The organism is Dyella sp. GSA-30, assembly GCF_027924605.1.
GTDB lineage: Bacteria > Pseudomonadota > Gammaproteobacteria > Xanthomonadales > Rhodanobacteraceae > GSA-30.
On sequence record NZ_AP027042.1, the window covers coordinates 5208910 to 5266580 of the forward strand.

Genomic DNA, 57671 nt, shown 5'->3' on the forward strand with positions numbered 1-57671 from the left:
AGGACGTGATGTGGCCGTGGAAGGCGATCGCCGCCAGCCTGCTCGCGCTGCTCCCGATGATCTGGTTCGCCCGCCATTACAGCCGCTTCAAGCTGATGGGACGGTTCTTCTTCTGTGCGCTGATCCAGCTGGCCTGCGGCCTGATCGTGTGGTCAGCGACCCTGCCCTTCAACTTCTACCTCAGCTGGGTCGACTGGACCATGCTGGTGCTGTTGTTCCCGGCGCAGATCGCGATCCTGGCGATCCTGCTGATCAACGGCTTCGAGTTCACCGAGGTGCTGTGGCGTCGCAGCTGGGTGCGTCACGCCACCATGCTGACACCCGATCCGCCGGCCAAGCAGCCGTTCGTGTCAATCCATCTGGCCTGCTACAACGAGCCGCCGGAGATGGTCATCGTCACGCTCGATTCGCTGGCCAAGCTCGAATATGCCAACTACGAAGTCCTGGTGATCGACAACAACACCAAGGACCCGAACGTCTGGAAGCCGGTGCAGGAATATTGCGAGAAGCTCGGTTCGCGCTTCCGCTTCTTCCATCTGGAACCGTGGCCAGGCTACAAGGCAGGCGCGCTGAACTTCGGCCTGAAGGAAACCGATCCGGCCGCCGACGTGGTCGCGGTCATAGATGCCGACTACGAAGTGCGTGCCGATTGGCTGTCCACCCTCACCGGCTACTTCCACGACCCGAAGGTGGCCGTGGTGCAGTGCCCGCAGGCGCACCGCGAGTACGAGCACAACACCTTCCGCCGCATGACCGCCTGGGAATACGACGGCTTCTTCCGCATCGGCATGCATCATCGCAACGAGCGCAACGCGATCATCCAGCACGGCACGATGACGATGGTTCGCCGCTCCGCGCTGGAAGGCACCGGCGGCTGGTCCGAATGGACGATCTGCGAAGACGCCGAGCTGGGCCTGCGCCTGATGCATGCCGGCTACGAGCTAGTCTATGTCGATGAATTGATGGGCAAGGGCCTGACCCCGGCCGACTTCAAGGCGTACAAGAGCCAGCGCTACCGCTGGGCCTTCGGCGCGATGCAGATCCTCAAGGGCCGTTGGGACTGGATGACCAAGAAGGGCCCGCTTTCGGGCGGCCAGCGCTTCCACTTCCTCACCGGCTGGTTCAGCTGGTTTGCCGATGCGCTGCACCTGATCTTCACCCTGATGGCGATCTTCTGGACCGCCGGCATGATCGGCCTGCCCTCGCTGTTCAACCTGCCGATGCAGCTGTTCCTGATCCCGGTGATCGGGTTCTTCTTCGCCAAGGCGATCTTCGGCATCGTGCTCTACCGCGCACGCGTCCCATGCAGCTGGTACGACACGCTGATGGCGTCGCTGGCCAGCATGGGCCTGTCGCACGCCATCGCACGCGGCATCCTGCATGGCCTGACGCGCAAGAAGACCGCCTTCATCGTGACGGCCAAGAGCCGTCGCCTGGGCGAGTCGAGCTTCGCGGCGTTCACACCGGTGCGCGAGGAACTGCTGATGGCCTTCGTGCTGCTGCTGTGTGTGATCGGCATGGCCACCAGCGTAGGCTCGCAGTACATCGAAGGCCGGCTGTGGATGGTCATCCTGGCGGCGCAATCGATTCCCTATGTTTCGGCCGTCTGTGGCGCCTGGATCGCGCACAAGGCAGGCGACAAGGCGGGCTGATCCCGCCTTGTCTACCAGATCGACGGCCATTTTTCGTAGCAGTTCGAATAAATTGGTGTCACCGGTACATTTGCGGTCAACATTGCCGCCATTAAGCTCGACGCCGTGATGTGTTCCGAAGGGGAACCATCGACTTTCCCGTAGATGGAACCTACGCATGCGTTGGAACCGCCGCCAAGGCTCGATCCTGCTACCGCTGTTGCTGTGCACGTCGCTGGCCCATGCCGGCGTGCAACTCGTTGTGGACGGCGTGGACGACAACCTCAAGGGCGCGATCACCTCCACGGTCGAACTGGCGCAGTACGCCAACCGCGATGTCACCGAGGCGCAGGCGCGCCGGCTGTACGAGCGCGCGCACGATCAGGTCACACTGGCCCTGCAGCCTTACGGCTACTACGAGCCCAGCGTCGACGGCGATATCAAGCAGGTCGGCAAGGACTGGCAGGTCATCCTGCACGTCAAACCTGGCGAGCCGGTCAAGGTGACCGCCGTCGATGTGCAACTGGACAAGACCGCCGCCAACATCCCCGCCGTACGACGCGCCAAGCGGGCGGTCGAGCGACTCAAGGACCAGGTGCTCAACGATGGGGCCTACGACAGCGCGCGCGACAGCCTCAGCGGCGCGCTTACGGCAACCGGCTTCCTCGATGCCAGGCTGGTCACCCATCGTGTCGAAGTCAATCGCAGCGAGCACAGCGCGGTGATCAAGCTGGCCTGGGAGGCGGGGCAGCGCTATCGCTATGGCACGGTGCATTTCGAAGGCTCGCAGTTTCGCCAGGGCTTTCTCGACCGCTATGTGCCATTCAAATCCGGCGACTACTTCGACCAGGACCAGCTGCTGCAATTGCAGCAGGCCTTGAACGGCGCGGATTATTTCTCGGTAGTCAACGTGCTACCCGAGGTCGATGCAAAAGCGCATGGCGAGGTCGACGTCAAAGTCGAGCTTGCGCCAGCCAAACGCACCATCTACACCGGTGGCCCCTTTATCGGCACCGATACCGGCGTCGGCGTGCGCGCCAGCATGGAACGCCGCTGGGTCAACGCCCGCGGCCACAAATGGAAGAACGAACTGGTGCTGGCGCAGCGACTGAAGACGCTGTCGACGTTGTATTCAATTCCCATGCCCGGCCAGAATCAGCGCAGCTTCAACTTCGGCGCCAACTTTCGCGACGCCAATACCGACACATCCAAGTCCCGCACGCTCGAACTCGTCGCCAATGAAACGCGCCTGTGGCATGGCTGGACGCGCACGGTCGGCCTGCACGCGCTGTCGGGCACGTTCACCGTGGGCCAGGAGGCCAACGAGAACGAGAATGCCGCGGGCATCGAACATGGCCGCAGCACCCTGGTCTACCCGGAAGTCTCGCTGTCGCGCAAAGTCGCCGACAATCCCACCTTCGTGCGCAAAGGTTGGGCGGTAAACATCTACGCGCGCAGTACGGTTGGCACGCTGCTGTCCGATACGCGTTTCAGCCAGATCGCGGCCGATGCCAAATGGATTCGCGCGTTCACGCGCCGCGATCGCCTGATTCTACGCGGGGCCATGGGTTACACCGTGACCGGCAACTTCGACGCACTGCCGCCACAGTTGCGCTTCTTCGCCGGCGGCGACCGCTCCGTTCGTGGCTACGGCTTCCAGACCATTGCCCCGAAAAATGCGTTCGGCCGCGTGATAGGCGGCAAGAACCTGTTGGTCGCCAGTACCGAAGTCGAGCATTACTTCACCAAGAATTGGGGCATGGCGGCTTTCGTCGACGCCGGCAATGCGTTCAGTGGCACCAACTACAGCCCGCGCATTGGCACGGGTCTGGGCGTACGCTGGCTGTCGCCGGTAGGCATGATTCGCGTCGACCTGGGCACGCCGATCAACGATCAGCAGCGTCACGGCGTGGAACTGCATCTGGTGATCGGACCGGATCTGTAATGCGGCAACGGATCGCGCTTGAGCTCGCCGCGCCGATCCCGCAATGAGGAAGGCAAGACATGAGGAAGTGGCTAAAACGCGTGGCATTGGCGCTTGCCGCCCTGCTGGTGCTGCTGACGGCGGCGCTGTGGTGGCTGCTTGGCAGCGCCGGCGGCTTGCGCTTCGCGCTTGCCCAGGCGCAGCACTTCACCGACGGCGCGCTCACCGTGCAGCACGCCGAAGGTCGCCTGATCGGACCGCTCAAGCTTTCCGGGCTGCGTTATGCCGACGGTTCCGGCCTGGATGCCAAAGTGGCGCAAGCCGAGCTGGACCTGCGTATCTGGCCCTTGCTGCGCAAACGCGTGCATGTACTGAACCTGCAGGTCGAGGGTGTCGATGTCGCTCTGCCCAAACCCGCTCCCGAAGAACCCGAAAGTCAGAGCAGCTTTTCGCTCAAGCCGCCGATCGATCTGCAGCTCGATCGCGTACATGTAGGCAAGGTGCGCATCACGCAGGCACAGGACGATCACCAGCAACAGCCGTTGTTCCTCTCGGACAATCTCGATCTGGCTGGCCAATGGACCGCCAAGGGCATCGGGCTGCACAAACTGACATTGCGCGCGCCGGACGGCCATGCCGATCTCAACGGCGAGCTGGCAATCAGCACCGACGAAAAGGGCGACGGCGCACTCGGCTTCGGCTGGAAGGTAGCCGGCGTCGACTATGCCGGCGATATCGAAGCGCATGGCGACGGCAAGCAGGTGAAGGTAGGTCTCAAGCTCAGCCAGCCGATGGCCGCGCAGATCGACCTGGACCTGACCCAGAGCGGCGAGTATCCGTGGACGGCCAAGGTCGCCCTGCCCGCTTTCGATCCCAAACCTTTGCTGGGCGACAGCGCGCTCAAGACGCTCGCGCTGGATATCCAGGGCAGCGGCAATCGTCATGGCGGCAACGTCAACGGCCAAGTCGGCATCAACCAATACCAGCTGCAACTCAAGCCGCTGCGTGCGCATTTCAGCGACGACTTCAAGCTGCTCACGCTGGACGAACTCAACCTCGGCTCGCCACAGATCAAGGGTGCATTGAGCGCTAGCGGCACGGTGCAACTCGGTGCACAGCCGGTCAGTGCCGACTTGGCACTGCATTGGAAGGACGTGTTGTTGCCGGCCAATCTGGTGGGACAGGATCTGGCCAGTCGTGGCGACATCACGGTCAAGGGCAGCGCCGAGCAGTTCCATACCGAAGGCGATGTCGATATCGGGCCGCCGGGAAATCTCGCCAAGCTCGCGCTCAATCTCGATGGCACGCAGAAACAGATCAACCTCCACACGCTCGAGTTGAAGCAGCCGCGTGGACATCTGCTGGCCAAGGGCACGCTCGATCTGCAGCCTGCACTGGCCTGGCAGATGCAGCTGACTTCGGAGAATCTCAATCCGGGGCAGTTGCTGGCCGGCTGGGACGGCGCCTTGAATATGGACCTGGTCACCCAGGGCACACTGCCGAAAGATCAGCCCGACGCGACCGTGGAAATCCGCAAGCTCGAAGGCAAACTGCGCGACCGTGCGATCAAGGGTAGCGGCAAGCTGCATGTCAGTCCGACCCAGGTCGTGGACGGCAAGCTCGAACTCGCTTCTGGCGGTAGCACCGTCGATATCGCCGCGAAGCCAGGCACCAGCAACGATATCGATCTGACGCTCGCCATAGCGTCACTGGGCGACTGGCTACCTGAGGCAGCCGGCAAGCTCAATGGCGACTTTCGCGTGCGTGGCAAGTTGCCCAAGCTGGCGATCGATGGGCGCCTGAATGGTACCGCGGTGACCTACGCAGGCCAGCAGATCGAGAAGTTGCAATTGACCGCCGACGTGCCCGATATCAGCAACCCTGGCGGCAAGCTCGATCTGACCACGCAAGGCGTGACCGCTGGCGGCTTCGTCTTTCGCGAAGTCGACCTGCACGGCAACGGCACCTCCGCGCAGCACAGCCTGACCCTCGATGCGCGTGGCGATCAGCTTTCCACCGGATTGAGCCTGAGCGGCACACTCAAGGGAAGCAACTGGAACGGCACGCTGTCGCGCTTCGATCTGGAGCCCAAAGGCATTCCGCGCTGGCGTCTGCAGCAACCAACAAAGCTCGGTTACAACGACGGCGCCTTGAACCTGTCGGAGCTGTGCCTCACCGCCGGTGCGCCGCAACTGTGCGCGGCGGCCAAGCAGGACAAAGCCGGCAATCTCGATGCAAGCTATCGTCTGCATGACCTGCCGCTCGCGCTGTTGACGAGTATCGCCGGCTCGAGCGACCTGCCCATGCGCGCCGATGGCGTGCTCAACGGCAACGGCGCGATCCGCCGTAATGCGGCCGGCGCACTCAGCGGCAACGCGACCATCAGCTCCACGCGCGGCACGGTGACCTATGTGGAACATGCCGACCGTCCGCTGCTCAGTTACACCGATCTGGCGCTGAATGCCGAGCTGAGCCCAACCAGCCAACACGCGACCTTGAGCGCCAACTTCAATGACGGTGGCCGTCTGGACGGCCAGGTCGCGATCAACGGCGCGCAGCAAAATCTCTCCGGCCAGATCAATCTTCGCTTCAACGATCTGTCGCTGATCGAGCTTTTCACCAACGAAATCGCCAGCGTCAAGGGACGCCTCAACGGACAGTTCCACCTTGGCGGGACGGTGAAGGAGCCCGCGATCACCGGCCAAGCCGATGTCGAAGATTTTGCCGCGGAAGTGCCCGTTGCCGGCCTCAAGCTGACGCAAGGCAAGCTCACCGTCAGCACGACCGATGCGCAGCGCTTTCAGATTCAGGGCGGCGTGCAATCGGGCAAGGGAGCGTTGGCGATTGATGGCTATGCCGGCATCGGCCAGAACGCGCAAACGGCGCTTACCATCAAAGGCAGCCAGTTCACCGCCGCGGACATCCCTGCTGCCAAGGTGGTGATTTCCCCCGATCTGGTCATCAAACAAGATGCCAAGGGCATCGATGTCGGCGGTTCGGTCCTGCTCGAAAGCGCCGACGTCGATGTCTCCAAGCTCCCCGGCGCGGGCGCAACCCAGGCTTCGCCCGACGTGGTCGTCGTCGATGAGAAGAAGCAGCAGGAAGAAGCCGCCAAAATGCCGATCACCGCGCAGATCAAGGTCGATCTGGGCCGCAAGACCCACCTGGTCGGCATGGGGCTCGACGGACGTCTCAGCGGCGTACTGAATGTGAGCGAGCGTCCCGGTCGCGCGACGACCGGTCAGGGCCAGATCACGGTCGACGGTATCTACAAGGCTTACGGCCAGAACCTCAATATTGAGCAGGGCCGCCTGCTCTTCGCCAGTACGCCGATCGACAACCCCGGCCTGGATATCCGCGCCGCGCGCAAGCTCAGCCCGAACGCGACCATCGACGATGGCCAGAAGGTCGGGCTATACGTGTCGGGTACGGCACAACGCCCGGTGCTGACGGTGTTCTCCAACCCGGTGATGGAGCAATCGGACGCTCTCTCCTACTTGATCACCGGCAAGCCGCTGTCGCAGGTCAAGGGCGGTGAAGGCAGCATGGTGGGGGCGGCCGCGCAGGCGCTGGGATCGGCCGCAGGCGATCTGCTGGCCAAGAGCATCGGCTCGAAGATCGGCGTCGACGACATCGGCGTCTCGAGCAACGAGGCGCTGGGCGGTACGTCGGCGTTTACGGTCGGCAAGTACCTTTCGCCGCGCTTGTATCTGAGCTATGGCGTGGGGCTGTTCGAGCCGGGCCAGGTCATTACCTTGCGTTACCGGTTGAGCCATCGGTGGAATTTCGAGGCGCAGAACGCGACGGACTTCAGTCGGGCTAGTTTGAATTATCGGATTGAGAAGTGAGGGTTTAGAGCCCCCCTCACCCCAGCCCTCTCCCCCGGCGAAGCCAGGGGAGAGGGAGCTAAAAAGCGCGCACGATTCAAACATTGCCTCAATGTGCCCCCTCTCCCCTGGCTCTGCCGGGGGAGAGGGCTGGGGTGAGGGGGGCTCCTGCCCTAGCCCATCAGTCATGCACCAAACCCGCACCAAGCGATCTATCGTGGCCTTCCCACTTCTTTGAGAGGTCATCGCCGTGCAGCGACTTCGTTGGATTCTTACCGCCGCCGTCATCGGTGGCTCGACCGCGCTCGTTGGCGTCCAAGCCGCCGATGCTCCCGCAAAGACCGCAAAAACCAGCCCCTCGGGGATCGACCTGGCCGGCATCGACCACGCGATCAAGCCTGGCGACGATTTCGACGGCTACGCCAATGAAAGCTGGCGCAAGACGGCGCAGATTCCGGCCGACCGCTCCAGCACCGGCATCTTCCTGCAGGTGTTCGAGAAAGCCGAGAAGCGCAATGCGGATCTGATCCGCGACATGGGCAAGGGCAACCCGGCGGCAGGCAGCAATCCGCGCAAGATTGCCGACTACTACGCGGCCTTCATGAACACCGCGCAGATCGACAAGGCCGGCCTGGCCCCGCTCAAAGCTTCGTTCGATCAGATCAACGCGATCGGCAACGTCACCGACCTCTCGCGCGTGCTCGGCGGCGAGTTGCGTGCCGATGTGGATCCGGTCAACTCGACCAATTTCGACACCGAGCACCTGTTCGGCCTGTTCGTGACGCAAGGATTGGAAGATCCCTCGCACAATGTCGCTTATCTGCTGCAGGGCGGCCTGGGCATGCCCAGTCGCGACTACTACCTGTCGAACGACAAGGACATGGTCGCCGCGCGCGAAAAATATCAGCAGTACATCGCCGCACTTCTCAAGCAAGCCAATGTGGCCGACGCCGATACCAAGGCCAAGAACATCTTCGCGCTGGAAACCAAGATCGCCCAGGGGCAGACGGACCTGGTCGAAAGCCAGGACGTTCACAAGGCCAACAACCCATGGCCGACCGGTGATTACGCCAAGCATGCACCGGGCATCGACTGGAATGCCTATTTTGCCGCGGCGGGCCTGTCCAAGCAGAAGACCATCGACGCCTGGCAGCCGCAAGCGATCGCCAAACTTTCCGCCCTGGTGGCCAGCGAACCGCTTGGCACCTGGAAGGACTATCTCACCTTCCACGCCATCAACCACAGCACCGCGGTGCTGCCGCACGAATTCGACGCGCTCTCGTTCGAGTTCTACGGCCATACCCTGCAAGGCACGCCCAAGCAGCGCGATCGCTGGAAACGCGCGATCAGCGCAACCAACAACGGGCTCGGCGATGCGGTCGGGCAGGAATACGTAAAGCGGTATTTCCCTGCCTCGTCGAAGAAACAGGTGCAGCAGATGGTCACCAATATCCTGGCCGCGTTCGACGATCACGTCGACACGCTGGACTGGATGACCCCGGCCACCAAACAGAAAGCCAAGGCCAAGATCGAGACCCTGCGCGTCGGTGTCGGTTACCCGGAAAGCTGGCGCAACTACAGCTCGCTGGATATCCGTGCCGACGACGCCCTGGGCAACCAGCTGCGCGCCGAGAAGTTCGAATACCTGCATCAGCTGGCCAAGCTCGATCAACCGGTCGACAAGGGCGAATGGTGGATGACGCCGCAGACGGTCAACGCGGTGAACCTGCCGCTGCAGAACGCGCTGAACTTCCCTGCCGCGATTCTCGAGGCACCGTTCTTCGATCCCAAGGCCGACCCGGCTGCCAACTACGGCTCAATCGGCGCGGTGATCGGTCACGAGATCAGCCACAGCTTCGACAACACCGGTGCCGAGTTCGACGAACAAGGTCGCATGGCCAACTGGTGGACGCCGGACGATCAGGCGCATTTCAAGGCAGCGGGCCAACGTCTGGTCGAACAATACAATGCCTACGAACCGCTGCCTGGCGTGCATATCAACGGGCAGCAGACGCTGGGCGAAAACATCGCTGACGTATCCGGCCTGGCCATTGCGTTGGCCGCGTATCACAAATCGCTGGGTGGCAAGCCGGCACCGGTACTGGATGGCCTCACGGGCGACCAGCGTTTCTTCCTCGCCTTCGCGCAGTCGTGGCGCGAGAAGACGCGTGACGCCGCGCTACGCCAGCAGCTGATTACCGACGGTCACTCACCAGGCAACTATCGCGCACAGACCGTGCGCAATATCGATGGCTGGTACGAAGCGTTCAAGGCTCAACCGGGTCAGAAGCTTTATCTCGATCCGCAGCAGCGCGTGAAGATCTGGTAAGTCCAATCCATGTTGTAGAAAGCCAAGGCCGCGCTCGTTAGAGCGCGGCTTTTTTAGTGTTGCTTGTCGTCCCGATAGACTTTTTCTAACTCGGCCACCTTACGCTCGATCAAGGCCATGTCCTCGTCGACCAGGGATTGGGGCGAGATGTCCTTGCCGAAAAACCGGTGCAACAGGTTCTGTGGCGTATCGTCGAAACCGTCCTGAAGAAACCTTGTGTAGCGCACCTGGAAATCTTTCGGATCACGCTGCGCCATGTCGTACATCTTTGCCGCAAACAATCCTGCGTAGAGATAGTTCGCCAGATAAAGCGGGTCTTCGTACATCAACCGCTTGGTCATCCAGACATGCGCAAGGCGCGGCTGCTTCGCCGGCCATATCTCGTAGCGCCCGGTGATCTTCAGCGTCAAGGCGTCGAGGTCCGATGCATTGCGCAATTTGCCCGCGGCCACGCCGTCGTAGATGGATTGCTCCAACTCGCCCTCTTCGGCCGACGTAAAGATTTCCAGTGTCATGTCGTCGAGCAGGGATTGCAGGTAGTACGCCTTGGTCTGCGCATCTTTTGCGTGCCGGTACAGATAGTCGCGCAATAGAAACTCGTTCAGGATCGCCGCGGCTTCCTTCATCCAGCTTGGGCCGCCGGTATAGAACGGCGACACGCCGTGCTCGTCCATCAGCTGCGCATGCATCGCATGGCCGCCTTCGTGAATGATGACGCTGGCGCTTCCCAGGTCGCCGCTGTAGCGGCTGACGAACAGGCCTGGCGGCACACCGGGGGCATCGACCGAAAACGCGTCGTTAACGCGCTTGCCGAGCTCCGGTGAAATATCGATGCGACGGTTGCCCGGATCGAGCAAGGCATCGAAACGTGTGACATAAGCCGCACCTAACGGAGCCAGCGCCTCATGGGCGATATCGCGCATCTGTGCGTAATTGAATACCGGCGGGGTAAATCCTTGTCCGGCCATGCTCAAGTCCCAAGGCTGCACATCGCTCACACCCGTCAGAGCGGCCACCCTCCCGGCACGCAATGTCTGATATCGCTGCAACAGATCCGCGTGTTTCGCCGTAGCGGCGATCGTCTCATCGACGTTCTTGCGATCGAACTGGCGCGAGAAATAGGTCGCGGACGGCGCATCGTCGAAGTGTTGCAAGTGAGCCGTTCGGTCGTTCAGTCGCACGATGCTCAGCAAAACGCTCGCAAACGTGCCCGCGCGTGAGTTGTAGGCGTCCCAGCGCTGTTCCCAGGCCTGCTGGCGCACGCTGCGATCAGGCACCTGGGCAATCGCCTTGGCATCCTTGTCCACGCCAAGATCGCCTTGTGCGGTATGCACCTTGCCAAAATCGATACCACGCTGGGTTTGTTGGTAGATCGTCCAATAGGCGTCGGCCGCGGGTTCGGCGACCTGGTCGAGGATGGCTTGCTGCGCGGCCGGCAACTCGTGCGGCAGACCACGTTGCGCGCGTGACAGCACATAGCGGTAGCTGGCCAAGGCCGGCTCTTGCTTTACCGCTGCGGCAAAACCGTCATCACCCCAGGTCCGCAATACGCCACGAACACCATCGACCAACCGGCCAGCGGCATTGTCGATATCGTTTTTGGCATCCACTGCCGCGGTATCTTCGATATCCAGCGCGACGCGCAGATGCAAATAGGCGCTGTGCTTATGCGCCAGCCTTAGAAGAGCCTCGCCATGACGGAGATAATCGAGCAGCGCGGAGGCATCGCCCATGGCCGGGGACTTCAGCGCCGCTATGTCGTTGACGAGCTTCTGACGCGCGTCTGCTTCGTCGGTTGGCGTATCGAAATAAGCCTGCTGATCAATATGATAAGTAGGCACCTGCTGCTCTGCCATCGCCCATGGCGACGCCCCTAGCAACACGCTCAGCAGCCCATACGGAATTGCTCTGCGCATACCCTTCTCCCCACGCCAGACATGGAACAACACCCAGCCTACCGATTGGCTGCCACCAGTGCTTGTTTGGGATTAGCGCGCTTGATCGTGCTTAGCGCACATTCTCGCGATAGCTCGATGGCGATACGCCAAAGGCCGCCTTGAACGAACGGGAGAAGGTCGACGCATCGCCAAAGCCGCAGGTCAATGCGATATCGAGCAACGGCATGCGGGTTCGACGCAGCAGCAAGGTGGCCTTGGCAACCCGTGCATGTCGAATGTATTCGCCGATGGTGCAACCGTACGATTGGCGAAAACAGCGCGCAACATGCACCGGATGCCGCCGTGCATCGCGCGCCAGTCGTTCGAGCGACCACGCCTGCGCGGGCTCATCGTCAATGCTTTCACGCAGTCGCCGCAGCCAGTCAGGCACCTGCGGGATCTCACGCTCCTGCCTGGCCAGCAAGGCCAGCAGTTCCATCGCGATTCCTTCGATGGCAACGGAAGCAAAACTGTCGCCGATCTGCAGCTCTCGCAACATGCGCTGTCCCAATTGCGACAGAGGTGCGCTACGGCGCAGGTAAGGCGCCTCGCTCAGTCTGCTGCCGTGGTCGAGCAGATATTCCAAGGCGGACGGTGGTGGCGAAAAAATCAGTTTTCGAGCACCTTCGGCACCGATCTGCTGGCTGTGCGTCGCATGCTCGGGGCAAAACAACAGGTCGCCGCTGCCATGTTCGTCGATGCGAGAGCGAATATGTTCGCGATAACTGCCTTTCAGCACGAGACACAACCATGCTTCGTGATGGACATGCGCCGCCAGGTCGGCTCGCGGTGCGTAGTTGGAGACATGCAAACGCAAGGCGTGTGACATAACTCTCCTCGGCGGTCGGGGAAGACGCGCTCAGGCTATACCCAGGCCACCAATCCCGGTAATGGTCTGGCCGTCGAAACCTGCCAGCTCGGCGAAACGGCGGCCACGATCGGCATAGTCGCGAAACTGATCGAAGCTGGGCGCACCGGGCGACAGCAGAATCGTACCGCCGGCCGGAGTAAGTGAACGACCCATCTCCACCGCAGCCGCGACATCGGCCACTTCGACCAGTCGACCGGCGAAGGACGCATCGCGCAAGGCCTTGGCGATACGCGGCCCATTGGCGCCCTGTGTCACGATCGCATGCGGTGCCTGCCGCATCATGGCCACCACGAAGTCGCTCCAGTCCAGGCCGCGGTCGTGGCCACCGACGATGACCGTGACCACCTTCGAGCCCAGGCTTTGCAAGGCCGCCAGCGTCGCCTGTGGCGTGGTGCTGATCGAATCGTTGATCCAATACCAGCCGTCGCGCTCGCCCAGCGGTTGCAGGCGATGCGGCAGGGGATGAAAACTCGCCAACGCCGGCGCCGCGGCCAGCGCATCGGCACCGCTGACCTCGATCGCCGTCAACGCGGCACAGGCATTGAGCGCATTGTGTTCGCCCGGCACTGGCAGATCGGCCACCGCAAACACAGGCTTGTTACCGCGATGAATAAACCCACCGCGAACATGCCAGCCCTCGGGGTGACCGAACAGCAGCCGATGCGGATGCTCGGCGGTTTTTTCGAGCAAAGCCGGCTGCAAGGCATTGACCAACAGATACCGCGATACATCGGCCAGCTTGAGCTTGTCGGCCACATAGCGTTCGCGCGAACCGTGCCAGTCCAGATGCTCCTCGTACAAGCTGGTGACGATGCCCAACTGTACCGGCCCCGCCTCACCGGTCTGGAAGCTGGACAGTTCCACCGCCCATAGCTCGGCACGGCTGTCGAGCAGTTCCAGCATCTGCATGCCGATATTGCCGGCCAGCGCGGTGCGAATACGCAGTGCGCGCGCTAGGTGCGCGATCAGCGCGGTTGTCGTGCTTTTGCCCTTGGTGCCCGTTACCGCGATGACATGTGCATCGGGCTGTTCGGCGAACCACAGCGCGGTTCCCGAAGTGACCTTCAATCCGCCCGCCTTCGCTTCAACCAGGGCGGGTTTGTAAGCGGAAACGCCAGGCGATTTCACCAATACATCGAACTGGGACAGTGCCTGCGCATCCGGCTCCTCGCCATGCACGGCGAGGTTTGCATCGAAGGCCTGTGCCGCGGCCACCTCGGCCTGGGTACAGAACAGGCTCAACGGCAGCCCAGGCAAGCGCGCACGCAATACGCCGATGATGGCCCGGCCTTCGCGACCGAAACCCCAGATCGCAACACGCTTGTCGGCCAGCTCGGCGATACGCATGGAATTAGTCGAACAGCGCCAACGCGCCCTGCAGGCGCGCAGGGATGCCGTGTTCCGGCGATGCTTCAAGCCAGGGTTCGATGGCCAACTGCGAGATATCCAGCTGCGGCAGGATTTCCTCGCGAAAGCGTGCAATCAGGACGTCCTCCTGCCACTCCGGACGCTGGCTCAGGGCATACATCGCCGCACGCGCCTCGGCCGCTTCGCCGACGCATTCGAAGGGTTTGTGATCCTGATATTCCAGCAGCGCGTCAAAGCCCGCGGCCTGACTTTCGTCGTCCAGCAGATTGCGGCCGAAGATCGACAACAGGCGCGGCTTGGGCAAGAACGGCGCCAAGGCGAGAAACACGAAATGGCATTTCGGGCATTGCCCGCACCAACGATCCGCCGGCTTGGGGCCGAGGATCTTGAAGTTGCGGTTGCAGCTGGAGAACACGTCGAAATACGGCGTGAGCTTGGCGAATGCCCGCGTCACCGCCAGTTCCGAATACGGGCGCAGCAGCGAGAAGAAATCCAGGTCGGCCGCAACATGCGTATGCAGCCACGCCGCGAACATCTGCTCGAACGCATAGCCCTTGCTCCACTGATGATTGACCTGCTGGCCCTCGTATTCCAGCGTCGCTGCCGATGCGGAGCGCTCGTTGGCGAACGCGATGCTGTCGAAACCATAAAGGATGGCAGCCAGCGCAAGGATCGCCGAGTTGATGGCAGTGACCGGGATATGCCCGTTCCACGCCCCCTGGCGATTGAGCTCGAACAGCCCCGGCGCGAGTTCGCGCTGGATATTGAGCATCGGCAGGCCGGTGCGTTCGGCGCAGCCAGCGATCAGGGTCGAATTGCCGACCCATACGGCCGTGGCTTCGCCGCCCGCCTGCTTGATCGCCTCGACCGCGACCAGCGAGTCCTTGCCACCGCCGATCGGCACCAGCGTACGCGCCGGCAACCCCAACGCGTCGGTTGTCGGGCCGGCCTTGCCGCCACGCGGAAAAGCGATACGGCTGCGCAGATCCAGGCCATTGCGATAAGCAAATTCAGCCAGGCCATGCAGATACAACTGATCGAGCAGATCGGCCGTCGCATCATCCAGCGGGCCATCGGCCACGTCGATCTTCGGGGGCACCCCTGCCTTGTAGTAGCTGACGCCGGCAAACAGATGCAGCGCCTTCAGCGCGGCTTCGAAGGCGCGCGCGTACTTCGGCACCACCGGTGGCGCATGCGGAAAGCGCACGCGTTCGATCAGCTCCTCGCCCTGGTCGAAGGCATACACCAGCTCGGCCACGCCGTCGGCGTAGCTGCAGCGCACGAAGCGGAAGACCTGCGTCAGGCGAGGCGGTATTACGTCGGTCACCTAGTTCTCCAAACGACATCCGCCCGCGTCGGCGACGCGGGCGATCTTGATCAATCGAGCACGATTTCTTCGGCCGGCCCGCGCAGATTGTACGGCGAAGACATCACCTGACCGTAAGCACCCGTCGTGGCGATCAGAATCACATCGTCCTCGCGGCTTTCCGGCAGGCGGCGGTCGTTGCCCAGCACGTCGCCCGACTCGCAGATCGGCCCCACCACCTGATACATCGCCGTGGCCGGCTCATGCAGGCGGGTGAGATTGACGATTTCGTGCCAGGCGTCATACAGCGCCGGCCGGATCAGGTTGTGCATGCCCGCGTCCACACCCAGGTAGCGCCAGCCGCCCTTGCCCTTGAGCTGGGTGACCTTGGCCAGCAGGACGCCGGCTTCGGCGACCAGGAAACGCCCGGGCTCCATCCACAGCTTGTACTGCGGATAGACCTGTTTTACTTCCGCCAAGGCGGCACCGACGGCATCGAGATCGAGCGGCCGCTCGCCCGGATGCGAAGGCACACCAAGCCCGCCGCCGATATTGAGGAATTCCACCGTGGGAATGCGCTCGGCAATGCTGGCAAGCTGGGCATAGACCTCGGCCCAATGCGACGGATCGAGCACGCCCGAGCCCAGGTGCGCATGCAGGCCGACGATGCGCGCGTGACGCGCGGTGGCCAGATGCACGAAGGCATCGAGCTGATCGAGTGGCAGTCCGAACTTGCTGGTACTGCCGCCGGTACGCACCTTGTCGTGATGCCCCAGCCCGCGCCCCAGATCGACGCGTACGCTGATGTCGTGACCCTCGAAGGTTTCGACCCACTGCTCCATCGGATGCAAGGCATCGATAGTCACCAGCACACCGGCGTTGAGCGCGTCGCGATAGTCGCTGCGCGGCGCGAAGTTCGGCGTAAACAGGCGCGGCGTATCGGCCGGCACAGTCTCGGCTACCCGCTGCAGTTCACCCGGCGACACGCACTCCATGCCCAGGCCTTCTTCGGCCAGCGCACGCAGGATCGCCGGATGCGAATTGGCCTTGATCGCAAACAGAAGGCGATCGACCGGCAGCTTCTCCCTGAGAGAACGCGCGCGTTCGCGCACGGTGGCGATGTCGTAGACATAGCGCGGGCTGCGTTCCTCGGCGAGCTTCAACAGCTGCGGCCGCGCATCCATCCACCATGCCGGATCATGGCCATTGGACGCCACGCCGTACAGACGCTCCCAACTGGGCCCGAACAGGCTGGCGTCGTCGGTACGCATGGCACCGGTCCGCACCAGTTGCTCGTGCAGCTGCGGCAGCAGATCGTCGACTACGTTCTCGTCGACCACGAAAGTGAAGTTCAGATTGTTCGACGACTGCGAGATCATGTGCACGCGATGCTGGCCGAACTCGGCCATCACCGTATGCAGGCGATGCAGCATCGAGCGCATGCCGCGGCCGACCATGGTGACTGCCGCGCACGGCGCGATCACCTTGACCCGGCAGACCTTGGCCAGGTCGCCGGCCAGCGCGGCCAGCACGTCCGAGTCGAGCAGGTTTTCGGTCGGATCGAGCGAGACCGTGACGTTGGTTTCCGCCGAGCCGATCAGGTCCACCGACAGGCCGTGCTTCTTGAACTGGTTGAACACGTCGGCAAGAAAACCGACCTGCTGCCACATGCCGACCGATTCCATCGACACCAGCGTGATGCCCTTGCGCGTACTGATCGCCTTGATGCTTGGCGCTTCCTCGCGCAACTCGGGGCCGATATGGGTACCGCTCAATTCGGGCCGGTTGGTGTCCTTGATCAGCAGCGGCACGCGCGGCTCGCGCAACGGCGACAAGCAACGAGGGTGGAGCACCTTCGCACCGGTGGAGGCGATTTCCTGGGCTTCTTCGTAGTCCAGCCGCTGCAACAGGCGCGCACCCGGCACCTGGCGCGGATTGGCCGTGAACATGCCGGCCACGTCGGTCCAGATTTCCACGCGCTGCGCTTTCAATAGCGCACCGAAATACGACGCCGACGTGTCCGAACCACCGCGACCGAGTAGTACCGTGCGGCCTTCGCTTTCGCGCGCAATAAAGCCCTGCGTGATGAAGACCTCGCCTAGCGCAGCCAGACGCGCCGAAAGCGCCGGATCGGGTTTGGCATCGACCATCGCCGACAGCAGCTTGGTGCGCTCGTTCTGGTTGGGCAGCGCGATCGCAGCCAGGCAATCGCGTGCGTCCACCCATTCGGTCGCCAGGCCGCTATGGGTCAGGAACGCGGCACCAAGCGCGCTGGAAAGCAGCTCGCCGTGCGCCTGCACCTTCGCAGCCCAGGCCAACTCGCCCAGACGGGAGGAACCCTCGTCGGCCAGCGCGGCCAGATCTTTCAGGCGCGCAGCCAGCGTATCGGGCATCGCCAACTGCATATGCGACAGCAGCTCGTCGTGCCGCGTCGCGATCGCTTTGGCGGCCTCGTTGCGTTTTCCCTTTTCGCCCTCGGCGCACAGTTGTTTGAGTGCGTCGGTGATGCCGGAGAGTGCGGAGACGACGACCAGCACGCGTGCACCTTCGGCACGGCGGCTGGCGACCAGCTCCAGAATGTTCTGCCAGCGTGGGAGCGTGGCGACACTGGTGCCGCCGAACTTCATCACGATCCAGGGGGCGTCCGCGGAAAGCGGCGCGAGGGTTTGCAGGCTCACGAGATCTCTAGTGGGTGGTGGGTAAAGTTATCCGGCCAGTGTTGCGCTGCGGCAGACGGATTGCAACCGTGGCGTTTGGACGTCCAAACGATCGGAATGCTACGTGCGGCCGGGTACGGACAGGTGGCACAAAGGTGGCGCTTCGGTGATTTTGTGGCGTCCCGGCTTTCGCCGGGGCAACGATATCTACCTCACCGTCGCCCCGGCGAAGGCCGGGGCCCAGTGACTTTGCGCTAAATCAGGCCACGACCACCGGAATCTTGCCAATCCGCGCCTGCCACTCCTTCGGCCCGGTCTGATGCACCGACGTGCCCAGCGAATCCACCGCGACCGTCACCGGCATGTCCTGAACCTCGAACTCATAAATCGCTTCCATCCCCAGGTCGGCGAAACCAACCACGCGGGAGGCCTTGATCGCCTTGGAGACAAGATACGCGGCGCCGCCGACCGCCATCAGATAAACCGACTGGTGCTTCTTGATCGCCTCGATCGCCGCCGGGCCACGCTCGGCCTTGCCGACCATGCCAAGCAGGCCGGTCTGCGCGAGCACCTGCTCGGTAAACTTGTCCATGCGCGTAGCCGTGGTGGGACCGGCCGGGCCGACCACCTCGTCGCGCACGGGATCGACCGGGCCGACGTAGTAGATGAAACGATTGGTGAAATCCACCGGCAACGGCTCGCCCTTGTTGAGCATATCGACCATGCGCTTGTGCGCGGCATCGCGGCCGGTCAGCAGCTTGCCGTTGAGCAGCAGCACTTCGCCCGGCTTCCAGCTGGCGACGTCTTCACGGGTTACCGTATCGAGGTTCACGCGACGACCCTTGCTCGAATCGTAAGTGAGCTTGGGCCAGTCCTTGAGCGACGGCGGATCGAGCGCGACCGGGCCCGAACCATCGAGGGTGAAGTGCGCGTGGCGGGTAGCCGCGCAATTGGGGATCAAGGCGACCGGTAAGTTCGCTGCGTGGGTCGGATAGTCCTTCACCTTGATATCGAGCACAGTGGTCAGACCACCCAGCCCTTGCGCGCCGATACCGAGCGCATTGACCTTTTCGTACAGCTCCAGGCGCAGCTCTTCGGCGCGATTGCTCGGACCGCGCGCGATCAGGTCCTGGATATCGATCGGCTCCATCAGCGACTCTTTCGCCAGCAGCATCGCCTTCTCGGCGGTGCCGCCGATACCGATACCGAGCATGCCCGGCGGGCACCAGCCGGCGCCCATGGTGGGAACGGTCTTGAGCACCCAGTCGACGATGGAGTCGGAGGGGTTGAGCATGGCGAACTTCGACTTCGCCTCCGAGCCGCCGCCCTTGGCCGCGACGATCACATCGACCGTATCGCCCGGCACGATTGATACGTTGATCACCGCCGGCGTATTGTCCTTGGTATTGCTGCGCTTGCCGGCCGGATCGGCCAGCACGCTGGCGCGCAGCTTGTTGTCCGGGTCGTTATAGGCGCGACGCACGCCTTCGTTGACCATGTCGTCCAGCGACATGGTGGCGTCGTCCCAGCGCACGTTCATGCCGACCTTCAGAAACACCGTCACGATGCCGGTGTCCTGGCACAGCGGACGGTGACCTTCGGCGGCCATGCGGGAGTTGATCAGGATCTGCGCCATCGCGTCTTTCGCCGCAGGGCTTTCCTCGCGCTCATAGGCGGCGGCGAGATTTGTGATGTAGTCGACCGGGTGGTAATAGCTGATGTACTGCAGGGCGTCGGCAACGCTCTGGATCAGGTCTGCTTGCTTGATGGAGGTCATGGCGGCTGCTTCGACGGGGAGGGGTACGCTTTTTTCGCGCGCAACCCCTCTATTGTGCCGCAATTTGCATCTCGCTTGAAAACGCGACCGGAGATCCACAACCCGGTCAGCGCCATCAGGTCATTGATTTAGAATCGATATTCGGCCGTTACCGAACACATGCCGACCCGAGGAGTAAGTTCGCTGTACCTGTCCTGATGAGCACGATATCGGTCGTAGCTGAGACCCAGGCCAAACGACTTGTTCAAGTCGTATCCCACGCCCAATCCGACGTAGCTGCTCATGCCGGAGACCTTATCGTGACTGTCCCGATAAACCGAGTGTGACGTGTCGGGCAATCTCCAAACGCGGTCTATGACGTGAATATTGTCGCGCGACCTAAAAAAGCCCGCGCGACCTGAAACGTAAAAACCTTGCGGCAATGAGTACTTCAAATTACCGCCCAGCATGAAACCATCGACACGCTCTACCGTCGTGGTCGTGCCTGTGATGTGCGGATAGTACGTCCGTCCATGACCGAGATTCGCATATCCGGTCTCGACGCCGTAGCTGAAGTCGTCACCCCACTGGTAACCGAAACGCAACGCTTGCGCGTAACCGCTGCGATCGAGCGCGTCACTCTGCAGCGCATAGTTGGACACACCGAGATTCGTGTTCACAAAGAAATTGTCTGCGTGACTCGTCGCAGCGACGGCAGTCAGCGCCACCACAGCCAAAAGTTTGTTGATTTGCATTGATATCCCTAATTAGCGGTTCCGATGCCAGACCGGATAGATCCCGTATCCCGAGTAGCACCATAAAACGATATCAAGATGTTGCCAGCCCTTTGCCCGCAAACTCAATTCTGATACCCGGGACTTGCCCCCAACCGAGCCAACCGCCATGCTCGGAGGCAGTTCCACGCAATGAAGACTCCATGAGCGAACCCTCGACGTCCGGCGGCTATATCCGCCGCCTCAGCCTGTGGGACGCCGCCCTGATCGTGGTCGGCGGCATCATTGGCGGCGGTATTTTCCTCAATTCGTATATCGCGGCGCAGCGCACCAGCTCGGGTATCGCCCTGTTGCTGGTGTGGGTGGGAGCGGGTGTGCTGACCCTGCTCGGCGCGCTGTGCTACGCCGAACTGGGCGCGCGGCGGCCGCGTGCGGGTGGCAGCTACGTGTACTTGCGCGACGCCTTCGGCTCGCTGGCGGGTTTCCTGTTCGGCTGGACCATGCTGCTGGTGATCTATTCGGGCTCCACCGCGGCCGTGGCGACAGGCTTTGCCACCTATACGGCCGCCGTATTCAATCTGCCGCCGACCATCGTTCGTCCGCTGGCGGTCGGCGGCCTGGTCTTCATCATCGGCATCAACCTGTTCGGCCTGAAACTCGGCGCGCAGATCCAGAACCTGTTCACCCTGCTGAAACTGCTGGCCGTGGCGATGCTGGTGGTCTGCGGCCTGGTGTTTGCCGGTGTCGGCAGCAGCAACGTGTTGACGGCCGACCCGAGCCACATCGGGGTGGGCTTCATGGGCGCGGCCCTGCCGGTGCTGTTCGCCTATAGCGGCTTCACCTATCTCAATAACCTTGCCGGCGAAGTGCGCAATCCGCAGCGCACCCTGCCCCGCGCACTGCTGCTGGGCATGCTGCTGGTGATCGTCGCCTATGCGCTGGTCAACATCGCCTATCTGGCCGTGCTCGGCCACGCCGGCCTGGCCAACAGCCCCACGCCGGCGGCCGATGTGATGCAGCACGTGGCCGGCCCGATCGGCGCCAAGCTGATCGCAGTCGGCATCGCCATATCGACGCTCGGGTTCTGCAACATCACCCTGGTGTCGGGCGCACGCGTATTGCAGGCGATGGGCGAGGACGGGTTGTTCTTTCGCGGCGTCGCCCGTTTGCACCCGAAGCATCACACGCCGAACGTCGCGCTGATCCTGTTGACCGGCTGGACCATGCTGCTGACCATTACTGGCAGCTACGGCCAATTGCTCGACTACGCCACCTTCGGCGACTGGCTGGCCTGCGCATTCGGCGTGGCTACGGTGTTCTGGTATCGCCGCCACGACGACGGCCACGCACCGCTGGATTTTCGCGTGCCAGGCTATCCGTGGCCGCCGATCCTGTTTATCGCCACGGTCGGCTGGATCATGGTGCAGAGCCTGATCAGCAGTCCTGTCAATACGGGCATCGGCCTGCTGATCATCCTGGCCGGAGTCCCCGTGTATTACGTGTGGCGCCGCCTGTTCAGCCCCGCTGAACCCTAAACCCGGCTATCGATGCCAAAATAGGCGGATTCGGCGAGGAGAGTTTGGCAATGGCGGTACCGGTACAAGCCCAGGGCGCCCCCCCTTTACCCAGCGGCAGTATCACGCCGGAAAAAGTCCGCGAGGGTATCGACCTGGACATCAACGGTGAGCGTTTTCGCCATACCGGCGACCCGAAGATGCCGTTGCTATGGTATCTGCGCGACGTGCTGCAGCTGACCGGCACCAAATATGCCGGCGAGCACGGCAGCGGCAACGGGGCGGATCTAGTGCTGGTCAATGGCAAACTGACCCCGGCCACCGCTGTCACCCTCGAAGACCTGCATGGCGGCAAGGAAGGCAAGACGGAAAAAGTCCCCAAGGTCGTCACCGTCGAGGGCCTGGCCGACGCCACCGGCAAGCTGCATCCGTTGCAGCAGGCCTTCATCGACGAAGACGCGATCGGCTGCGGTTATTGCACGCCGGGCTGGCTGATGGCCGGCAAGGATCTGCTCGATCGCAAGCGCAACCCATCCGACGACGATATCGACCAGTTGCCCAATCTGTGCCGCTGCGGCTGCCAGACACGTGTACGCCGCGCGATCAAGCGCGCCGCGGGCGTGATCGGCGGAACCAAATAATGAGCGACAAACACTCCCTCGCGAACGACGGACAGTCGCGTCGCCGCTTTCTCAAGGTGCTGGCCGGCACGGCCGGCGCGCTGATCGTCGGCATTCCCCTGGTCGAGGCAGCCGATGCGCCTTTCCCGCTATCGATGCTGGGCGACACGCTGTACGGCCTGGGCGTCTATGTGCGCATCGATGCCGATGGCAAGGTCCTGATCGGCGCACGCGATCCGGATACCGGCACCGGCGTCGCTACGGCATTGCCGCGCATCATCGCCGAAGAGCTCGATGCGGACTGGACCCAGGTCACCGTCATCGGGCTGGGCCTGGGTGTGGAAAACAGCAGCGATCAGCCGCGCTGGACCTATGGCCGCCAGATAGGCGGCACCGGCGACTCGATTCCCGCTGCATGGAACGATCTGCGCCAAGCCGGCGCGCTCGCACGCTGGCTGCTGCTGCAAGCCGCGGCTCGCCAGTGGGGCCTACCGGCTGAGCGCCTGCATACCGATAACGGCCAGGTCGTCTCGCCGGATGGTCGTCGACTCGGTTTCGGCAGCCTCGCGCAGGCCGCCGCGAAAATCGCACCGCCACAGCAGGCCGTACCGACCAAGGCACCCAATCTCTATCGACTGATCGGTCAACCCGCCGGCGACGTGGATGCTTACGCCATGGTCACCGGCCAGGCGCAGTTCGCCATCGATCAAAATCGCAGCGATGCGCTGGTTGCCGTGTTGCTTCGCTGCCCCTGGCCCGACGGCACGCTGGACAGCTTCGATGCCACCGAAGCCAAGGCGATCAAGGGCGTCGTCGATGTCATCGCACTGAAGCCCGAAGCCAATCAACCTCTAGGTGCAACGGTGTACGCGCCTGCCGTCGCGGTGGTTGCGGAAAGCACCTGGCTCGCGCTGCAGGCGCGCGCCAAGCTCAAGGTCAGCTGGAAACCCGGCACCAGCCAGGGCGAAAACAGCGCCGCGCTTGAGCAACAAGCCACCGACCTGATCAACAACAAGGATCAGGAACCCACAGCGCGCGTGCGCGATGACGGCGACGTCGTCGCAGCAAACAAGAAGGCCGCCCGTCGCCTCGAAGCGGTCTATGTGCAGCCCTGGCTGGCGCACGCCACCGCCGAACCGATGAACTGCATGGCGCGCATCGACAACGATCACGCCACGCTCATCGTGCCGACCCAGGCGCCGCAACGCGCATGGGCGGTAGTGCAGCGACTGACCGGGTTCAAACCCGAGCAGATCGAGATCCAGGTACCTCGCATCGGCGGCGGTTATGGTCGCCGACTGGATCACGACTACGTTGCCGAAGCGGTGATGTTGGCCAAGGCCGTCAAGAAGCCGGTGCGCCTGTTCTGGACACGCGATGACGATCTCACCCACGACTACTACCGCTCCGCCAGCGTGACAAAGATCAGCGCGGCGCTCGATCACAAGCGGGGCATCCTGACCTGGAACCAGCGCGTTGCTTCGGCCTCGGCACTCGTTGGCCGCGGTGCGCAGGACCAGCGCCTGTGGACGTCCGAAGTCGATCCGAACCAGCTGCCCGCAGGACTCGTGCCGAACTATCGTTCCGACTGGTATGGCCTGACCTCGTCGATACCGCGTGGCCCTGCACGCGGCATGCCGCAATTGAGCAACGCGTTCGCCGTCGAGAGTTTCGTCGACGAAATGGCGCACATGCTCAAGGAAAATCCGCTCGATACCCGCCTGCGTCTGCTAGGCGAGCCGCGTGAGATTCCGCTGCAAGGCGGCGGCACGCTCGATACCGGTCGACTGATCAACGTACTCAAGCTGGTCGCCGATCGCATCGACTGGTCGCGCTGGCTGCGCACCTTCAACGGCCTTGGCATTGCCAGCTGGTACGTCAACGGCGCTTATGTCGCGCATGCCGTCGAGGCCTCGTTGCAAGGCCAGAAGCTCAATATCGAACGCGTGGTCTGCGCCGTCGACGTCGGCCGCGTGATCAATCCGATGGGCCTTGAGGGTCAGATTATCGGCGCTACCAACGATGCCTTGTCGACGGCACTCAATCAGGCCATCACGTACAAGGACGGCCAGATTCAGCAGCGCAACTTCAAAGAGTACGCACTGGCCAGCATGGCGCAGTTGCCCGACAACATCGAAACCATCATCGTCCCGGGCGAAGACCGTCCGCCGACGGGCGCCAGTTTCCTGGCGATGCCCACTGCCGCGCCGGCACTGGCCAACGCAGTGTTCCGCGTCAGTGCGGTGCGCGTCAGGCGGTTGCCGCTAATGAAGGAACTGCTGCGGATGCTTTGAACGCGGGGAATGGGGAATAAAAAAAGCCGGCATAGCCGGCTTTTTTTATGGGGCGCCTCAATGAAACTGATCACTGGGCGTCACCCAGCTCGATGCGCTGGGTGCCGGTTTCGGCTTGCCGGGTTCCACCGGCGTCAGCTTGTCATTGAGGCAACCCGGCGGGATCGGTCCGCCGGCCACACGTGCGTTGGCGCAATCGACGCCGTTATCCAGGCGCACGGGCGCTGCCGGTGCAGCCGTGCTTGCGGCGGGCTTGGGCGGCACCAGCGGGTTGGCGGGTGCGAGCTTCATCCTTTCGTACACCTTGTCGTCGACCGGCTTGGGCGGCGGGTCGCCGCTACCGCAGCCAAACAGCGACATCGGGAACAGTGGCATGACCACGCATTCCACGCGCACACCCGGCGCCAGGTGGAACGTGTGGCGGACGGTAGTTTTTTCCACCGCATGGCGCAAAGCGGTGTCGATCGAGCTTTCGCCTTCAGGTGTCCAGTCCTTGTCGAAGCGCGTGGACTGGTAACCGAGGTTCGGTGTGCCATGCGACATGACGTTGGTGTCGCCATGCGGCTTCAACTGGATGTAATGACCGATCACGCCTTCGTTGCTGTTGCCGGGACTGCCGGGCGTGCCCTGTCCCTTCCCTTCACTGCTGAAGGCGCCCTGGTTATTGCCGTTGCCATGCACGGGAAGATTGAGATTCAGTCCGCGCTTGCCGTTGCTCGGCGACGATGCGCTTTCCGCAGCAGCCTGCCCCGGCGATGCCGCATCGCTGCCCTGCGGCGTGGCATTGGGTGCGGTACTGACATCGTTGCCGCGGGATGACTCGGACGTGCTTGCCTGCGTCGTCGGCGAGGTGGCCGCCTTCGAACTCTCCGCCGCTTTCTGATCGGCCGCGCTGCTGGGCGCTTCGCTCTTTGCCGGCGCTTCTGCGGGTGTCGGTGCCAGGCTGATTTGCGGACGCTCCACCGCGGGCTTGTCGATAGCGACGGCCTTGGTCGGTGTCTGCATCGGGGGTGCCTGCGGTCGCTCCAGGCTTGGTTTGGCCTGATCCGGTAACGGAACTGCTTCGAGCTCCGCCTCGGCCACGCGAATGGACGGCGACTGCACCTGCGGTTGTTCCCGCGCCACGGTGACCGGCTTGCTGGTGCTGTCAGACGCTTGCAGGTTCACGGTCGGCGCCGGCTGCGCAGGCAGCGGGATATCCGCCATCTCGGGCACCGGCGGCGCGGCCGGCGTTTGCGCGCGCTCTACTTGGCTGATGCTCGGTGGCACCGGTTTGGCGACCGCGTTCTCCACCGCGATCGAAGGGGGCGTCACCGCCGGTGCCGATTGGGGTGGTACTTCGGGCATGGCAACCGAGGGTGGCGTCAGCAAGGGCTGATTGCCTTCCGCCTGCGCCTTGCGCACCGGTTCGGGCTGAAACTTGGGCGGCACCGGTGGCGCAGTGGGTGGCGTTTCCAGCGACACCTGCGGTGGCGGCGTGTCGACCTTGATCGGCTGCAGTACCGGCGTCGGTGCGGGCTTGGGCAAGGTCACCGGTGGCAAGGGCGCGGCCACGACCTGCGGCTTGGGCGCACTGGGCTTGTCGGCGGCAATGCTCGGCGTCTCCAGTGCCGGTACGGGCACCGGCCTGGGCTCGGCGTTTGCGCTTGCCGACGCAACGCTTGAGCGCTTGTCGATGAGCTTGGTGCCCGGCCTGCCTTTGTGCGGTGGACCGATTTCCTTCGGCGGCGTACCGCGCACCGGCGGAGGGGGCGGCGGAGGCGGCTCGGGCTCCTGTTTGGGGATCAGGCGTACCTGCAGCGCATTGTTGTCCGATTCCTGCGGCTCGATCGGATCGTACGCCGGCCCCAGGATCACGCCGACCATAAAAGCCAGATGCACGAACAGCGCGCCAAACAGGGCCGCAATCCGCAGCCAGCGTTGACTTGGTTTTTCCTGCCGCCGACGCCGATAGACGGACGCACCCTCGGCTGCCTCACGCGGTGAAGGCAGCGCAATACGGGCAAGACTGGAATTTTTGTCAGGGGGCGTCGCGGACATCCGGTTAGTGTACCGGGCCGGACGCTTCGATCACTTCTGTCTGTCGTCTTCCGGCGCATGCGGCGTGCGTTCTCGCAGTTCCGCATCGACGGAGCGCGTGGGCGTATCGATCGGGCAGCCCTGCGGCAAGGCCTTGCCGGCGCGATAAATGGCGATGCACTCGCTTTCGCTGGGTGGCTTGGGCGCATCGGGTACATCGGCCAGCGGGCTGGCCGGCGCCATGCTCAGGCGTTCGTCGCCGCCCTTGGCCGATGGCTTGGGCGGCGGATCCTGGCAACCGGTCAGGAAGGTGCATTTGAGATGGATACCTCCCGGCAGACGCACATCGTGTGGCTTGGTGACCTTCTCCACCACATTGCGCACGGCAGTCCCACCCAGCGACTCGTTAGCCGGCGGGAAGTATTTGTCGAAATGCGTGTTCTGCACCTTGACCGGGTTGTTGTGCTCCATCACCTGGGTATCGCCTTCGGGCCTGCGTTGCACGTACTCGGGTGCGGGCGCGGTACTGGCCACGGCGGGCGCGAGGATGGGCTGACCGTTCTTATCGAAAAGCGCCACCGTCGGCTTGGGTGCTGACTCTGGCGCCGGGGCTGGTGGCGTCGGCATACTGACCGTCATCGCATTTTTCGCCGGCGGCTCACGCACCGGTGTCGGGCGTACGACACGAGGCATTGCTGTCTGGGGCGGCGACTGTAACGCCGGTGGTACAGGCAGATCAGGCAAGGCCGGCGGATGCGTGACCGGAATCAGCCGTACCTGCAAGGCATCATCGACGACAACCCGCTGTACCTGGCGCGACGTACGCACCTGCAACTCATGCCAGGTAAAGGCCGCAAAGATCAGATGCAGCAGGAGCACCACTGCCAACGCCCACCACAAGCCTCGACGATCGCGCACAGGCTCGCGCCAGCGCATCTGGCGCAGCAGTTCGCGGCTGGAGGCATCCAACGGTGCCAGCCCGCGAGAACGCTCGTCTTCTATCCAGCGGTGGTGTTCGACCTGCGGCGATGATTCGATGGGACAGCCCTGAGTGCTTTGCTTGGTAAGTGGCGCGGCAACGGCGAAGTGTGAACGCCGATTTCACACAGACCGACAACGCTTCAATCGGTTCCCCTACGCCGCAATGCAGCTTGACCTAGGCCCCCAACCGCTCAAGTCTAAGCGAACGGTGCCAGGCACCGTACCCCGCCATGACCGCCCCCGCGTCCGACACGGTGGACGACCATGACGGCCCCGTCAGCCGCAACGCGGCGCGTGCGGTGCCGCTCATGCCGGCCGTTACGCATGCGTCGCCTCTGCCAGAGGAGGGACGTCGTGTCGTACAACACGGAAAACATCCGCAACATAGCGCTCACCGGCCATGCCGGCTCGGGCAAGACCACGCTGTTCGAAGCCTTGCTGCACGCCGGTGGCGTAATTCAGGCACAAGGATCGATCGAACGCGGAACCACCCAATCGGATACCGACGCACAGGAAAAAGCGCGCGGCCATTCCATCGACAGCTGCATTGCATCGATCGACCGTAACGGCTGTCACATCAACCTGATCGACACTGCCGGCTACGCGGACTTTCGCGGCGGCACGCTCTCTGCCTTCGCCGCCGTCGAAACCGTCGCCGTCGTCGTCAATGCCGTCAACGGCATCGAGCACGGCACACGCCGCATGATGGAGCATGCACGCGTACGCGGCCTTGCCCGCATGTTGATCGTCAACAAGATCGATTTCGACGGTGCGCGACTGGAGGCGCTGGTCAATGCGTTGCGCGAGGAATTCGGCAGCGAATGCCTGCCGATCAACCTGCCCGCCCTTGGCGGCAAACAGGTGCTCGATTGTTTTTTCCATCGCAAGGGCAGCACCGATTTCTCTTCGCTGGCCCAGGCGCATCAGCAGATCCTGGACCAGGTAGTCGAGATCAACGAGGCGACCATGGGCGCCTATCTCGATGCGGGTGAAGACGCATTGACGCCCGAGCAACTGCACGACGCCTTCGAACAATGCCTGCGCGAAGGGCACCTGGTACCGATCTGCTTCGTCTCGTCGCGCAACGGCGCGGGCGTGGCCGAGCTGCTCGACATCATGCAACGCCTGCTGCCCAACCCGTTCGAGGGCAATCCCCCGCCCTTCCTCGGCGACGACGGCAAACCGATCGAGATCGCGACCGATCCGAATCGGCACGTCGTGGCCGATGTATTCAAGATCATCAACGATCCATTCGTCGGCAAGCTGGGGATTTTCCGTGTGTGGCAAGGCACGATCCGCCGCGACACGCAGCTACTGGTCGACGATGGACGCAAGCCGTTCAAGGTCGGCCATTTGTTTCGATTGCGCGGCAAGGGGCATGAGGAAATCGACGTAGCAATCCCCGGCGACATCGCGGCAGTCGCCAAGGTGGAGGAGATTCACTTCGATGCTGTGCTGCATGACTCGCATGACGAGGACCGCATCCGGCTCGCACCGCTGGCCTTTCCACAACCCATGTACGGCCTGGCGTTGGAGCCCAAGCACAAGGGCCAGGAACAGAAACTATCGCAGGCGCTGCTTCGCCTGTCCGAAGAAGATCCCTGCCTGCATACCGAGCATCACAAGGAACTCAACGAAACCGTCGTGCTCGGGCTTTCCGACCTGCATCTACGCATCACGCTCGATCGGATGAAAGACCGCTACGGTGTCGAAGTCGCCACGCACCCGCCGCGCATCGCCTATCGCGAAACGATCGCCGCGCAGGCGGAAGGTCATCATCGGCACAAGAAACAGACCGGCGGCGCCGGTCAGTTCGGCGAGGTATTCCTGCGCGTGGAGCCGCTCGAACGAGGCCGCGGCTTCGAATTCGTCGACGCGGTAAAAGGCGGCGTGATCCCGGGGCAATTCCTGCCCGCCATCGAGAAAGGTGTGCGTCAGGCCATGGAGCACGGCGCGATTGCCGGCTATCCGCTACAAGACCTACGAGTCACCGTGTACGACGGCAAATATCATCCGGTCGACTCGAAAGAAGTGGCTTTCATCAGCGCCGGCAAAAAAGCCTTTCTCGACGCCGTAGGCAAGGCACGCCCGATCGTGCTGGAGCCGATCGTCGACGTCGAAGTATCGATCCCCCAGGCCAACGTCGGCGACGTGACCGGCGGTCTCGCTGGCAAGCGGGCGCGCATCATGGGTACCGATGCACTGCGTGGAGACGAGTTGGTCATCAAGGCGCAGGCACCGCTGGCTGAGTTGATCGATTATCCCACCGAGCTGAAAGCCATGACGGGCGGACGAGGACGCTACAGTCTGGACCTGAGTCACTACGAGCCAGTGCCGCCACCTGTGCAGAAGCAGCTCACTGAGTCGTGGAAGCCGCATCACGAGGACGAATGAGTTCAAGCCAGGTCACGCCTGCTAAGAGCAACGCTGCTCTGTCGGAGATATCACCGCAAGCACCCAGCCCCCTCACCCCAACCCTCTCCCCCGGCGAAGCCAGGGGAGAGGGAGCAAGGTGCGCAAAGCAAAGAAACACTGAGGCCCCCTCAGTCAGTCCCCTCTCCCCTAGCTTCGCCGGGGGAGAGGGGTAGGGTGAGGGGGGCTTTAAGTCCTCAGGGCGATGACGCCTCGCGCACAAATCCGGCGCACCTCAGAAGCGCCAGAAGTGTCCCCTATCGGTTCGAGTAGACGGCACGAACGGTTTTATCTCTCAATGCTGCTCAGAGCCTTGGCTCTAAAGGCCATTTCCTCTTTGGTTACTTTCTCTTTACTCCGGACCTAAAGGTCCTCCGCCCTCCGGGCCGGCTTCGCCGTTCGCATGCGCTACGCGCAAGCGTGGGCCAGCAAAGAGAAAGTGACTCGGACGCCGGCAGGCGTTCGAAACGCCCGCTGCGTAAGCGGCCAGGTCGCCCGAACACTCAGGCAAGAACGAGGCCGCCAAGCCACTGGATTCCGGCCTACGCCGGAATGACGAGAGGGATAGGTAGCGATGAGAGAAATGTTGTGAAACTTCCTAAAGACGCCCATCCCGCTTGGCAGCCAAATACCGCTCAATCAACCGCCCAGACAACTCATTACAGGTCACATCCAACACCGCCACCCCTTCCCGCCGCAACTTCTTATGCATCGCCTCACGCTCAGCCAGATAGCTCATCGCCGATGCACTGCGCACCGCCGACTCGACACTCTCGCCAATCTCCCCAGCAGCCTGGTCGAGCGCCAACTCACGCAGACTCACCACCAACACAAGATGTCGACGCGACAACATCGACACAGCCATACGCAACTCTTCGTCGTCTTCATCACGCACATTGGTGATCAACACAACAAAAGCACGCCGGCGTTGATGCAACTGCAACGTGCTGGCCGCACTGACGTAGTCGGTCGCCACCGGCTTCGCCTGTAAGTCGTAACCGGCGCCAAGCAGCATATCCATGCCACCGCTGCCCTGTTGTGGCGGCAACCAGCGCATGTCCTCGCCACTGCATGCCAGCATGCCCACCGCATCGCCCTGGCGTAGTGCGATATAGGCCAAGGCGAGCGACGCATTCAGCACGTGATCGAAATGCGATAGACGATCGTCCTGCGCCAGCATGCGCCGGCCACCATCGAGCAACAGCACCACTTGCTGATTGCGCTCGTCGCGGTACTCGCGGGAAATCGGTCGACCGATGCGTGCCGTGGCTTTCCAGTCGATCTTGCGCAGGCTGTCGCCGATGCGGTAGTCACGCAACTCCTGAAATTCCGTGCCATCGCCGCGGCGCCGCTGCAAACGCGCACCGACGCTACGTGAAGCCACCTCGACGCTCAAACCCGCCATTTCCGCGAGCGGTGCGAAATTGGGATAGACGCGCAAGCTTGCCTCGTCGCCTGCGATACGCCGGTGTGTCCATAAACGCCAGGGCGAACGCAGTCGCACATGACAACCGGCAAAACGGAACTGTCCGCGACCGCTCGGCGATACGGCGTAATCGAGCGTCACTTCGCGACCGGGCGCAACACTCAGTCGACGCGGCATACCGCGCACCGGCCACTCGCCCGGGTGCAGGTCATGCAGATCAAACGTCTGGGCACGCCTGGCAGCAGCGCGCACATGCAGACCGACTTTCCACTCGCTGACCAGAGGCACCACCGGCGGCAGTTCGCGCACGATCCGCGGACTGGGTTCGCGATAAAGGCGCCAACCGTCGATCGCCGCCAACAGCACCAGCAGCGCGCCCAATGCCAGCCACCACGACAACGGGACCCAGCCGACGCTGGCCAGAACGCCGACAGCGGTCCAGCCGAACAGAAGTCCCAACAGCGTCAGCCCCGGTCGCATCATTGGCGCGGCGCAGCCACCTTGTGCAACAAGGCCTTCAACACATCGTCGGCTCGTTGCCGCTCGATCAAAGCCTCGGGCGCCAGCATCAAACGGTGACGCAACGCCGGCAGCGCGACGGCGCGCACATCGTCGGGCGTGACGAAATCGCGGCCATCCAGCACCGCCTGCGCACGTGCCAGGCGTACCAGGGCAAGAGCGCCGCGTGGACCGGCGCCGCCGATGACACCCGGCCATTCGCGCGTCGCGCGCGTAATGCGCACGGCATAGTCGACCACCGCCGGATCGACATGCAGTGACGCTACGCCTTGTTGCAACGCCTGCAGTTCATTCAAAGCCAGTACCGGCTCGACACGCGACACATCCAGGCCCGCGGCAATGCGCCCGCTCAACACTTCCTCGACCATGCGTTTTTCATCGTCGAGCGACGGGTAGCCGATCACCACCTTGATCAGGAAACGATCCAATTGCGCTTCGGGCAGCGGATAGGTCCCCTCCTGCTCGATCGGATTCTGCGTTGCCACCACCATGAAAGGCGCGGGCAACGGGAAGCGACGACCTTCGATGGTGACCTGGCCTTCCTGCATCGATTCGAGCAGGGCCGCCTGTGTCTTTGCCGGTGCACGATTGATCTCGTCGGCAAGCAACATGTTGGCGAATACCGGGCCGCGACGAATCTGGAAACGCTCGGCCTTCGGATCGTAGACGGCGTGACCGGTGACATCGGTCGGCATCAGGTCGGGCGTAAACTGGATGCGTCCGAACGTGCAACTGACCGACGCGGACAAGGCTCGCACCAGCAGCGTCTTGCCAAGGCCGGGAACGCCCTCGATCAAGACGTGACCGGCGGCCAGCAACGCCAGCAGCACCTGGTCGAACACGTCGCTCTGGCCGATGAAGGCGCGTGCGACCTGTTCGCGCAAGGCGACCGTGCGTGCGGCCAGCTCACTGAGCGGCAACGGCGGAAGGGTCGATTCGCTGTCGACGATGGGGGCGGTATCGGTGGTCATGGGCGGCTCCTGAGTCGCGCCAGGATGGCAAGGCTGTCGCGAAACGCCATGGCGTTCGCGGGTGTCTGGAAGGCCCGCGCCAGCAGCGCGGGATCAAGGCGGTAACGTTCGGCAAGGCGCTCGTAAAGCACGTCGCCTTCGAGCGTGACGCAAATCGGATCCATGCGGCGCACGCGCGCCAGCACCGTGCGGCAGGCCATGCTGTGCAAGGTATAGCCGCTATCGCGACGAAACAGGAATTCGCCGGCCGCCTGGATATGTTCCAGCAAGGCACGTCGTTGTATTGGAGGCATGGGGATCATCGGCCCCAGGCGCTCGCCTCGCGCTGCCGCCCAGGCGAGAAGCAACAGGCTCGATGCGAGCAGCGCCGGCCATCCTTGCGTCAGCAGTTTCACCCAGAACGACGGACCGTCCAGCGCATAGATCAGATAGACACGTCCCTCACCAAAACCCGGATCGAGCAGGCGCCGCACGAAGCGCTGTTGCGCCTGACCGCGCAGCCCTTCATTGCTCAGGGCGCCGAGACTGCCCAGCAGGCTCACGGTACCGTCTTCGACCTGGAAGCGCAGGAACACATATCCCGTCTTGGCATTGCCGATCGATGCGTCAATGTCCTCGTGACTGCTCGGCTGCAGCCGCGTGCCGCAAAGATCGAAGCTATCGCTCTTGCCCTCGCCGGTGACGACCTTGGTGCAGCTGAAGCCCACACTTTTGGACTGGATCAGCTTCAGATGATCGAACAACGGTGTGTGCGTGGCGATCTCGGCCGAACCCGGCTCCAGGATCAGGTTGCCGCCATCGCTTACCCAGTCGGCGAGGCGTTCGGCATCGGCGTTATCGATGCGGGTGAGCCCGGCACCGAGAACCAATGTGTCTCCAGGTTTCAGAGGGACCTGCACCGGATTCAACGACGTGACCGACTTCACCGGCACATGCAATTGCTCGAGCGTGCGTTGTAGCGCGAAGAAACGGTTATAGCGCGCCTCGCCATGGGCGGGCTCGTAGGTTTCGACTTCCTTGCGCTCGTACGCATGGAAGAATCCCAACGTGCCAAGACCGATCAAGGTCAACACCACAAGCACGATGGAGACCGTTACGCGGTTCATGCCACCCGTCCTGTCTGCGCCGGCCAGCCGGTCAGCAACGCATCGATTTCATGCTCGCTGGGAAAACGATCGGCGTAAGCGGCGTATTGCCAGGTACGCACGATGGCCACGGCACGCTGACGGTGCTCTTCATTATGCAGTGCACGTGCACGCCGCAGGCACTCGGCCTCGGTGGCGTCGTCGGGTACGTCGTTATGGGACGCGGCGGCAACCTGTTCGACGCAACCGCGATACAGCAGGGCCAGCGCTTCGCGCCGCTTTCCACTGCGCCACAGCATGCGCGTCGCGCCGGCCAGATCGTCCGGAAGCGGTGCTTCGGCAGGCAATTCCGTGATGCTGGTATGCAGCTTCTCGCTCGGCTTGCCGATGACTGGGGCGCGCAGGCGCAGGTGCCGTATCGCAAACACAATCAGCACGATGACGACCGCCGCCAACAGCGACCACAGCAGGATATTTATGCCGCCGGCAAAGAGGTTGCCGACACCGGGCGGCTCAATATTCACTTTCTCGGGCTTGGACTCATCGAAGAGCTGGCGCGGCACCCATTCGAGTTTCTTGATCGGCCGTCCGAAGCGCTTGTCTTCATAGGCCTGCGACGCGGCCCGACCGAACGCGCTGTCGCCGCCCTGTTTCAGCGGATCGAACACCTTGTCGAGCTGTACACTTTGCTGCGGTTGCGCCGCCTTTTTCTCGTCGGCCGCATGCGATAGCTGCGGAAAGATCAAGCAGGCAAGCACCAGCACCAATGCGCGCCCGGCATTCATCAGCCGGTGACGCATGCGGCGAAACGCGAGATCGATGTCCCAGGCCTCGAGTTGGGTGCGCCGCGTCAGGTAAAGCCCGAAACCCGACGCGATATACCACGGCTCGATCACGCTCATGGCGAAGTAGCCGACGATCGACACGAAGATCGACAAGCTTTCCGACGAATCCTGCGGGTTGTGACGAAACAGGCCACCGAACGGATCGGAAACCAGCTCGTGCGGCACGAACAGCGCGATCAACAGAAACACGCTGAAGAACAGCACCAGTTCCAATAGCAGGCAGCCGTAGGTGAGCATTGCGGCCGAGCCGCTGATATTTCGCCGCAATACGCGCCAGCGCGGCCCACGCTGCTTGCCGGTAAGGCCTTCGAGCAACTCCAGCGGCAGGCGCAAGGCGCGGTGGGTATCGAAGCGACGCCAGCTCAACGATGCGAAGGTACCGCCCCAGGGCATTTTCCGCTGACTGCGCAGGGTTTCGCGCCAACCCGGCGCGCGGTCGAATACCGCACGCGACAGCACGAACACCGGCAAACGGTCGAACAAGGGCAGCATCCACCACAACAACAGCAGACCCAGCCAGGGCAATCCGACCAGGGAGCCCAGTGCGATACAGATCACTGCGATCGGCAGCGTAAGAGCGAACCACGCCGACCACACCGCAACGGCATGCTCGCGCAGCATCGCCACGCCGAGGTCGACCGCTTCGCGCGACGTGCGTGGACGCAGGACGACACCGATCCGCTCAAGTTCCATCGTCGGCCCTCGCCCCGCCACGCCACAACCAGAACACGACCAAGGCCCACAGCAAGGCAGCGCTACCGTATTTCAACCAGTCGGGGAACGATGCGACCGACGACCAGAAGGCTTCGATAAAGGCGGCAACCACCAGCATCGCAAACGCGCCCAGGGCCAGCTGCGCACCGACCCAGCCGGCCGCCACCATGGCCGGCCCGCGCCGCTGCCGGCCCGGCGCCAGCAAGGTCAGCCCCAGCCGTAACCCGGCGCCGCCGGCGATCATGATCGCGGTCAGTTCGAACGAGGAGTGCGCGACGACGAAGCGCCAGAACGGCGCGCCGTAACCGATATTGTCCAGGTGCCCGGCCAAGGCGCCCAGGATCACACCATTCATCGCCAGCACATAGACGGCGCCAATACCGAAGACCAGGCCGGACGCGAACGTGCGAAACGCGATGCTGACATTGTTCATGATGTAGTAGCCGAACATGCCCAGATCGGTACCGCTGCTGCGACCGATATGCTTGTTGCTCGGGTCGTACATCTGCTCGAATTCGTTCAACTCTTTGCTGCCGAAGACGTTGTGCGCGAACTCCGGTTTGATCATCACCAGCACTAGGCAGAACAGCGCCGGCAGATAAAGCAACGCGGCAGCCAATGCCATGCAACGCCATTCCTTGCGTACCAGACGCGGAAAACCGGCGACCAGGAACGTCGCCGCGCGCTGCCAGCGTGGTGCGGGTGGCCGATAGAGCAGACGATGGCCACGATCGACGATACGTTGCAGCCGTTCGGTGACTTCCCGGCTGTAGCCGCGTGCACGGGCGAGTGCCAAGTGGTGGCATAGACGTCTGTATGTGCCCGGAAACGATACCGCCTGAGGCGTGCGCATGGTCGGGTTGGGGCGTGTCTCCACCTGCCGCAACCAGGCCTCGAGTTCATCCCACTCATGCGTGTGCAGCGCGACGAAACGTTCCTGTTTCATGGCCGCCCCAATAGATAGTTCGCATAGGCGACCAGACGCCGCACGCCGGCGTCGCCCATCTGCCCGGTCAAGGGCGATAACAGATCGGCCAGTTCGCGCTGCCGCTGCGGCGTCAGTTGCGGGCAGCGTTCGGCGAAGTCGACGATGGCCGCCTGCTCTTCGCTGGACAAACCGACCGGAGGCACCTCCGCGGGAACGACCGGTACCTGCGTACCGCCATGCAGCTCGGCGGTATGAATGACCATGCTGCCGGCAATCACATCGCCGAGCCGGCGCGCATACGGATCGATCAAGGTACTTGCCAGCCCCACGCCATACACGCCCGGGAGCATGTCCACCACGCGCAGCAGATTTCGCACGACCGACGGCACCAGCGTGATCGGTGCACCATCGGCACTCACAACGCGCAGCGACATCGCGCGCTTGCCCAGCGTCTGCCCGTTGAACCACACCTCGCAAACGACCGAATAGATCCAGGTCAGCACGAACATGATCAGGGCACCGATACCCATGCCGGCTCGCCCGAACATGGACAGGGGAATCATCACCGCCCAGAACACCGCGGCGCGCACGGCGAAATCGATCATCCACGCCTGCGCCCGCGGCAAGGCACCTGCTGCCGGTAGCCGCAAAAACACGCCTTCGGGCGTTTCGATCTGACGGATGGTGTCGAGCATCAGGCGGGGATCAATCGTTGATCACGATAGCGGTACCCAACCGCTCGACGCGGGCAGCCTTGCGCGCTTCCAGGTCAAGCCCACCGGGCGCGGCGTCATCGACGCGCGACGGTGGTGCCGCATACGGACTGACTTCCATGAATCCCCGTTCCCTAGCTGCGCTCACGTGCCCGGCCCCCACGGCGGGCACTTGAGCGTCGAGTATAGGCCGGTCGTTTGCGCCGCTTCAATGCGGCTCGCCGGCCCTCCGCGACTTATCTACTTTGCACTCACTTTTTCTTCGGCTTGAGCATCGTACCAATGCACTTGGGCGAGCCGCAGCGGCAGGCCCAAACCTTTTTCAGGCGCGCGGTATGCGGCATATCCAGCACGATGCCGTAGTCGTAGGTGAGCTCTTCGCCGGGCTTGATCTTGCGGATCGCCTCGATCACCACCTTGTCCTTGCGCGGGTCGCCGCTCTCGCTTTCGTCGATCAGCGCCTGGCAGTTCGGGTCGCAGCTGTGGTTGATCCAGCGCGCCGTATTGCCCTTGCGGTTGGCGTCGATGATGTATTCGTCATTGAGCGTGAACAGGAACGTATGCCCCGTCTCGCCGCCATCGCCGTACATCTTGTCGGCCTCGGCGTCGGTCATCAACGTACCTTTGTATTCGATGACGTGCTCGCCCTTGGCGATGGTATCCACGGCAAAAACGCCATTGCCATGGATGGGCGAGCGGCGGGCAACAATGCGTCGGGTCATGAATGTCTGATCTGATCTGATGGGAATTCCAGATGATGCCTTAGATTTAGGAGTGAGTGGAGAGGAGTGAGGAGTGAGAGCGCGCGCTTGGGGCCTGACAGCTCCCTCGCTCGCTACTTCTCTGTCACCCCAAACCCTTCTGCAGCAGGGAACTTCGAGGGGCGTGGAAGCTCTTCTCTCACTCCTCACTCCCCTCCACTCACTCCTCGCTATTCTGCTATATTCAAACAATCGTTTGAGGTCCGATTTCATGAAACGAATCCTCCGCCTGATCGCCCTGGGTGCGCTTGTCACCGGACTGGCCGCCTGCGGCCCGCCGAAAAAGAGCGTGTTTCCGCCCTCGGTGACGATCCAGGAGATGAAGGTGCGCCCGGACGGGCAATGGCAGCTGACGGTGCGTATCCAGAACAACAGCTACGGCAGCATGGATTTCCACTCGATCGACGGCGAGCTGAAAGTGGCCGACGGCATCCCGGTGCGTATCCATGCCGGCTTCGATCTGGACATCCCCGCCTTCGCTGGCGACGTCACCGAAGTCAACGTGCTGCCGACAGCTGAGATGACCGCGGCGATCAAGACCCTGGCCGCCAAGGGCAGCTCGGGTTCACTGGCCTACACCGTCGCCGGACGCGCCAACGCCAAGCCGGAGCAGGAAAAAGACTCTCGCGATTTTGCATTTCACGGTAACGACTGGTTCTCACCGGTTCCCGGCATCCCCAATACCTATCGCTGATGCGGTAGCACCGATCACGACCCAAGCTTTCGAGGACTTACCTGTATGACGATCTACAAGGCCCCGCTCGACGATCTGCGTTTTGCCCTTTATGACGTACTCGGCGCCGAGCAGAAGCTGACGGCTTTGCAGGGCGGCGACGGCCATACCCGCGATCTGCTCGATGCCGTGCTCGAAGAAGCCGGCCGTCTGAGCGAACAGGTGCTGGCGCCGACCAACGGCCCGGGCGACGAAGAAGGCTGTCGCTACGACAAGGCGACCCAGACCGTCACCACGCCCAAGGGCTTCAAGGAGGCATTCCGCGCCTTCTCCGACGGCGGCTGGGCCGGCCTGACCCAGGCCGAGGAATTTGGCGGCCAGGCATTGCCCAATGCGCTGGGCACCGCGACGATGGAAATCTTCCAGGCCGGTAACCTCGCATGGAGCCTGTATCCGCTGCTGTCCGAAGGCGCCTGCCACGCGCTGGAAATCCACGGCACCGATGCGCAGAAAGACGAATATCTCAAGCCGATCGTCGAAGGCCGCTGGACTGGCACCATGTGCCTGACCGAACCGCAGGCCGGCTCGGACCTGGGCCTGCTCAAGACCCGCGCGGAGCCCGGCGAGAATGGCAGCTATCGCATCAGCGGCACCAAGATCTTCATCAGCGCTGGCGAACACGACCTGGCCGAGAACATCATCCATCTCGTGCTGGCCCGTCTGCCCGACGCGCCGGCCGGCAGCCGTGGCATTTCGATGTTCATCGTGCCGAAGTTCAAGGTGAACGGCGACGGCTCGCTGGGCGCTCGCAACGCGGTCGCCGCCGGTGCGATCGAGCACAAGATGGGCATCCGCGGTTCGGCCACCTGCGTGATGAATTTCGACGGCGCCGAAGGCTTTTTGATCGGCCAGCCGCACAAGGGCCTGGCGGCCATGTTCACCATGATGAACGCAGCGCGCCTGTCGGTAGGTGTGCAAGGCTTGGCGCTGGCCGAGCGCGCGCTGCAGAACAGCCTCAACTATGCGCGCGAGCGTTTGCAGTCGCGTGCGCTGTCGGGTCCGAAATTCCCCGACAAGCCGGCCGACAACCTGCTGGTGCAGCCGGACGTGCGCCGCATGCTGCTGACCCAGCGCGCCATCGTCGAGGGCTCGCGTGCCCTGCTGCTCTACACCGCCCTGCAGACCGATATCGAAGGGCGCGCCAACGACGAAGCCGAGCGCAACAAGGCCAGCGAGCTGGTGGCGTTCCTGATCCCGATCGCCAAGGGCATGGTCACCGAGCTGGCGCAGGAAAGCACCAAGGAAGCGCTGCAGATCTACGGCGGCCACGGCTACATCGCCGAGAATGGCGTGGAGCAGTTCGTACGCGACGCGCGCATCATCACGCTGTACGAAGGCACCACCGGCATCCAGGCGGCTGATCTGCTCGGCCGCAAGATTCTTCAGCTGCAGGGCGCCGGCTTCAAGCACTTCCTCGGCGAGATCGCCGGTTTCTGCCAGCAGCATGCCGGCAACGAGTCGATCCGTCCGCTGATCGGCCAGCTCTCGGTCATAGCCAAGGAATGGGGCGAGATGACGCTCAAGCTCGCCCAGCGCGTGCAGGGGAACCCGGAAGAGCTCGGTGCCGCCGCCGTCGATTACCTGTACTACTCCGGCTATGCGTCGCTTGCCTACATGTGGGCACGCAGCGCGGCAGCAGCGGGCAGCCTGTCGGCAGCCAGCAAGCAGGCCAAGCTGGATACGGCGAACTTCTATTTCAGCCGCATCCTGCCGCGTTGCCTGACGCACAAGGCTGCGATCGAGGCCGGCGTGGATACGCTGCCTGCGGTGGTGTAACGGAGCCTCATGTCCCGAACGCAAACCGTTGCGTTCGGGACTTTCGCAAAACGCTTTGAAAGGTGTAGAACCCGGATCGTCCCTCAACGCTGCCCGGTTTACCCATGAGCGATACGACGTTTTTGATCCGCCTGGCCGAAGACGATGACGATTTCATTCTCGGCCTGGTTCCCCGCTTCGTCGATTTCCCGCTGCCCGCCTGGCGCCGCCGTCACGAATGCATCGATGGCATCCGCAAGGACCTGTTGCGCCATCTCGAAGACGAGCCCGCCAACAGCTACCTGTTCATCGCCGAAGACGATAGCGGTGAACGTGTCGGATTTATCCACCTGCAGAAGACGCAGGATTTCTTCACCGGCCGCAGCAATTGCCACATCTCCGACCTGGCCGTGGTCACGGCGCATGAAGGCCGGGGCGTGGCCAAGGCACTGCTGGAACATACCCAGGAGTGGGCACGCGAACACCGCTGCCAGTTGATTACCCTGGCCGTGCTACCGGGCAACGAGCGTGCCCGTGCGCTGTACGAAGCGGCCGGCTTCGGCACCGACCTGGTACGCATGGCCAAGCCGGTTCACTGATCGGACGCCGAAACGAAAAGTGGCGCCGAAGCGCCACTTTTCGTTCAAACGGATGCTACGAAGACGCTTAGTTCTTGGTCGCTTCCTTGGACTCGCGCGAATCCAGGCGCTGAGCCGCACGGTCGATATTGGCCAGCGACAGCAGATGCGAGTAGATCCAGCCGAACACGCCTTCGCGCAGGAACTCGTGGGCGGTCTTTTCGTCCAGTTCGCGCAGCTTGTTCTCGTTGACCACGAACAGGCCGTTCAAGTTGATCGTCTTGCCGTCCTTTTCCAGGCGGATATTGCGCGGTTCGAGCAGGTCGTGCTTGCGCAGCTGCTGCATGAACCACTGCGTACGGCCGACGTGCTGCTGGAACTCGCCGAGGAAGTTCACGGCATTGGCGAGAATCTCGCTATCGGTGCCGTCTTCCTTGAACAGACGGTCGCCGTCGTTGCTACCGAAACCTTCATAGGCCTCGTCCAGGAACACGGTGAAATCGTCGCCTTCCTGGCCGGCCGGCTTTTCGGCCAGCACGAACGGATAACGGCGCACGAAAGCCGGCACGTAGGTGTTGGCTTCCCACACGCCATTGGCATCGACGAACAGGTTTTCGTTCTGGCGCAGACCCAGCAAGGCCATCGGGCCGGCGTCTTCCACGCTCGCCCCGGCGAACAGGATCGGCATGTCGCGCGCGGCCAACGCAAATTCCACGCCGGTCAGCGGCACGGAATGCACATTGGAGGCAAATTTCAGGCTCTGCAAACCCTTGAGGCGCAGATCCTTATGTTGGGTACGGTTGAGCGGCACAGGGCGCTCGTAGAAAAGAACTTCAGCCACGTCACTTACCTCTGCCCCGCCGTGCCGGGGCTGCCACCCATGGCATCCCCTCCCAATAACCCGGCGTCGGGTCTACAGATGGACGCCCACTATATCAGCGCTTTGGCGGCCCCGGAAATCCCTGTGCCGTCCGGGGATTCGGCCAGCCCGATCAGCGGCTTGCACAAGTTTTGCAATACGAATTGGTCTATGCTGCGCGACATCGCAACATCGCAAAAACCGACCTTTCGCTTTGCTTGAAGGACGAGACATGCTGATGGAAGTGCCAAACCGGGTCGCCGATCTGAATTCGACCCGCGTGCTGTCGCTGGACGCAGCCGGCCGTATCCTCGATTGGATCAGCTGGCAGGACGCCGTTTGCCTCTATGTGCGCGAGGCGGTGGCCTGGACCCTGGGCGACCCCTGCATCACCGTCCATGGCGGCCATAACCGCGACAGCGGCGAGCAGAGCCAGCTGCGGCTGCATCCGATCGTCGCCAGTACCGGCCATTGCCGCGACCACGCCATCGACCCCGCGCCAGCGCTGACCAATACCGCGCTGTTTGCCCGCGACCGCTTTATCTGCCTGTATTGCGGCAACCATTTCAGCCGCGGTGAGTTGACCCGCGACCACGTCATGCCGATCTCCAAGCACGGCAAGGACGAATGGGAAAACGTGGTCAGCGCCTGCCTGGCCTGCAACTTGAAAAAGAGCAACCGCACGCCACAACAGGCCAATATGCCCCTGCTGGCAGTGCCCTACCGGCCAAGCTGGGTCGAGCATCTGATCCTGTCCAACCGCAATATCCTGGCCGACCAGATGGAATTCCTGGTCAATCACCTGCCGCGCAATCGCCGGCACCAGATGAGTTGAGCGCCCGCCGGGCGCTCAACGCTTGTCACCGGGCCGCAAACTGTCCTCGAAATGCTCCAGGTCGTCGCGTGCCAGCTCGGCCAGGTGGCAATAATGACGGCGGATACGCTCCAAGGTCTGGTCGTCCAACTCCTCCAGGTTCAGCAGCGCGTTATGCGCCTTGCTGCAGCGAATCAGCTCGTCGAGCTTGATCTGCAGGGCGGAGGTATCACGGTTCTGCGTGTTCTGGATCAGGAACACCATCAGGAAAGTAATGATCGTGGTACCGGTGTTGATCACCAGCTGCCAGGTATCGCCAAAGCCAAAAAGCGGGCCGGTGGCTGCCCAGACGACGATCAGCAAGGCGGCAACGACGAAGGCCGCCGGTTTACCTGAATAACGTGCAATAGCCGCCGCGAAACGGCCGAAGGTGGTATGCATGCTCATGGAGGGCGTCCCGGTGGCCAGCCTGCAGCCTGCCGGCCAGGCCGTGCGCAGGGCGTGCAGAACGGCCCCCAGCCCCTGGATAACGGACGCTCGGACATGACTTTTTCACTTCCCTGCCCTTGCCCCGTCCCGCCGCTGGTTCAACAATACGCCCCATGACCGACCTTACCCGCTTCCCTCACCTGGCGCAGATCGATGCGCCGGCCGATCTGCGCCGCGTCCCCGACGAAGAGCTCCCCGCCGTCGCCGATGAGCTGCGCGAATTCCTGATCGAATCGGTCGCCAGTTCCGGCGGCCACTTCGGCGCGGGTCTGGGCGTGGTCGAGCTGACGGTCGCGCTGCACCACGTTTTCGAGACGCCGCGCGATCGCCTAGTGTGGGACGTCGGGCACCAGTGCTATCCGCACAAGATTCTTACCGGCCGTCGCGATCGCATCACCTCGATCAAGAAAAAGGACGGCCTGGCGCCGTTCCCCCGCCGCGAAGAAAGCGAGTACGACACGTTCGGCGTCGGCCATTCCTCGACCTCGATCTCGGCCGCGCTGGGCATGGCCATCGCCGCGCAGCGCAAGGGCGACAACCGCAAGGTCGTGGCGGTGATCGGCGACGGCGCGATGACCGCCGGCATGGCCTTCGAGGCGCTGAACCACGGCGGCGACGTCGAACCGAACATGCTGGTGGTGTTCAACGACAACGGCATGTCGATCAGCGAAAACGTCGGCGCCCTGACCAAGATGATGGCGCGCGCGATGTCCAGCCGCACACTCAACGTGTGGCGCGAGCGCGCCAAACGCGCCATCCCGAAGCAGTCGTTCTTCGGCCGCTTCTTCAAGCGCTGGGAAGAGCACGCCAAAGGCATGTTCGTGCCCAGCACGTTGTTCGAAGAGCTCGGCTTTCACTACACCGGCCCGATCGACGGGCACAATATCCCGCAATTGCTGGCCGCCCTGCGCATGGTCAAAGACCTGCCTGGCCCGCAGCTGCTGCACGTCATCACCACCAAGGGCAAGGGCTACGCGCCCGCCGAGCAGGCGCAGATCGAATACCACGCGGTGGGTCCGTTCGATCCGCAAGCCGGACTGGTGAAAAAGAACGCGCCGAGCAAGCCTACTTATACCGATATTTTCAGCGACTGGTTGTGCGATATGGCCGCCGCCGATACGCGCCTGTTCGGCATTACGCCGGCGATGCGCGAAGGCTCGGGCCTGGTGCGCTTTTCCAAGGAATACCCCACCCGCTATTTCGACGTGGCGATCGCCGAGCAGCATGCTGTGACGCTTGCCGCAGGCATGGCCTGTGAAGATGCCAAGCCGGTGGTGGCGATCTATTCCACCTTCCTGCAGCGCGCTTACGATCAGGCCATTCATGACGTCGCATTGCAGAATCTCGATGTCACCTTCGCGATCGATCGTGCCGGCGTGGTGGGCCCCGATGGCGCCACGCATGCGGGCAGTTTCGATCTGTCGTTTCTGCGCTGCCTGCCGAACATGGTGATCATGGCGCCGGCCGACGAAAACGAATGCCGCATGATGCTGAGCACCGGCTTTCACTATGCTGGCCCTGCGGCGATCCGCTACCCGCGCGGCACCGGCACCGGCGCGGCCATTCACAAGGCGCTCGACACCTTGCCGATCGGCAAGGCCGAGATGCGTCGTCGCGGCCACGGCCTGGCCATTCTCTCGTTCGGCGCCATGCTCGCGCCAGCGACGGAAATTGCCGCCGAGATGGACGCTACGCTGGTGAACATGCGTTTCGTCAAACCGCTGGACGAAACGATGATCGTCAACCTTGCCAAGACGCACGACGCCTTCGTCACGCTCGAAGACAACGCCATCGCCGGTGGCGCCGGCAGTGGCGTGGCCGAATGCCTGGCCGCACATGGCATCGTCAAGCCGATCCTGCACCTGGGCTTGCCCGACAGCTATCTGGAACACGGCAGCCGCGAAGAAGTGCTGACCATGGCTGGGCTGGACCTGCCAAGCATTCGCACGGCAATCCGGGCGCGCTTCCCGCAGTTGGCCGATCGCTCGTCCGCAGCCCTGGGCTGACCGACTGGGATACCCCGTCGGCCAGCGCCTGCTCTTCAGCAGCGGCCGGCTTTCTTCGGGCGGCGATACCCTCGCAAACTCTCGTGCTGCGTGGCTCAACGCGAGGGCGCTGTCTGCGCATGCGTCATGGTTTCCCACAGATAATGGAAGTAGCCCTTCATGGGGCGCCGCGCATTGAGCCACGCAGACGTTTCGGGTAGCTCGTTGCCCTCCCGGCCTACGTAGTGGTTGTAGCCGACCTCCATGGTTCCGGTCAGATCGCCCTTCAATGTCCCACCGCAGAGCCAGTCCGGCACACCGGAACGGTTCTTCAGTCTGGCGTGATATTCCATCGCGGCCATAAGCCGCGCTTTTTCCGGACCATACAGGTCGACACCCTGGATACGCGCGGTTTCGGCAACGTTGATCAATGCCGCCAGGCCATAGGCCGTGTGCTCCAGATCCCGGCATGTCTCCTGGGCATGCCCGTCCGCGAAGGTTCGCTGGCCAAACCAGTCCTTGATCAGCGCCTCGCCCTGCCTGGGGCACCAGGAGTGCGATTGAGGAACCGCGCCATCCGTACTCAAATACAGGCTGCTGCGCGCGCGTTCGGGCCACAAGCCGATGGCCTCGTCAAAACCGGCGCGGTCACCCGTGAAGATGGCGATATTGGCGCGTGCCTCGATCGCGCTGGCCTGCCAGTTGAATACGTGGCATCGCCCCATCGCCACGATGTTGGGAAGATATTGGGTGCGCAACATCGTTTCGAAACGAGCGATGGCCTCGGGAGCCCACGCGTCCGAGGTGTAACGAATGATTTCGGCGGTGCGCGGCCACAACTGCGCGTTCCACGACGCCTGTAAAGGAGCGTTGGCGTTGGTATGTCCTCCCGTGAGCGTCGTCGACCAGGCGTCCATGATTTCCACGGCCTTGCGTGCATGCTGCTCGTCGCGAAGGAAAGCCCAAAGAAGCGCATGCGTATAGGCCGCCTGGGCGTCGTTGCTCTCGTCCGTACAGCCCAGATCGGGCTTGGAAAAGCTGCCGCATTCGACCACTGCCCAGGGCTTGGGCTGGTAATCGAGGCTCGCCAGCGGCGACTTCTGCATGGCCTGGAGCGCCTGCATGGTCACGCTCGAGCCGGCAGAGATATTTTTCCGTACCGCCTCGATCTGTGCGGCATCCAGAAAAACCCCTGGATGTTTGAACTCACCCGATTCCCTTGCCTGCGTAGCGGCCGCCAGGCAGGTCTGCGCGCAGACAACCAGGCTGACCAGCGAAAGCATCACTTTCGCCAGAGTATTTATTTTCATGACACCGTCCTTGGTTGCCGTAGAAAGTTACGGCATGCCGATTTAATCCAAACAGCGATACCCGGTTTGAGAGAAGTACGGCAAAAGCGTGTCGCCTCATGCCCGGCCTACCCAATATCCATGGCGCCGCCTACAGCGGTGGATTCGGACGCCAGACCGTAAAGGGTCCCGCCCATGCCTTCTTGCACTGTTGCGACGAGGCCTCTTGGCTCATGTATACCGTTTGCCCATGCGCCAGCCTCGTCGAAGGCCAGCGTGTGTCGCCGACAATCAATCGTGAGAGACCCTATGGTTCGTCAAACTGGCATATCCATCTCAGCGGCCCCAGCCAAGCACCGCATCGCCTGGCTTGCAGCCATGCTCATCGCGGGCTTTACCCTGACCCCTTGGGCCAGCGCCATCGCCGCCGACAAGAAGCCTGCAGCGGAAGCCGAAGCGGACAAGAAATCGGATAACGATTTGCCGCCGCTGCCTGCCGACAAGACCGTGCATCAGAGCGTGCGCGTCGATGGCAAGACGATTTCGTATGACGCTACCGTGGGTACCATCCCGGTGCGCGACGCCAAGGGCAAGAAGATCGCCGAGGTGGTATTTACCGCCTATGTGGTGCCGGGCAAGGACCCGCGCCGCCCGGTCACGTTTGCCTTCAATGGCGGCCCTGGTGCGTCCTCGGTGTATCTGAACATGGGCGCGATCGGCCCCAAGCGCATCCAGTTCGGCGTCGATGGCGATGCGCCGTCCGATGCGGCCGTCTCCAAGGACAATCCCAACACCTGGCTGGGCATGAGCGACCTGGTGTTTATCGACCCGGTCGGTACCGGCTTTTCACGGTCGTTGGAAGACGAAGCAAGCACCAAGAAAGACTTCTATTCGACCGAGACGGACATTACCTACCTGTCACGCGTGGTCTACGACTGGCTGGTCGAACATGGCCGCCTGCGCGCGCCCAAGTACGTGATGGGTGAAAGCTACGGCGGTTATCGCGCACCACGCATCGCCTATGCGCTGCAGACCAAGATGGGTGTGGGCGTCAACGGCCTGGTGATGGTGTCGCCCTATCTCGACCCCGCCGCCATCGGTGACGACGATTCACTGTCGCCGCTGTCATGGATGATCAACCTGCCGTCGATGACGGCTGCGCACCTTGAATCGCAGGGCAAGCTCACGCCCGAAGCGATGAACGACGTCGAAACTTACGTGCGCACGCAGTTCGTCACCGATTTCCTTGCCGGTCGCTCGGACCCGGGCGCGATCGGCCGCATGGTGCAGAAGGTGTCCAGCTATACCGGGCTTGATCAGGCCCTGGTCGCCAAACTGGATGGCCGTGTAGACGTCGATACTTTCCTGCGCGAGATCCATCGCTCCGATCGCAAGATCGGCAGCGTCTACGACTCCAACGTCACCGCCTGGGATCCCTTCCCCGGCTCGGCACAACGCGCCTCGGGCGATCCGATTCTCGAAGCCCTGCTGGCCCCGGCCACCAGCGCGATGGTCGACTTCGTCACGCGCGAAGTGGGTTGGAAGACCGACGCTCATTACGAAGCACTGTCGTACGAAGTCAACCGCGCTTGGGATCGTGGCACCAGCGACGACAAACCCGTCACCGATCTGCGCAAGGCGATCGCCAACGATCCGAACATGAAGGTACTTATCGCACACGGCTATAACGATCTGTCCTGCCCGTTCTATACCTCGCAGCTGATCGTCAATCAGATGCCTGCGTTCGGCCAGGCGCAACGCGTGAAGCTGGCTGTCTATCCGGGCGGCCACATGTTCTATAGCCGCTCGACCAGCGGCGAAGCCTTCAAGGCCGATGCCGCAGCCATGTTCGGCACCAAGTAAAAGCTCGACACGCCTGCCTCTCCCGCGCGGGAGGCAGGCGATATCATCGGACGCTCTGCCGAGGCCAAGCGAACAGCGATGCATCCCGACACCCGCCGATTCCGTTCGCCTTATTCCCTCGCGCTCGCCTGTCTCATAGCGTTTGCGCCAACCTGCAAGACACAGGCTCAGACAGCCGACGCAGCGCGCTGGCAAGCACAGGCACAGGCCGTCACGATCACTCGCGACGATTGGGGCATCGCCCATGTGCACGGCAAGACCGATGCGGATGCGGTGTTCGGCATGGTCTACGCGCAAGCGGAAGACGACTTCAACCGCGTCGAGACCAACTACCTCAATGCGCTTGGCCGGCTCGCCGAGGCCGAAGGCGAATCGGCACTCTGGCGCGATCTGCGCATGAAGCTGTTCATCGACCCGACGGTGCTCAAGCAACGCTACGCCGCCAGCCCGCGCTGGCTGAAAGACCTGATGAACGCCTGGGCGGATGGCCTCAACTATTACCTCGCCACGCACCCGCAGACGCATCCGCGCGTCATCACGCATTTCGAACCATGGATGGCCTTGAGTTTCAGCGAAGGCAGTATCGGCGGCGATATCGAGCGGGTATCGCTCGACAAGCTGCAGGCCTTTTATGGTCACGACGGCGAACCGGTCGCCGCTGTCGATACGCCGTCGAGCTGGCAGGAACCCTCGGGCTCCAATGGCATTGCGATCGCGCCCAAGCTGAGCGCGGACGGACATGCCTTGCTATTGATCAACCCACATACGTCGTTCTTTTTCCGATCCGAATTGCAGATGAGCAGCGATGCAGGACTGGATGCGTACGGCGCGGTGACCTGGGGTCAGTTTTTCGTCTACCAGGGTTTCAACCATCACATCGGGTGGATGCATACCTCTACCGGCGCGGACGTCGTCGACGAATTCGCCGAGACGATCGTGCGCAAGGATGGCAAACCGTTCTATCGCTACGGCCACGAGCTGCGATCGATAACCACGCACACGATCGACGTGCCCTTCCGCAAGCCTGATGGCTCCATGGGCAACCGCCGCTTTACCGTCTATGCCAGCCACCACGGTCCGATCGTGCGCGCAGCCGATGGTAAGTGGATCGCCATCGCGCTCATGAACAAACCGATGGAGGCGCTCGAACAGAGCTGGTTGCGCACCAAGGCCAGCGACTATGCGAGCTACATGAAAGTCGCCGAGCTCAAGGCCAACTCCTCCAACAACACCATCTTTGCCGATGACAAGGGCGAGATCGCGTATCTGCATCCCCAGTTCATTCCACGGCGCGACGATCGATTCGATTACACCAAGCCCGTCGACGGCAGCGATCCGGCGACGGATTGGAAGGGCCTGCACGCATTGAACGAAGCGCCGCATCTGCTCAACCCGGCCAACGGATGGATAGCCAATACCAACAACTGGCCCTACTCGGCCGCCGCGCAATACAGCCCCAAGCGCGAGGACTATCCGCGCTACATGGACAGCGCGGGCGAAAATCCACGCGGTCTCCACGCCACTCGCGTGCTGAGTGAGCGGTCCGACTTCACCATGACATCGCTGATCAGTGCGGCGTTCGATTCCTATCTGCCCGCGTTCGCGCGCCAGATACCCGTGCTGCTCGCCGACTACGACGCGTTGCCGGCAAATGACCCGCTGAGGAAAAAGCTCACCGGCCAGATCGCCCTGCTACGTCATTGGGACTATCGCTGGGGCATCGCCTCGATGCCGACCACGCTGGCGGTGTTCTGGGGCGACATGCTCTGGGACAAGGTCGATACCTTCGATACCCACGAAGGCCTGTCGATCTACGACGTCATGGCCACCAAGGCGGGTAGCCAGGCGCGCCTGCAAGCGCTTAGCGAAGCGTCGGATCGTCTTGAAAAAGACTTCGGTAGCTGGGGCGTGCCGTGGGGCGAGGTCAACCGCTTCCAGCGTATCGACGGCGCCATCGTGCAACCGTTCAACGACGCCAAGCCCAGCATCCCCGTGCCGTTCACCTCATCGCGCTGGGGCTCGCTCGCCTCGTTCGGCGCGCATCGCTGGCCCGGCACGAAACGCTATTACGGCACCAGCGGCAACAGCTTTGTCGCCGTGGTCGAATTCGGCCCGAAAGTGCAGGCACGGGCAGTGACGGCGGGCGGTGAAAGCGGCCACCCGGGATCGCCGCATTTCAATGACGAAGCCGAGCGCTACACGACGGGCAATCTGCGCACCGTCTACTTCTGGCCGGAACAACTGAAGGAACATACCGAGCGTGTATATCACCCGGGCGCCTGATCGAGTCAGTCGTACCGGCCACCGCTGACCCGGTCGCGATCTTCCAGGTCGCGGAACGTCGTTACGTCCGCAAAGCCTGCCGCCTGCAATACCTGTCTTACGGCATCACCCTGATTCCAGCCATGCTCCATCAGCAGCCAGCCGCCTCGCTCCAGATGCGCCGGTGCATCCCGGACGATCTGGCGTATGGCATCGAGGCCATCTGCGCCAGACGATAGCGCTCGCGGCGGCTCGAAGCGCAGATCGCCCTGACCGAGATGCGCATCACCGGCTTCGATATAAGGCGGATTGGATACGATCATGTCGAAGCGCCGGCCTTCCAGCGGTTCGAGCCAGTCACCCGGCACGCATTCGAGACGTACGTCGAGTCGTTGCGCATTGCGTTTGGCGACGGCCAGGGCATCGACACTGCGATCGGTCGCCACGACGTGCGCACGCTTGCGCTCATGGGCCAGCGCCAGCGCGATCGCACCGCTACCGGTACCAAGATCGACCACCGATACAGGCGCATCGACCGGTAGCCGTTGCAGCGCAAGCTCGACCAGCAACTCGGTTTCCGGCCGCGGGATAAGTGTGGCCTGAGAAACTTCCAGGTCGAACGACCAGAAACCGCGCCGGCCCACGATATAGGCGACCGGCTCACCGACCGCACGACGCTCCAGCATGGCGCGGTAAGTGCGCAGCGCCGTTGCGTCGAGCGGATCGGTATCGTGCGCGATCAACCAGCTGCGCGGCTTGTCCAGCGCGTACAGCAGCAACAGCTCGGCCTCGCCGCGTTCGATACGCTGCGAGCCTTCGGTCAACGCCTGCCTTACATCGGTCATGCCTTGTCTTCTTCCTGCGTGATCTTCATACGTTTCTGCCAGTAACCGCCACGGCTCCAGGCCGCGAACGCCCAGCGTAACCAACCGATCAAGGCATTGGCCAGCCATAGCGCCCACGCCAGCATGGCGATCTTGTAGATCCACAGCGACACGCTGAAGACGCTGCCGTGCGGGAGTTGCCCGGTAGCCTGATCGATGAACCAGTTCAAACTCGTTGCCGACGAGTCGTTACCCACGATATGCATATTGGGCATGCCGAGCAGGCCACTGGGTACCGCGCCGATCAGCACAACCAATGCGGCAACGCTGAAGGCGATCAAAAAGCCTTGAATCACGTTAAACAACAATACCCTGGACTTTTCTGTCAATTCGTAGCGCGCACGCAAGCCAAACAGGATCAGCCACGCCGCAACCAGGGCGAACGCGCCCCAGGCCATGGCGGAAAAACCCAGGCCCAGCAGAAGCCACTGATGAAAACGCAACGGGGTTGGAGCATAGCGGGCAAGCAACCACGCAACGACCAACAACACGATCAACTGCGGCCAGTACAACACCGCCGGACCGTCGGTGGGCCCCCATGTCCACAGCACCCAGCGATCGCGCGGCAGGCCCGCATGCACATCAATGTTGGCCGCGGATGCGCCCAGATCGAACGATGAGGTCCGCAGTAACGTCGCCATGCCATGCGGCTCACGCAAGCCGATCACATAATTGTGGTCGCCCGGCAACAGCGGCAGTCCAAGTTTGCCGTCGCGGATACCCAGGTTGAGCGCGACGCCGTCGCGGTGTGCGTTGAGCAAGGTGGTGCCGGCAGGCAGGGTGATGGCGTGCTCGCCGCCACGTGTGCTGCGAATACGCAAAGTCACGGTCGTATCGGTCGCCCGCTCGCCGGTCTGCTGGTCGATCGTTACCTGATCGAACGCCAGGCTTTGTCCGGCGACCGCTTTTGGGCGGCTGATCGTCAATAGCAATTGTTCGCCGGGTAGCGGATGAAAGCTCAAGCCATCGTCGTTGCTACTCCCCGGCACACCCTCGCTGTCCACATGCAGGATGGCAGCTGCCTGCAACACCCATACCTCCGCGCGCTCGCCCAGGCCAGGCGCTTTCAATACGAGCTTATCGACGTGATCGAGGCGGCTGCTCCACTCGACCGTATTCTGCCCGGCGTTGAAGGTGACCCCGATATGCCCGTCATGAACGCGCAAGTCTTCGCCGGTGGGGTGCTCGCCTGCAAGCAGCGGTACATCGAGACTGAAACCGCCCTCGCTGGGTGCGATGCGCTCGACCTGCGTACGCACGGTCCAGTCCACGTCCAGCATCACGGTACGCGTGACACGCACATAGGGCGGAAACGTCTGCGTGGCTTGCGGCTGATTGCTTGCACCGCTCGCACTGCGCACTCGATTCAGCGCAAGGCTGTCGCCGAGCAGACGCCCTGCATCGATGCTTTCGGTAGACCAGCCTTGCCCGGTAAAGACGACGCGCTGGGGTGCGTCCGAGAACAGCAGACCCACCGTATCGGCATTGCTGGCGTGATAGCGCAAGCTGACCTTGTGCACGCCACGGTCCAGCCGCAGCCATAGCTCATCGCCGTCGCGCCCCAAAGGCGCGTCGCCATGGCCATCGGCGGTGACGGTTTGCAGCGCAAGCGTGTCATCGGGATGTGGCAACTGGAACGCCACGGTGGCGCCGACATGAACCTCCATGTCGACAACGATATCGTCGCCGTTGGCCTGCACGGTCGCCTGCGCTACTGCGGCACATTGCGGCACGCACTTGGGTGCCTCGACCAGGCGACCATGCAGCTGGTTCAACAGATCCTGGTCCGGCAGCGATTGCGCATGGGCGCCGTGCGGCAGCAAGGCGATCGCCAGCAACGCAGCACCAGCGCCTCCACGCATGCGCCAACGCGGCGATGAGCCAGCGGATGTGTGCCATAGCGACAGCGCAAGCCGGGCCAACCATAGGACCAGCAGTGCTAGCATCGCCACGCGCAACAAGCGGACCAGCCATGACGGCGCAATGACCAGTCGCATCGTCTGGTCCACCGTCACCGGGCCAGACCATCCCAGGACGTAGTCATTGAACACACCCCAGTGAGGCGTGCCGCCACCCGCCTGGATCACGCTGTGCGTATCGAAGCCATACGCCGTTGCGGATGCCGGCGCGCGCGCAGCCGTCACGGTGATGCTCGACAGGCTGGACGCGTCACGCCGCTCCTTCATGGCTTTCGGCTGCGCAACAAAGCCGCCCATTGCTCCGTTGTTTCCCATGGCCATTTCAGCCTGCGGCGGCGCAGGAGGTGCAGGTGCGGGCGCCACTGCAGGAGCCGCCTGCGGCTCGACCATTTGCACGAATACCCCCGGCGTGATTTCGCCCTCCTCCAGCTGAGGATGCAATGCGTACTGCATCTGCGTCGCCGCAAATGGCAGTGAGAACAGCACACCCAACGCGAGCGCGGCGATGGCTCCGACACGTGCGACACCATGCAGGCGTCCCGTCGGCAACGCACGCATCAACAGGGCGAGCGCCAGCGCGACGCCCAACGTCCAGCGTGGCGCGCCGGCTTCGTGTTGCGACAGTACGAGAAACCCGACCGCCACCAAGGCCCACGACCAGCCCAGCCAGCGACCGGTGAGCAGCGCGATCAACGCGACGACGAACAGATCGAGCAGGCTCCAGCGAGCAACCCAGGTGTCAGGCGCATGGTCCGCACCGGGAGCGCCAAGCAGGCGATAGCCGTAAGGCAGGTGCAGCGTGGCATCGATATGCTCGAATGGCACCTGCCAACCGGCCGCGGACAATGTTCCCGCATGGGTGGGTAAACGAAGACCGGCAGACAGATCGATCTTCTTGTTGCGTACCTCGATACCTTCACGCTGATCGCTGCCGGAAGTGATCAGCAACGGCATGTCGTTGAGCGACGCGCGCTGCAACTGCCAGGGCGCGGTGACGTTCAGCCGTTGCGTATTGTGTAGCTCGCCATCCACGTGATCAGTCACGTTCAAACCGCTGCCGTCGAAGTCCAGCCACATCTCACGCGTCAAGGTCAGCCGATCGCCTTGCCCACCTTCACCGCCACGCGTGCCCAGCTCGATCGTGACACCATGGCTCTTGTCCATCACATAGGCAGGCAACGCCTGCCATTCACTCGGCACGCCGCCTTGTGCAGCATCCGTACCCTGCCCGTCGACACGCGTGCTGCGCAGCTCCGGCTGGTCGGAATAGCTCCAGATTTCCTGCGCAGGCCAAGGCGCCGACGTCGCCGGCAAGTCCACGTGCTGCAGTGGCTCTACCGCGCGGGCATGCAAGGTCACGGTCCAGTCGCCGGGCCGCAGTTGCACGCGCAGGCGACCGTCGTTCTCCAGGCGCGCTGGCAGATCGGCATCGAGCGAGGTGGCGACAAAGCCTTTGGGCAAGGCCGGTCCCAGCCATTGCTCACGCGCACTGCCGGCGACATTGAGCATCACTCTTGTTTCGAGCGTCCCCGGAAGACCATCCTGCAGGTGTCGGTACACGCGTACCGATAAAGCATCGGCGGCGCGCTGGGTTGCCGCCGCCTCGCCCAACGTCAACTGGTCGCCGTCGCGTTCGACACGCGTGACCTCGGCGCCATCGAGCTTGAGATGAATCAAGCCGATCGTTTCGGGCACGATCAGACCCGCGGGACGCTCGCTCCATGGCAGGTTGCCGCGCAGATTGTAGTCACCGCTTTCCAGCCACACTTGCGGTTGGTCGTCGTTCTTCAATACCGGCACGGGTTTGTTGTTGGCCGTGACCTGCTGTGGCCAGTAACGCGCGTCGCCCGGCAATGCGATCCAGCCCGGCGCGTCGACATGAACATCCAGGCTGAAGCGCGCGCCGCTCTTGTCCGCGTCCAGTGCCAGCCTTCCAGGCCATGCACATCGATAGGTGCCTGCCTGTGGTTGCTGATCGGAGGGAAAGGGGCAGCCATGCTGCGGCAGGTCGTGAAGCACCCAGCCCTGCCAATCGCGCAACGGCGACGGGATGTCCTGCGCAAACAGCGGCGATGCCGCGATCCATAGCACGGCCAACACAAACCAACGACGCATACCTGTCTCTCCCCTGCCCCCATGGCACGGCTCAGTGTAGGTGCAACGGCGGGTCCAGCTGAATGGGGTTGGTCCGGTGCCAATAAAAACGCCGGGCGGTTCGCACCGCCCGGCGTCGTTTCAGTCTTCCCAGTCGATCAGCGCGTGATCGCGGTCGGGTCCTGCTTTGCCTTGAGTGCGGCGCACAGGAGCGTGTTTTCACGCGTCTGGGCGAGGCCGCGCTCGGCACCGGTCACGTCTTTCAGACGCGGCTTGAAGAACGCCTCCAGGCGATCAGCCTCGGCCTGCGAGCAACCGCCACCACCCATCATGCTGGGCAGACGGCCACCGGCGAAGCTGCCGGTACGGGCGATGATCTTGTCGTAGTTGGCCACTGACCAGTTCCAGATCGCGTCGCGACTGGTCTGGGTGTCGCGATTGCCACGCAGGATGGCGGCCATCTCGCCAACCTTGACGTCCTTGCCAAGCGCAAAGTTGCGTGCACGCTCGGCATCGGCCGGATCCTTGACCGACGCAATGCCTTGCAGCATGGCATTGCGCGAGGCCGGATCGCTGGTCTTGGGCAACTGTGCAATCAGCTCGTCGAGCGCCGGCTTGCCGCGCTCCTGCACCGCCACGCCCAGCGCGCTGCCAAGCAGATCCGGATCGGCCGCGGCCAGATCGAGACTGCCGTCGGCCTTGGTCTTGAGCGCTGCATCGCCCTGCTTGAGCAGTTGGGCACGGACCTCGGGAACCGAGTAATCCAGCGCCAGGCTTTCGGCCAGAGCACTACGCAGCAGCGAATCGCCGTCCGGCTCACCGGCCTTGCGCTTGTAGCCCAGTTGCTGCAGACGCGGCAGATAAGCCGCCTTCACCCAACTCTGCACGCGGGCGCGCTGTGCATCGGTGACCGCTTCGTTTTGGTAGATCCAGTCGATCTGGGTCAGCGGCGCAGTGGCCACTTCGCGCGTCTTGGAAGCCGTCAGCGGCTTGAGTGCAGTCAACACGTCGTGGGCATCGAGATCGCCATGACGGAAACCCGCACCGATCGCATCGGCATAGGCGAGCTGTTCGGCATCGTCCAGCTTGCCGATCTGCTTGCCGAGTGCACCCAGGTCGGCCTTGTCCATGCTGAAACGGTAGTAACCCGAACCGTTCGCGTTCGGCATCACCCAGGTGTTCTTGGCGGCGTCGGCGAGCACCATCGAACCGTCCTTCTCGCTCAACAGCTCGCAGGCGACCTTGCTGCCACTGGCTGCACCGTAGCGCACGCATACCGGCACGCCCCACACGCGATTGGCATCGCCGGCGCTGCCAACCGGCAGATAGCGGCTCTGGGTCAGATGCAGCACGGTCTTGCCGCCTTCCTGGGTCAGCTTGGTCTGCACGTACGGCACACCGGACTGATTGAGGAAGCTGCGGAACGCAGCCTTGAAATCGTCGCCCTTGTCGGCCGCTTTGGCGATCGAATCGATCAGGTCGTCGGCGGTGGCGTTGCCGAACTTGTGTTCCTGGATGTAGGCACGCATGCCCTTCTGGAACACCGGCTCGGTGACATAGCCCTCGAACATGCCGAGCACACTGGCACCCTTCTGATAGGTAATGCCGTCGAACGCGGTTTCGATATCGCCGTTGCCGGTGATCTCCTGACGGATCTTGCGCGCGGTCACCAGGCTGTCGTTGTTCATCGCGCCCTGCGCACCGTGCACGCGGTCGAGATCGGCGCGGTACTCCGGATGCACCTTCTGCGTCACCTTCTGCTGCATCCAGGTCGCAAAAGCTTCGTTGAGCCACAGGTCGTCCCACCAGCCCATGGTCACGGTGTCTCCGGTCCACTGGTGCGCCAGCTCATGCGCGGTGACGTTGAACGAACCGCGCACGTAGTTGGCCGGGGAGTCCTTGTCGAGCAGCAACAGCCAGTCGCGGAAGGTCACCAGACCCGGGTTTTCCATCGCGCCGGCGGAGAAGTCGGGCGCGGCGAGCAGATCAAGCTTGTCCCACGGAT

General features: G+C 62.9%; 38 protein-coding genes (2 of these 38 only partly in view). 15 read left to right on the plus strand and 23 right to left on the minus strand.

The window, feature by feature from the left end:
- From QMG46_RS22510 to QMG46_RS22525, 4 genes are all read left to right on the plus strand, one after another.
- Positions 1 to 1652 carry the 3' portion of a glycosyltransferase gene (locus QMG46_RS22510; protein ID WP_281850137.1) on the plus strand. Its footprint begins 946 nt before the window's first position, so 1652 of the gene's 2598 nt are visible here — the last part of the coding sequence; the start codon falls outside the window, past its left edge; it ends in the stop codon at positions 1650 to 1652.
- Positions 1653 to 1809: 157 nt separating this feature from the next.
- Positions 1810 to 3576, plus strand: a complete 1767-nt coding sequence (locus tag QMG46_RS22515; protein ID WP_281850138.1) for an autotransporter assembly complex protein TamA — start codon at positions 1810 to 1812, stop codon at positions 3574 to 3576.
- 59 nt (positions 3577 to 3635) lie between these two features.
- Positions 3636 to 7403: a translocation/assembly module TamB domain-containing protein gene (locus QMG46_RS22520; protein ID WP_281850139.1), complete on the plus strand. Its 3768-nt coding sequence runs from the start codon at positions 3636 to 3638 to the stop codon at positions 7401 to 7403.
- Positions 7404 to 7632: 229 nt separating this feature from the next.
- A complete protein-coding gene (locus QMG46_RS22525; protein ID WP_281850140.1) occupies positions 7633 to 9711 on the plus strand; it encodes a M13 family metallopeptidase in 2079 nt (692 codons plus the stop codon).
- Between the two features lie 53 nt (positions 9712 to 9764).
- Here QMG46_RS22525 and QMG46_RS22530 read toward each other — a convergent pair whose 3' ends face one another.
- The 7 genes from QMG46_RS22530 to QMG46_RS22560 all read right to left on the minus strand — a co-directional run bounded on the left by QMG46_RS22530 (position 9765) and on the right by QMG46_RS22560 (position 20361).
- Positions 9765 to 11627 carry a M3 family metallopeptidase gene (locus QMG46_RS22530; RefSeq protein ID WP_281850141.1) on the minus strand — a complete coding sequence of 621 codons (1863 nt, stop codon included), beginning with the start codon at positions 11625 to 11627 and terminating at the stop codon, positions 9765 to 9767.
- A 91-nt stretch (positions 11628 to 11718) separates the two neighbouring features.
- Entirely contained in the window at positions 11719 to 12477 is a 759-nt protein-coding gene (locus QMG46_RS22535) for a helix-turn-helix transcriptional regulator (protein ID WP_281850142.1), read from the minus strand.
- 30 nt (positions 12478 to 12507) lie between these two features.
- Positions 12508 to 13866: a UDP-N-acetylmuramoyl-L-alanine--D-glutamate ligase gene (murD, locus tag QMG46_RS22540; RefSeq protein ID WP_281850143.1), complete on the minus strand. Its 1359-nt coding sequence runs from the start codon at positions 13864 to 13866 to the stop codon at positions 12508 to 12510.
- A 4-nt stretch (positions 13867 to 13870) separates the two neighbouring features.
- Complete coding sequence (gene murL / locus QMG46_RS22545) at positions 13871 to 15214, minus strand: UDP-N-acetyl-alpha-D-muramoyl-L-alanyl-L-glutamate epimerase (protein ID WP_281850144.1); 1344 nt, start codon at positions 15212 to 15214, stop codon at positions 13871 to 13873.
- A 50-nt stretch (positions 15215 to 15264) separates the two neighbouring features.
- The gene (locus QMG46_RS22550) at positions 15265 to 17820 is read right to left on the minus strand and encodes a bifunctional aspartate kinase/diaminopimelate decarboxylase (protein WP_281852953.1); all 2556 of its coding nucleotides are present in this window, start codon (positions 17818 to 17820) and stop codon (positions 15265 to 15267) included.
- 289 nt (positions 17821 to 18109) lie between these two features.
- On the minus strand, positions 18110 to 19627 hold the full coding sequence (locus tag QMG46_RS22555) for a fumarate hydratase (protein ID WP_281850145.1): 1518 nt from the start codon (positions 19625 to 19627) through the stop codon (positions 18110 to 18112).
- A 128-nt stretch (positions 19628 to 19755) separates the two neighbouring features.
- The gene (locus tag QMG46_RS22560) at positions 19756 to 20361 is read right to left on the minus strand and encodes an outer membrane protein (RefSeq protein ID WP_281850146.1); all 606 of its coding nucleotides are present in this window, start codon (positions 20359 to 20361) and stop codon (positions 19756 to 19758) included.
- 182 nt (positions 20362 to 20543) lie between these two features.
- Here QMG46_RS22560 and QMG46_RS22565 point away from each other — a divergent pair, with 182 nt between their 5' ends.
- From QMG46_RS22565 to QMG46_RS22575, 3 genes are read left to right on the plus strand one after another with little or no spacing between them, the layout of a single operon-like run.
- Entirely contained in the window at positions 20544 to 21875 is a 1332-nt protein-coding gene (locus QMG46_RS22565) for an APC family permease (RefSeq protein ID WP_281850148.1), read from the plus strand.
- A 50-nt stretch (positions 21876 to 21925) separates the two neighbouring features.
- On the plus strand, positions 21926 to 22495 hold the full coding sequence (locus QMG46_RS22570) for a (2Fe-2S)-binding protein (protein ID WP_281850150.1): 570 nt from the start codon (positions 21926 to 21928) through the stop codon (positions 22493 to 22495).
- Positions 22495 to 24768 (plus strand): xanthine dehydrogenase family protein molybdopterin-binding subunit, encoded by a 2274-nt coding sequence (locus QMG46_RS22575; RefSeq protein WP_281850151.1) that lies wholly within the window; start codon positions 22495 to 22497, stop codon positions 24766 to 24768. Before QMG46_RS22570 ends, QMG46_RS22575 begins: the two co-directional genes overlap by 1 nt.
- Before the next feature lie 57 nt (positions 24769 to 24825).
- Here the strand turns inward: QMG46_RS22575 and QMG46_RS22580 are convergent, their stop codons facing one another.
- Together QMG46_RS22580 and QMG46_RS22585 are read right to left on the minus strand one after the other, a co-directional pair.
- On the minus strand, positions 24826 to 26808 hold the full coding sequence (locus QMG46_RS22580; RefSeq protein WP_281850152.1) for a hypothetical protein: 1983 nt from the start codon (positions 26806 to 26808) through the stop codon (positions 24826 to 24828).
- Positions 26809 to 26838: 30 nt separating this feature from the next.
- The gene (locus QMG46_RS22585; RefSeq protein WP_281850153.1) at positions 26839 to 27756 is read right to left on the minus strand and encodes a hypothetical protein; all 918 of its coding nucleotides are present in this window, start codon (positions 27754 to 27756) and stop codon (positions 26839 to 26841) included.
- 366 nt (positions 27757 to 28122) lie between these two features.
- On the opposite strand from QMG46_RS22585, the gene fusA reads away from it, so the two are divergent.
- The gene (fusA, locus tag QMG46_RS22590) at positions 28123 to 30162 is read left to right on the plus strand and encodes an elongation factor G (protein ID WP_281850154.1); all 2040 of its coding nucleotides are present in this window, start codon (positions 28123 to 28125) and stop codon (positions 30160 to 30162) included.
- Positions 30163 to 30778: 616 nt separating this feature from the next.
- Here fusA and QMG46_RS22595 read toward each other — a convergent pair.
- From QMG46_RS22595 to QMG46_RS22630, 8 genes are all read right to left on the minus strand, one after another.
- A complete protein-coding gene (locus QMG46_RS22595) occupies positions 30779 to 32086 on the minus strand; it encodes a DUF58 domain-containing protein (RefSeq protein WP_281852954.1) in 1308 nt (435 codons plus the stop codon).
- Positions 32086 to 33096 carry an AAA family ATPase gene (locus QMG46_RS22600; protein ID WP_281850156.1) on the minus strand — a complete coding sequence of 337 codons (1011 nt, stop codon included), beginning with the start codon at positions 33094 to 33096 and terminating at the stop codon, positions 32086 to 32088. Before QMG46_RS22600 ends, QMG46_RS22595 begins: the two co-directional genes overlap by 1 nt.
- Positions 33093 to 34202 carry a DUF4350 domain-containing protein gene (locus QMG46_RS22605; protein WP_281850157.1) on the minus strand — a complete coding sequence of 370 codons (1110 nt, stop codon included), beginning with the start codon at positions 34200 to 34202 and terminating at the stop codon, positions 33093 to 33095. The genes QMG46_RS22600 and QMG46_RS22605 overlap by 4 nt, the downstream gene beginning before the upstream one ends.
- Complete coding sequence (locus QMG46_RS22610) at positions 34199 to 35719, minus strand: DUF4129 domain-containing protein (protein WP_281850158.1); 1521 nt, start codon at positions 35717 to 35719, stop codon at positions 34199 to 34201. Before QMG46_RS22610 ends, QMG46_RS22605 begins: the two co-directional genes overlap by 4 nt.
- A complete protein-coding gene (locus tag QMG46_RS22615; protein WP_281850159.1) occupies positions 35709 to 36686 on the minus strand; it encodes a stage II sporulation protein M in 978 nt (325 codons plus the stop codon). The genes QMG46_RS22610 and QMG46_RS22615 overlap by 11 nt, the downstream gene beginning before the upstream one ends.
- A complete protein-coding gene (locus tag QMG46_RS22620; RefSeq protein ID WP_281850160.1) occupies positions 36683 to 37363 on the minus strand; it encodes an RDD family protein in 681 nt (226 codons plus the stop codon). Before QMG46_RS22620 ends, QMG46_RS22615 begins: the two co-directional genes overlap by 4 nt.
- A 10-nt stretch (positions 37364 to 37373) precedes the next feature.
- A complete protein-coding gene (locus tag QMG46_RS22625) occupies positions 37374 to 37502 on the minus strand; it encodes a hypothetical protein (RefSeq protein WP_281850161.1) in 129 nt (42 codons plus the stop codon).
- A gap of 130 nt (positions 37503 to 37632) precedes the next feature.
- Positions 37633 to 38103, minus strand: a complete 471-nt coding sequence (locus tag QMG46_RS22630) for an SET domain-containing protein (RefSeq protein WP_281850162.1) — start codon at positions 38101 to 38103, stop codon at positions 37633 to 37635.
- A gap of 250 nt (positions 38104 to 38353) precedes the next feature.
- Here QMG46_RS22630 and QMG46_RS22635 point away from each other — a divergent pair, with 250 nt between their 5' ends.
- From QMG46_RS22635 to QMG46_RS22645, 3 genes are all read left to right on the plus strand, one after another.
- Entirely contained in the window at positions 38354 to 38836 is a 483-nt protein-coding gene (locus tag QMG46_RS22635) for a hypothetical protein (protein ID WP_281850163.1), read from the plus strand.
- Positions 38837 to 38881: 45 nt separating this feature from the next.
- Positions 38882 to 40651: an acyl-CoA dehydrogenase C-terminal domain-containing protein gene (locus QMG46_RS22640; protein ID WP_281850164.1), complete on the plus strand. Its 1770-nt coding sequence runs from the start codon at positions 38882 to 38884 to the stop codon at positions 40649 to 40651.
- 104 nt (positions 40652 to 40755) lie between these two features.
- Entirely contained in the window at positions 40756 to 41229 is a 474-nt protein-coding gene (locus QMG46_RS22645; protein ID WP_281850165.1) for a GNAT family N-acetyltransferase, read from the plus strand.
- Between the two features lie 67 nt (positions 41230 to 41296).
- Here the strand turns inward: QMG46_RS22645 and QMG46_RS22650 are convergent, their stop codons facing one another.
- The gene (locus tag QMG46_RS22650; protein WP_281850166.1) at positions 41297 to 42049 is read right to left on the minus strand and encodes a SapC family protein; all 753 of its coding nucleotides are present in this window, start codon (positions 42047 to 42049) and stop codon (positions 41297 to 41299) included.
- A 250-nt stretch (positions 42050 to 42299) separates the two neighbouring features.
- Here QMG46_RS22650 and QMG46_RS22655 point away from each other — a divergent pair, with 250 nt between their 5' ends.
- Positions 42300 to 42902, plus strand: a complete 603-nt coding sequence (locus tag QMG46_RS22655; protein WP_281850167.1) for an HNH endonuclease — start codon at positions 42300 to 42302, stop codon at positions 42900 to 42902.
- Between the two features lie 15 nt (positions 42903 to 42917).
- On the opposite strand, the gene QMG46_RS22660 is transcribed toward QMG46_RS22655, so the two are convergent.
- A complete protein-coding gene (locus QMG46_RS22660; protein WP_281850168.1) occupies positions 42918 to 43328 on the minus strand; it encodes a low affinity iron permease family protein in 411 nt (136 codons plus the stop codon).
- 155 nt (positions 43329 to 43483) lie between these two features.
- Here QMG46_RS22660 and dxs point away from each other — a divergent pair, with 155 nt between their 5' ends.
- A complete protein-coding gene (dxs, locus tag QMG46_RS22665) occupies positions 43484 to 45376 on the plus strand; it encodes a 1-deoxy-D-xylulose-5-phosphate synthase (protein WP_281850169.1) in 1893 nt (630 codons plus the stop codon).
- A 95-nt stretch (positions 45377 to 45471) separates the two neighbouring features.
- On the opposite strand, the gene QMG46_RS22670 is transcribed toward dxs, so the two are convergent.
- The gene (locus QMG46_RS22670) at positions 45472 to 46665 is read right to left on the minus strand and encodes an alginate lyase family protein (RefSeq protein ID WP_281850170.1); all 1194 of its coding nucleotides are present in this window, start codon (positions 46663 to 46665) and stop codon (positions 45472 to 45474) included.
- Positions 46666 to 47022: 357 nt separating this feature from the next.
- On the opposite strand from QMG46_RS22670, the gene QMG46_RS22675 reads away from it, so the two are divergent.
- Together QMG46_RS22675 and QMG46_RS22680 are read left to right on the plus strand one after the other, a co-directional pair.
- The gene (locus QMG46_RS22675; protein ID WP_281852955.1) at positions 47023 to 48507 is read left to right on the plus strand and encodes a S10 family peptidase; all 1485 of its coding nucleotides are present in this window, start codon (positions 47023 to 47025) and stop codon (positions 48505 to 48507) included.
- Between the two features lie 78 nt (positions 48508 to 48585).
- A complete protein-coding gene (locus QMG46_RS22680) occupies positions 48586 to 50790 on the plus strand; it encodes a penicillin acylase family protein (RefSeq protein ID WP_281850171.1) in 2205 nt (734 codons plus the stop codon).
- Between the two features lie 5 nt (positions 50791 to 50795).
- On the opposite strand, the gene prmC is transcribed toward QMG46_RS22680, so the two are convergent.
- The 3 genes from prmC to QMG46_RS22695 form a co-directional block, all read right to left on the minus strand.
- The gene (prmC, locus tag QMG46_RS22685) at positions 50796 to 51614 is read right to left on the minus strand and encodes a peptide chain release factor N(5)-glutamine methyltransferase (protein ID WP_281850172.1); all 819 of its coding nucleotides are present in this window, start codon (positions 51612 to 51614) and stop codon (positions 50796 to 50798) included.
- Positions 51611 to 55687, minus strand: coding sequence for a hypothetical protein (locus tag QMG46_RS22690; protein WP_281850173.1), 4077 nt, complete (start codon positions 55685 to 55687; stop codon positions 51611 to 51613). Before QMG46_RS22690 ends, prmC begins: the two co-directional genes overlap by 4 nt.
- Positions 55688 to 55824: 137 nt before the next feature.
- A protein-coding gene (locus tag QMG46_RS22695; RefSeq protein WP_281850174.1) for a M1 family metallopeptidase crosses the window boundary here: on the minus strand, positions 55825 to 57671 show its 3' portion. It continues 838 nt past the right edge of the window; only the last 1847 of its 2685 coding nucleotides appear in the window; its start codon lies beyond the right edge, outside the window — the gene reads right to left on this strand; its stop codon occupies positions 55825 to 55827.

Excerpts from the sequence above, each read along its gene's own strand:
- QMG46_RS22515 (WP_281850138.1), top strand. The coding sequence starts at position 1,810 with ATGCGTTGGAACCGCCGCCAAGGCTCGATCCTGCTACCGCTGTTGCTG.
- QMG46_RS22520 (WP_281850139.1), top strand. The coding sequence starts at position 3,636 with ATGAGGAAGTGGCTAAAACGCGTGGCATTGGCGCTTGCCGCCCTGCTG.
- QMG46_RS22530 (WP_281850141.1), bottom strand. The coding sequence starts at position 11,627 with ATGCGCAGAGCAATTCCGTATGGGCTGCTGAGCGTGTTGCTAGGGGCG.
- QMG46_RS22535 (WP_281850142.1), bottom strand. The coding sequence starts at position 12,477 with ATGTCACACGCCTTGCGTTTGCATGTCTCCAACTACGCACCGCGAGCC.
- murD (WP_281850143.1), bottom strand. The coding sequence starts at position 13,866 with ATGCGTATCGCCGAGCTGGCCGACAAGCGTGTTGCGATCTGGGGTTTC.
- QMG46_RS22550 (WP_281852953.1), bottom strand. The coding sequence starts at position 17,820 with ATGAAGTTCGGCGGCACCAGTGTCGCCACGCTCCCACGCTGGCAGAAC.
- QMG46_RS22555 (WP_281850145.1), bottom strand. The coding sequence starts at position 19,627 with ATGACCTCCATCAAGCAAGCAGACCTGATCCAGAGCGTTGCCGACGCC.
- QMG46_RS22560 (WP_281850146.1), bottom strand. The coding sequence starts at position 20,361 with ATGCAAATCAACAAACTTTTGGCTGTGGTGGCGCTGACTGCCGTCGCT.
- QMG46_RS22565 (WP_281850148.1), top strand. The coding sequence starts at position 20,544 with ATGAGCGAACCCTCGACGTCCGGCGGCTATATCCGCCGCCTCAGCCTG.
- QMG46_RS22570 (WP_281850150.1), top strand. The coding sequence starts at position 21,926 with ATGGCGGTACCGGTACAAGCCCAGGGCGCCCCCCCTTTACCCAGCGGC.
- QMG46_RS22575 (WP_281850151.1), top strand. The coding sequence starts at position 22,495 with ATGAGCGACAAACACTCCCTCGCGAACGACGGACAGTCGCGTCGCCGC.
- QMG46_RS22580 (WP_281850152.1), bottom strand. The coding sequence starts at position 26,808 with ATGTCCGCGACGCCCCCTGACAAAAATTCCAGTCTTGCCCGTATTGCG.
- QMG46_RS22595 (WP_281852954.1), bottom strand. The coding sequence starts at position 32,086 with ATGCGACCGGGGCTGACGCTGTTGGGACTTCTGTTCGGCTGGACCGCT.
- QMG46_RS22600 (WP_281850156.1), bottom strand. The coding sequence starts at position 33,096 with ATGACCACCGATACCGCCCCCATCGTCGACAGCGAATCGACCCTTCCG.
- QMG46_RS22605 (WP_281850157.1), bottom strand. The coding sequence starts at position 34,202 with ATGAACCGCGTAACGGTCTCCATCGTGCTTGTGGTGTTGACCTTGATC.
- QMG46_RS22610 (WP_281850158.1), bottom strand. The coding sequence starts at position 35,719 with ATGGAACTTGAGCGGATCGGTGTCGTCCTGCGTCCACGCACGTCGCGC.
- QMG46_RS22615 (WP_281850159.1), bottom strand. The coding sequence starts at position 36,686 with ATGAAACAGGAACGTTTCGTCGCGCTGCACACGCATGAGTGGGATGAA.
- QMG46_RS22620 (WP_281850160.1), bottom strand. The coding sequence starts at position 37,363 with ATGCTCGACACCATCCGTCAGATCGAAACGCCCGAAGGCGTGTTTTTG.
- QMG46_RS22625 (WP_281850161.1), bottom strand. The coding sequence starts at position 37,502 with ATGGAAGTCAGTCCGTATGCGGCACCACCGTCGCGCGTCGATGACGCC.
- QMG46_RS22630 (WP_281850162.1), bottom strand. The coding sequence starts at position 38,103 with ATGACCCGACGCATTGTTGCCCGCCGCTCGCCCATCCATGGCAATGGC.
- QMG46_RS22635 (WP_281850163.1), top strand. The coding sequence starts at position 38,354 with ATGAAACGAATCCTCCGCCTGATCGCCCTGGGTGCGCTTGTCACCGGA.
- QMG46_RS22640 (WP_281850164.1), top strand. The coding sequence starts at position 38,882 with ATGACGATCTACAAGGCCCCGCTCGACGATCTGCGTTTTGCCCTTTAT.
- QMG46_RS22645 (WP_281850165.1), top strand. The coding sequence starts at position 40,756 with ATGAGCGATACGACGTTTTTGATCCGCCTGGCCGAAGACGATGACGAT.
- QMG46_RS22655 (WP_281850167.1), top strand. The coding sequence starts at position 42,300 with ATGCTGATGGAAGTGCCAAACCGGGTCGCCGATCTGAATTCGACCCGC.
- QMG46_RS22660 (WP_281850168.1), bottom strand. The coding sequence starts at position 43,328 with ATGAGCATGCATACCACCTTCGGCCGTTTCGCGGCGGCTATTGCACGT.
- dxs (WP_281850169.1), top strand. The coding sequence starts at position 43,484 with ATGACCGACCTTACCCGCTTCCCTCACCTGGCGCAGATCGATGCGCCG.
- QMG46_RS22670 (WP_281850170.1), bottom strand. The coding sequence starts at position 46,665 with ATGAAAATAAATACTCTGGCGAAAGTGATGCTTTCGCTGGTCAGCCTG.
- QMG46_RS22675 (WP_281852955.1), top strand. The coding sequence starts at position 47,023 with ATGCTCATCGCGGGCTTTACCCTGACCCCTTGGGCCAGCGCCATCGCC.
- QMG46_RS22680 (WP_281850171.1), top strand. The coding sequence starts at position 48,586 with ATGCATCCCGACACCCGCCGATTCCGTTCGCCTTATTCCCTCGCGCTC.
- prmC (WP_281850172.1), bottom strand. The coding sequence starts at position 51,614 with ATGACCGATGTAAGGCAGGCGTTGACCGAAGGCTCGCAGCGTATCGAA.
- QMG46_RS22690 (WP_281850173.1), bottom strand. The coding sequence starts at position 55,687 with ATGCGTCGTTGGTTTGTGTTGGCCGTGCTATGGATCGCGGCATCGCCG.